A 56,564-nucleotide genomic window follows, 5' to 3' on the forward strand; every position below is an offset into this window, starting at 1 on the left:
CATTCATGTTGACTGACACACCGCTTTCGCGAGCAAGCCCGCTCCCACATCAGGGGTTGGTGGGCAGCCGGGTCAGGCGTAGTAATCGACCGCGCTGGAGCCGATCACGCGGGTGGTATTGGCAGCCACTTCAGCGACGCTCGGGGCCACGTCGTCATCCATTGAATCGAGGCGACCGCCGCTGGCACTGGTCCGCCCGCTCTGGCTTTGCCGGGCTTGTTCCTGCCCTTGCTGCGAACCACGGGACTGGTCCGAAACGTTGACATCGACCTGCCCCATGCCCTGCTGCGCGAACATGTCGCGCAAGCGATGGACCTGGCCATCCAGCGCCTCACGGACCCCCGGATGCGCACTCATGAACGTGACCTGGGTCTGTTGATCGGGAACCATGTTCACCCGAATGTCCAGGCGCCCGAGTTCAGCGGGCTGCAACTGGATGTCCGCGGCCTTGAGATTGGCGCTGGACAGGTACATGACCCGGTTCACCACCTCTTCGGTCCAGCCGCTCTGGTGCATGGCGATCGGCTGGTTCACCGGCAAGGCATTGGCTGTCTTCGGTGTGGCCGCCTGGGTCAGCGCGGCCAGACGGTTGGCGAAATCATCGACACGGGTGTCGCTGCTGGCGGATTTGAGATCCTTCAGGCCGTCATCGATCAAGCCGCTGAAAGCCTTGTCATCGCCCTGGCTGGTGCTGTTCTTGTCGCCCTGAACATCCAGCAGGGTCGCCATGCCGGCGGCAAAGTTTTGCGCCGGTGTCAGCTCACCGTCGGCCTGGGCTTGCGCCTGTGTCGGAGCAGCCTTGGGCTGCGCCTGGCTGGAAGCCGATACGTGATCGCTCTGCTCCATCGCCAGCCGCACCGCCGGCAAGGCGTCGAGCGGATCGGTCGAGGGGTCGAAATCGCCGTCGGTAGTGGCCAGCGCTGGAGCGATTGCAGCCCTAGCCGTAGCCGCGGCGGCAACTGGCGCTTCAACGGCAGGTTGCACGGTGTCGGCCACGGCGGGGGCTACCGGTGCCGGCACGACTGGCTGAAGGACTGGCTGCAATGAAGGATCAAGCGCCGGATCGAGCAGTGCGGCATCGACGACCGGGGCGGGGTCGGCATCTGACGCCTCATCGCCGGCGGTCTTGTCGTCAGCCTGCACCGGCGTGTCGGCAGGCAAGGATTTGCCGCCATCGGCAACCACCGGTTCCTCGGCGGCAGGTTTGTCGTCGCCGGCGTCTTTTTTTCCGGCGACATCGCAGTTTTTTTCGTGACTCGGCTTGACCGAGGCATCCGCCAACGCATCGGGCTTGCTCTGGGCCTGGCTGGCGTAGACATGAGCGAAGCTTGCGGCCTTGTCCCCGGGCTCAGCAGTCAGCGCCGGAGGATTGGCGCAGGCCGCTTGAATCTTGGCCTGCCTGGAGGCCTGAAGCAGAATGTTGGGGGTAACGGGCATGAAACAGTCTCCGCTGCACGGGGCTCGTAAGTACAGTTGGACGAGTTAAATGCAAAGGCCGAGCCAATTTCACTCGTAGGAGACCAAATGCAGCGTATGCTCAGATTTTTGCTGGGCAACGCTGTCGTTCAGCTTCGTACAGAGGCCGGATAGCGGCGAATTCGCGGTCGATTTCGCCGACCAGTTCCTGAACGGCGGCACATGACAGGTTTCTGGCCTGCTGCTCAAGTTGATGGCAAAGCTCGGTCAGCCTGACTGCGCCCATATTGCTGCAGCTGCCTTTGAAACTATGGGCAGTTTCAACGAGCAGTGCGACACTGTCAGCTGTTCTCAAAACGCTCAGGCGCTCTTCGGAGTCCGCAAGAAAGATATCCAGCAGATCCGGATACCCCTCTTCCATCACTTCCTGCAACGCACTCAGCACGCCGCGATCTACATGTTTGTCGTCCACTTGCTCACTCCTTGATCAAGAATGCGCGGATTATGCCGCAGCCTTCCAGATAAACTCCACGCGTGCACTTCGACCATCGTCGGTCCAGCGGGCATTACGCCCCAACTGACGGATCAGACTGACCCCACGTCCCGACAGGCGGATGTCATCCACAGGTCTTGCCATCACCCGCTCGACATCGAAACCCTTGCCGCTGTCTTCGATGTGAATCGTCAGGCAACCGCCGTCGTCTGTTGGCGCCACCTGTAAATGTAACCGTACATAGCCTTCCTGAAGTTCGTCCAGCCGGGTATTGCGCTCTTGATAATACCGCGCAAACCCCGAGGCATCGCGCTTGAGGCTCGAATCCAGCCCCAGCACGCCATGCTCCAGCGCGTTGGAATAGAGTTCCGCCAGCACACTGTAGAGCGCACTGCTCTGAGCCCGAAGGCCATGCACCTCAAGCAGCAACTGCAACAGATAGGGTAAGGGATTGAAACGCTTGAGCGTGGCGGCGCGAAACTCGAAACTCACCGACCAGTCCAGCGGGCAGGACTGGCCGCTGTCGGAGTAGACCAACGCCGGTGCAGTGATCTGTGCCTGCTCCAGCAGGCTGATTTCGACCATGCTGACATCGTCGCGCGCTTCTCCGCCAAAATGACGCAGCGCCTGCTCGATCTCTTCGAACAGCGCATCTGGCTGGCGATTGGCGGCAAACACCTGCTGCAATCGCTGCACGCCAAACAACTGTTCATTGGCGTCGCAAGTGTCGATCACCCCATCGGACAGGAGAAACACCCGATCCCCGAGCGCCATGGGAAACACCTCGGTACGCTCATCGAAGGACTCCGGGCTCAGCACCCCCAAAGGCAGGTGCCACGCCGGCAGAGGCGTTCGCTCGCCACTGGCAACACGATGCAGGTAACCGTCCGGCATGCCGCCGTTCCAGACTTCCACCGAACGACGTTGAAAACTCAGGCACAGCAACGTGGCACAGCAGAACATGTCCACCGGCAGAATGCGCTTGAGCTTGGCATTCATCTCGCGCAGGGTTTCCGCCAGGCCGTAGCCCTTGGCGGTCATTCCGTAAAAGACTTCGGCCAAGGGCATGGCGCCCACTGCCGCCGGCAGACCGTGGCCGGTGAAGTCGCCCAGCAGCACGTGCATGTCTCCGGCCGGGGTGAACGCGGCCAGCAACAGGTCGCCGTTGAACAGCGCATAGGGCGATTGCAGATAACGGATATTCGCAGCGGCATTCAGGCAGCCGGAGTGCGCCACCTTGTCGAAAACGGCCTTGGCCACACGCTGTTCGTTGAGCAGGTAGTCGTGGTGCCGGGCGATCTGGTCACGCTGTTGCAGCACGGTGTCCTGCAAGCGCCGCAAGCGATCCATCGCCTTGATCTTGGCAGCGAGAATCACCTGGTTGTAGGGCTTTGCCAGAAAGTCGTCACCGCCGACTTCCAGGCAGCGGGCCAGGGCTTCGCTTTCGGACAACGAAGTGAGGAAGATGATCGGCACCAGGGTTTCCCCGGCCAGGGCTTTGATCTGCCGGGCCGCCTCGAAGCCGTCCATGACCGGCATCATCGCATCCATCAACACCAGGTGCGGTTGCTGCTGGCCAAACACGTCGACCGCTTCGGCGCCGTTGGCCGCCGTCAGCACTTCGTGCCCCAGGCGGCGCAGGATGCTCGACAGCAACAGGCGATCGGCGGCGCTGTCCTCGGCAATCAGGATCGTCAGCGGCTCCAGTGGTTGCATGGCAATCAACTGATGTCGAACAATTTGTCGAAGTTGGAGATGGCGAGGATTTTGCGCACATCGGTACTGCTGTTGACGACGCGCACATCGGAGTCGTCGCCACCGGCGTGATCGCGCAGCAAAAGCAGCATGCCCAAGGCCGAGCTGTCGAGGTAAGTGGCCTCTTTCAGGTCGACCACAACCGCCGATAGCTGTTTATCTTCGTAGGACTGACGAAATTCCTGATGCTTGGCGAAATCGAATCGTCCTTTGACCGATATCGTCAACTGTTGCCCATCAGGGGACACTTCGGTAACGACTGACATTCAATGGCTTCCTTGTCTTTGGAGAACGTTTAGAAGGTTTAGCACCAGCTGTGGATGGGGGCAAGCCAGCCTGTTTTTCGAAAGCCCGCTCAATAGGGGTTCTCGCGCGGCAAACGCTGGGACAATTCATCCAGCAGTTTCTGTTCGCGCCGGTCTTCAAGCGCCCGCGCTTCATCGGCATAGCGCTGAACCAGCTTGCGCAAACCTTCGACCCGGGCAAACGCCTGCTGCCAGGTTTCCCGGGCCTTGTTCAGGTTGTTCTGATGCCAGGCCAGGCTTTGCCGCTGCTGGTCGATGGCCGTGCCCAGTTGCGCGAGAAAGCCCTGATAGCCCAGCAGCCATTGGCCCGAGACGCCGCCGCTACCGCGCACGATCCATTGTTCCTGATAGTCGAGACGAAAAGCTTCGAGGTCGGCGAGTTTGCTTTGTGCCAAACGCACCTGCCCCTGAAAGTGCCCCAGGCGCTGAACCGCGGTTTTCTCGGCCTTTTCGGCCATTTCCACCACCGGCGCCAGCCGTCCCGCCCGACTCAGGGCCATGATCGCTTAACCGCCTGCCGCAGGCGCGAAGATCGAGGCCAGATATGCCTCGCTTTCGCCCAGGCTGATGCTGTCGTTGAGGCCCTGGCGCAGGTATTTGACCAATTGCGGTTGCAGGGAAATCGCCAGATCGGTCTCGCGGTCACCGCCGGCGACATAGGCACCGACGCTGATCAGGTCGCGGCTCTGCTGATACCGCGACCACAATTGCTTGAAATATTGCGCACGGGCCATGTGTTCCGGCGACACCACCGCCGGCATCACCCGGCTGATGGATGCCTCGATATCGATGGCCGGGTAATGCCCTTCCTCGGCCAGGCGCCGGGACAGCACGATGTGCCCGTCGAGCACGCCTCGCGCCGAGTCGGCAATCGGGTCCTGCTGGTCATCGCCTTCGGATAGCACGGTGTAGAACGCGGTGATCGAACCACCGCCCTTCTCCGCGTTGCCGGCCCGTTCCACCAGTTTCGGCAGCTTGGCGAATACCGACGGCGGATAGCCCTTGGTCGCTGGCGGCTCGCCGATGGCCAAGGCGATTTCCCGCTGGGCTTGGGCGAAACGGGTCAGCGAGTCCATCAGCAACAGGACATTCTTGCCCTTGTCGCGGAAATACTCGGCGATGCGCGTGCAATACATCGCAGCACGCAGTCGCATCAGCGGCGCATCGTCCGCGGGGGACGCCACCACCACTGAACGCTTGAGCCCTTCTTCACCGAGGATATGCTCGATGAACTCTTTAACTTCACGACCCCGCTCACCGATCAGCCCGACGACGATGATGTCGGCCTCGGTGAAGCGCGTCATCATCCCCAGCAGCACCGATTTACCGACACCGGTACCGGCGAACAGCCCGAGCCGTTGACCGCGACCGACCGTCAACATGCCGTTGATGCAACGGATGCCCACGTCCAGCGGTTCGCTGATCGGTTCGCGCTTGAGCGGGTTGATGGTCGGGCCATCCATTGGCACCCAGTCTTCGGCCTTCATCCCGCCCTTGCCGTCCAACGCGCGACCGGCGCCATCAAGCACCCGCCCGAGCATGCTCATGCCCATCGGCAAACGTCCGGTATCGGACAAGGGAACAACGCGGGCGCCGGGTGCGATACCGGCGACGCTACCGACTGGCATCAGAAAGACTTTGCTGCCGGAGAAGCCCATCACTTCGGCTTCGACCTGCACCGGGTGATAGCTGTCGTCGTTGATCACCATGCAGCGACTGCCCATGGCGGCGCGCAAGCCTTCGGCTTCGAGGGTCAGGCCGACCATGCGCAGCAAGCGGCCCTCAAGGATCGGCGCGCCAGCCAATTCAGTCGCCTCGGCATAACTGCCCAGGCGCTTGGCGAAGCTGGTGCGTTCAAGGCGCATCAGGTGCATCCGCTTCTGGCGCGGTCGCAGGTTTGCTGTCGATCGGCAGTTCCAGGCTCAAGTCCGGCGCGGCCGGATGCAAGGTTTGCTCGTGCAACTGATCGAACAGCTTGTCCATCACCTGCACGATGCGAGTTTCGACCGTGGCGTCGATGCGGCTGTGTTCTGTCTCGACCCGGCAACCGCCGGGCAATAGCGATTCGTCCTCGACGATGCGCCAGGTTTCTTCATGGCGTTCGCGCAGGGCTTTGACCTGTGCGAAATCCTGCGGATTGATGTACAGCCGCACATTGCCCACGCCCAACGGCAACAGCTTGAGCGCCTCGCGCATGACGTGTTCGATCTGCGTCGAGTCGATGGCCAGTTCGCGCTGGATCACCTGTCTGGTGATGTGTTGCACGAGGTCGACCAAGGACTTTTCGATCTGGGTGTCCTGCTCGGCGATGGGCTCGAACAGATGGGTCATCAGTTGCTCCAGGCCGGCAAGCTTCGGCGCCAATGCCTGTTCGGCTTCCTGGCGGACCTTGAGCGTGGTGCTGTGGAAACCCTCTTTCTCACCCACCGCGAAACCTTCGTTGTAGGCTTCCTGGCGAATGCTTTCGAGCTCTTCGAGGGTCAGTGGCTGGACTTCCTCCAGCGGCACTTCCTCCATTTCCGGCGGCTCGGGTTCAGGCTCAGGTTCCGGCTCGGGTTCCGGCGGGTCGAAGCTGGGCAGCGCCCAGGTATCGAAGCCACTGACATCCCTGGCCCGGATCAGGTCAGTAGGCGCTTCATCATGCTTGGCCATGGTGTTAGATCATTTCCTCGCCGCCTTTGCCGCCGAGAACGATTTCTCCGGCTTCGGCCATACGGCGGGCGATGGTGAGGATTTCTTTCTGCGCGGTTTCCACGTCGCTGACGCGCACCGGGCCCTTGGCTTCCAGGTCGTCGCGCAACAGTTCGGCCGCACGCTTGGACATGTTCTTGAAGATCTTTTCCTTGACGCCTTCGTCCGAGCCCTTGAGGGCGAGCACCAATACATCGGAGGACACTTCGCGCAACAGCGCCTGGATCCCGCGGTCGTCGACATCGGCCAGGTTGTTGAAGACGAACATGAGGTCCTCGATCTGACCGGACAGGTCTTCGTCGACTTCGCGGATCGAGTCCATCAACTGGCCTTCGATCGAACTGTCGAGGAAGTTCATGATGTCCGCTGCGCGCTTGATGCCACCCAGGGTGGTGCGTGAGGCATTCGAGTTGCCGGAGAACTGCTTCTCGAGAATCTGGTTGAGTTCTTTCAGGGCCGCTGGCTGAACGGTGTTCAGCGAAGACACTCGCAGGATGATGTCCAGCCGCACCTTGTGGTCGAAGTTGCCGAGCACTTCACCGGCCTGGTCCGGATCGAGATACGCCACCACGATCGCCTGGATCTGTGGGTGCTCGTAACGGATCACGTCGGCAACGGCGCGCGGCTCCATCCACTTCAGGCTGTCGAGGCCGCTGGTGTTGCCACCGAGCAGGATGCGGTCAATCAGGCCGTTGGCCTTGTCTTCGCCCAGGGCCTGGGTGAGCATCTTGCGCACATAGTCGTCGGAGCCGACGCCCAGGCTGGTCTGGTCGCCGACGATATCGACGAACTCGCTCATCACCTGCTCGACCTGCTCGCGGTGCACATTACCCATCTGGGCCATGGCCACGCCCACGCGCTGAACCTCTTTAGGGCCCATGTGGCGCAGCACCTGGGCCGCGTCGGTGGAGCCCAGGGACAGCAACAGGATTGCGGCCTTGTCGACCTTGGACAGTTTGGCGGCAACGGCTCGGTTATCACTCATCTGCGTTAATCCACTCTTTCACGACCTGGGCCACACGACCCGGATCTTCTGCCACCAGACTCTTGATTGCGTTCAATTGAGCGTCATAGCCTTCGCTCGGGCTCGGCAGCAGAATGCTTTGCGGACCACCGAGGCTGACACGGTCGTTGGCCAGTTCGCCATCCAGACCGCCCATGCCCCCCAACTCGACGTCGCTACCCAAGCCAACAAGCTGCTTGCCCTTGCCGCCCCCGGTGATGTTGTTGAGCACCGGACGCAGCACCCCGAACACCAGCACCAGAATGAACAACACACCCAGCACTTGCTTGACGATGTCCCAGAACCACGGCTGGGAGTAGAACGGAATATCGGCAATCACTTCACCGCGTTCGGCGGAGAACGGCATGTTGATTACGCTGACGCTGTCACCACGGCTGGCATCGAAGCCGACCGCGTCCTGCACCAGACGCGTGAAGCGCGCCAATTCATCGGCGCTCCAGGGCGCACGGGTGGTTTCGCCGTTGGCCGGGTTGATCTTGACCTGATCATCGACAACCACCGACACCGACAGGCGATTCAACCGGCCCTGCTGCTGCTTGGTGTGGCTGATGGAACGGTCGAGTTCGAAGTTCTTGGTCGATTGTTGACGCTTGTCCGCCGGGTACGGCGCGAGCATCGGCTGACCGGTGGCCGGGTCCATGATTTGCTGGCCGTTGGCATCGATCAGCGGCTGGCCTGGCTGCACCATGCCCGCCGACGCTGTGGCGCCACCGGTGGTTTGCGGTGCGGAGGCCGGCGACGGAGGCTGGTTGCTCAGGGCACCCGGCACACCTTGCGGGCCATTGCTGGCGGTACGCTGTTCGTTGACCGACTGTTCGCTGCGCAATGCCGGCTGGTCCGGATTGAACTGCTCGGAAGTCGACTCGACCGCGCTGAAATCCACGTCAGCCGAAACTTCGGCCTTGTAACGGTCGTTGCCCAGCACCGGCTGCAAGATGTTGTGCACGCGCTGGGTGAGCATGCTTTCCATGCGACGGCTGTAGTCGAACTGCTTGCCGGCCATGGTCAGTTCGGAGTTTTCCGCCTGATCGGAGAGCAGGTTGCCCTTCTGGTCGACCACAGTGATCTGCGACTTGCTGAGTTCGGGAACGCTGGTCGCCACCAGGTTGATGATGGCCACGATCTGGCCGGGTTCGAGGGAGCGACCGGAATAGAGTTCTACCAGAACCGAAGCGCTCGGCTTGCGCTCGTCGCGCACGAACACCGAACTTTTCGGGATCGCCAGGTGCACGCGGGCACCCTTGACGTTGTTCAGGCTGGAAATGGTGCGGGCCAGTTCGCCTTCCAGGCCACGACGATAGCGGGTCGCTTCCATGAACTGGCTGGTGCCCAGTCCCTGTTCCTTGTCGAGGATTTCAAAACCGATGTTGCCGTCGCTGGGAGTGACACCAGCGCCCGCGAGCTTGAGCCGCGCGCGGGACAGGTCATCGGCCTTGACCAGCAAGGCACCGGAATTGGGTTCGACGGTGTACGGGATATCGGCGGAGGCCAGGGTATCCATGACCTGCTTGGCGTCCATGCCGGCAAGGCTGCCGTACAGAGGCCGGTAGTCCGGTTGCTGAGACCACAACACCACGGCAAAACCAATCGCCACGCTCGCTGCCAGGCCGACCAACAGGCCCACCTGACGCAACATGGTCATCTCGGAGAGGTTTTCCAGGAAGGACAACCCGAACAGCGGCGGCTTGCCGTCTATTGGAGTGGCCTTGGCCGGAACGTTATCGGCGACTGCTTCTGCCATGACTCAATCTCGTCCTTTAAACCGGCATCTGCATGATGTCTTGGTAGGCCTGAACCACTTTGTTTCGCACTTGGGTCAACGCCTGGAACGACACGCTGGCCTTCTGCGAGGAAATCATCACGTCGGTCAGGTCGACGCCGCTTTTGCCGATTTCAAACGCACTGGCCAACTGCGTGGAAGCCTGCTGGGTGTCGTTCACTTTATTGATGGCCTGACCGAACATGTCGCGAAAGCTGCTGCCCGACAGTTCAGGGACGGCAGTCGATTTCGGCGCAGACATGGCATCCATTTGCATGGCGCGCATATCCAGCATCAACCGATTGAATTCAATACCTTGGCTCATGGTTTCTCTCTTTGACGACCCGCAATTTTTTGACACTCACTCGGCGGGTAATGAGGTGTTAGCAACAAGGGTGCCAGCTCCGTGACTGCTCTAAACAAAAGCCAATTCCGGGCTTTGCTCAACCGTGAACCACCGCTCCCACATTTAGATCAGTGTTGATTCCGTCAACTTTCAGGTGGAGAACAAGTAGCCTTCCACATCCATGCCGGCATCGCGCATCTGCGCCAGCTTGTAACGCAGGGTTCGCGGGCTGATACCCAAGCGTTCGGCCGCCTCTTTGCGACGACCGCGCTCGGCGCGCAAGGTATCGATGATCATCTGGAATTCACGGCGACGCAGGTCATCACCCAGCGCACCAGCCGACTCGGATTCGACTTCCACGGCACGCATCGGCGCCTGCGCCAATGCAGGCAGAGGAGCGCAAGCCACCGGCCCGGCCAGGCAGAAATCCTGCGGCTGGATCAAGCCACCCTGCTGCAGAATCAGCGCACGCTGAATCGCGTTGTCCAGTTCACGCACGTTACCCGGCCACGGATAACCGATCAGGCACGCCTGGGCCTCGGGCGACAATCTGGCAGCCGAATGCATCATTTTATTGACGTGCCTGGCCAGCAGGCGCTCGGCCAGCGGCAGGATGTCGGCGGTACGCTCGCGCAATGGGCGCCAGGCCAGGGGAAATACCGACAGGCGATAGTAAAGATCTTCGCGGAAGCGCCCCGCCGCCACTTCACCCGCCAAGTCGCGATTGGTGGTCGCGACCACGCGAATGTCCAGCGTGATCGGTTTACGCGCCCCAACCCGTTCGACCTCGCGCTCTTGCAGCACACGCAGCAGTTTGGCCTGGAGCCCCAGGGGCATTTCGGAAATTTCATCGAGCAGAATGGTGCCGCCGTCGGCCTGCTCGAACTTGCCGGCTTGCGCGGCAATGGCGCCGGTGAAGGAGCCCTTCTCGTGACCGAATAAGGTCGCCTCGAGCATGTTGTCCGGGATCGCTGCGCAGTTGATCGCAATGAACGGCTGACGGACGCGATGAGAATGCTGATGGATGTAACGTGCCAGCACCTCCTTGCCCGTGCCCGACTCGCCCGAGATCAACACCGTGGAATCGCTGCGCGCGACCCGCGCCGCCAACTCGAGTAACTGCGCGCTCGCCGGCTCGAACGCTACCGGCCCTTCGCCTTCGGTCAGGCCGAGACTGCCCGGGGCATGACACGCCACCAGATCGAGCAACGCCTTGGGCTCGAATGGCTTGACCAGGTAGTCCGCCGCCCCTTGGCGCATTGCATCGACCGCACGCTCGACCGCACCGTGAGCCGTCATCAGCAACACCGGCAACTGCGGCTGCCGCGCTCGCAGCAGGCCCAGTAACTGGTGGCCATCCATGCCCGGCATGTTGACGTCGCTGATCACCAGGCTGAAGGCCTCGCCACCGACGGCAGCCAATGCCTCTTCCGCCGAACCCACCGCCTTGTAATCGTGCCCCGCGAGCAAGAGCGTATCGGCCAGCGCCTCGCGCAACGCGCGGTCGTCCTCGACCAGCAGAACCTTGATACCCATCTGCGTCACTCCGCTCCTTGAGCGCTGCTGAACAACGGCAGGATCACCTGTGCGCAGGTGCCGCGGCCGAGCCGTGAGCGCAGCTGCAATTCGCCCTGATGAGCACGCGCCACTGCCTTGACCACGGTCAGGCCAAGACCCGTGCCAGTGGTCCTGGTGGTAAAAAAGGGTTCACCCAATCGCGCCAGAACGGCCGCATCGATGCCGCTGCCACTGTCACTGACGCACAGGCGCAGGTTGTTGCCGCGGGTGTAGAGGTGAATCTTGAGGCGCAATCGACCGGCACTGGCCTGGATGGCGTTCTCGATCAGATTGAGGATCGCGCCGACCAGGGTGTCGCGATTGCACAGCAACTCCCCCGAGTGACTGTCGCACTGCCAGCGGATCGGCAGATCCTGCACGTGGGTCAGCGCCGCCGCTTGCAACGATTGCATCAGTTGACCAGGCGTCACGCGGTCGGTCAGCGGCAACTCGCCACGGGCGAAGACCAACATGTCGCGCACCTGGTGCTCCAGTTCGTGCAGGCGCTCCTTGAGACGCCCGGCAAAGCGCTGCTGGGTAGCGACCGGCAGCTCTTGCTCGGTCAGATGACTGGCATACAGCAGCGCGGCGGACAACGGTGTGCGTATCTGATGAGCCAACGAAGCGACCATGCGCCCCAGCGACGACAGACGCTCATGACGGGCCAGTTGATCCTGCAGATGGCGGGTTTCGGTCAGGTCGTTGAGCAACACCAACTGGCCGGGCTCGGCGTCCAGCGAGCGCGTGGCGATCGACAGACGCCGACCATCCTTGAGGGAGATTTCATGACCATCGTCTTCGCGCGGCGCAAAACAGCGGGCAATGACGTGGCGCCACAATTCGCCTTCGAGCGGTAAACCCAGCAACTCGCACGCCGCCGGATTGGCTTCGCGCACAATGCCCTGGGCGTCAATGACGATGACACCACCGGGTAACAGATCAAGGAGGTTTTGCAGGCGGTTGGCCAGGCGTTCTTTTTCCGCCAGCTCCTGCATGCGCTGCGCACTGACCACCGCCAATTCACCCTTGAGCTCGGCGACCCGGGCTTCAAGCATGCTGTAGGAATCGGTCAACTGACTGGACATCTGATTGAACAGCACGAATGCCTGCTCAAGGCCAAGCCGGCTCGCCTGCTCTACGGACGACGGTTGCACCGAAGCATCAGGGACAGGAGACATCTGGGCGGCTTGGGGCATTGTGCTCTCTCGCTTGGCTGACCGTCAGTGAAACGGAACGTTGCGAGGGATGTAGCAATACCCGTGCCTAAAAAAAACTTCTTATAAATGAATGAGTTGAAAAACAGGCGTCAATCATCCGCCTGCTCGTCTCCATCACGACGACTCATGCCGTACTTGCGCATTTTCTCCACCAGCGTGGTACGACGAATACGCAGGCGCTCGGCCGCGCGGGCCACAATGCCATTGGCGTCATCCAGCGCCTGCTGGATCAACCCTTGCTCCAGACCACCGAGGTAGTCCTTCAGGTCCAGGCCTTCCGGCGGCAGCATGGCATTGGCCGTGAAGTCCGTCGTATGACCGTTGATGGCCACGCGCTCTTCCAGATCACTGCGCAGGCTGTCGACCATTTGCTCGTCTTCATCGTCGACGTAGCGGAATTTCTTCGGCAACTCGACCACGCCGATCACGCCGTATGGATGCATGATCGCCATGCGCTCCACCAGGTTGGCCAGTTCGCGGACGTTGCCCGGCCAGCCATGGCGGCACAGCGACATGATCGCCGCCGAGTTGAAACGGATCGAACCGCGCTTCTCGTGCTCCATGCGCGAGATCAGTTCGTTCATCAGCAGCGGAATGTCTTCGACGCGCTCACGCAGCGGCGCCATCTCGATCGGGAACACATTCAGGCGGTAGTACAGGTCTTCGCGGAAGGTGCCGATCTCGATCATGCTTTCGAGATTCTTGTGGGTCGCCGCAATGATGCGCACGTCGACGCTCTGGGTCTTGTTGCTGCCCACGCGCTCGAAGGTGCGCTCCTGCAACACGCGCAGCAACTTGACCTGCATCGGCAGCGGCATGTCGCCGATTTCATCGAGGAACAGGGTGCCGCCGTTGGCCAGTTCGAATCGACCGGCGCGGCTGGTGATCGCCCCGGTAAAGGCGCCCTTCTCATGACCGAACAATTCGCTTTCCAGCAACTCTGCCGGGATCGCCCCGCAGTTGACCGGCACGAACGGCGCTTCGCGGCGCTTGGAATGGTAATGCAGGTTACGCGCAACCACTTCCTTGCCGGTGCCGGACTCACCGAGGATCAGTACGCTGGCATCGGTATCGGCGACTTGCTGCATCATCTGGCGGACGTGTTGAATCGCCCGACTGGTGCCGACAAGACTGCGGAAAAGATTGGGTTCGCGATGACGACCGCGCTCGCGGGCCTGGTCGTACATCTCGCGATAGACCTGGGCACGGTGCAGCGAATCGAGCAATTTGCTGTAGCTGGGCGGCATTTCGAGGGTCGAAAGCACTCGCCGACGCTGGTCTTCCGGCAGGTCAATGGAAGAATTATCGCCCATTAACAAAACCGGAAGGAACTCATCCCAGGTCGAGAGTGTCTTTAACAAGCCCAGAAGTGAACCAGGAGCATTGACCGTCCCGATGAGGACACAGATTACTTCACGACTTGACGACAAAGAGCCGACAGCCTGCTGCCAGTCATGGCTACCACAGGGTAAATTTTCTTCGCCGAGAAAATTTAAAATCACCGCCAGGTCGCGGCGGCGGACGCTATCGTCATCAATCAGCAGAATTTTGGTTTCACGCCACATGCAATAGCAACTTCCCTAGTCAACTCAATGCCCAAAATGCTGGGGCAAGCTAGACGCTTGCAGACACGTTATGCCTGAAGACGACTGAAATCTGGAACCAGCCACTAGTTAAGTCAAAAAACCGCGCACAGTCAAATTTATGGCGCACATATCTGGATTAACTTGGGGTTAATTAACCAAACAGATGGTAAACCTTTGCTGCGTTCCGCGCTTGCTGGATCTGGGACATTTCATCGACTATCGCCTGCCTCTCCCCCATTGTCGCTGTCAGCAAATCTTTATACACCGCCAACAACCCTTCGAGATTTGTCCGCAATGCCTCTTCGTCGATCGGCGCCTCGCTGAGCACTTCATCGACGCACTCCCGGCAAGCCGCATCCAGCTCGCCAATGGCATCCCAGTTGCGCGCCGCCAGAGCGTCGACCAGGGCTTCACGGGTTTCTTCAATCCGCCGCAGTGCTTGACTCATGACGTCATCCTCAGACCCTCGGGCCTATTGATTGGCAATGGCATCCCAACCGCTTTTCAGGGTTTCGAGCAAACCCGATACTTCGTCGATGATTTCGGCATTGTTGTCACGATTGGCTTCCATCAGACGCGTCATCATGTAGGCGTACAGGTTGTCGAGCTGCTGAAGCGACGCCGGGTCATCGGTTTTCTCGGGATTCAAGCCATCGCGCAGGCCGATGATGATGTCCACGGCCTTGCCCATCATCAATCCCTTGAGTGCGATGTCGCCCCGCTCCATCGCACCTCTGGCCTGGGCCATGCGGTCCAGCCCGCCCTCCATCAGCAGCTGTACCAGGCGATGAGGATTGGCTTCAGAGATCTGAGCATGGGAATTGACCTTCTGGTATTGGCGAAGGGCTCTCATGGGGTTCATGTTTCTACCTCGTGACGGACAACAGCTTGAAATTGGGAAGGCTCTGATCTTTATGTCGACTGAGGGACACATAACTTTAACCCAGTCCGACCACCAATGAAAAAACCCAGGCACAGTCATTACAGACTGCCTGGGGTTTTTTATGCCTGATCCGGATCAGTCCGACTTCGGATTGTTCAGCGCATTGAGCGTGGTCATGATGCTATCGCTCTGAGCGCGCAGTTTGGCCACCAGGGAGTCCATGGCGGTGTACTTGGCAGTCAGGCTGGTTTGCAGGCCGGCCATTCGTGCATCGAGGGAGTCCTGCTGCTTTTTCAAGTCGTTCAGGCTGTCGGTCAGGGTTGCCGAACGGGCAGCGAACACACCGGTCTTGCTCAGGGCAAAGCTGTCGGTGGCGGACTTCATGCGGGCCAGCAAACCGGTGTCGCCGGTAAAGATACCGTTGATGTCGGCGGCATTGGTCAGCGCTGCGGCGTCGAACAATTTATCGTCGACGGACAGCATCCCGGTTTTTTGATCGGTCTTGACGCCGAACTGAGCGAGCGATTTCAACTGACCGGTTCCGCCCATCGCATTCAGTTCGGTACGCACCGCCGACATCAATGAACGCAGGGAGGCATCGCCCGTGAGCGCGCCAGACGTCACGGAACCATCGGCACTGGTGGTGACTTGAGTCTCGGCATTTGAAGCCTTGATCAGGGCGTTGTAGGTATCAACGAACCCCTTGACCGCCGACTTCAGCGTCGCTGTGCTCGCAGACACCGTGATGGTTGCCGGCGTCGCTGCGCCACCACCGGACGGCGTCGGCGACACACCAGTCAGCTTGACCGTGATCCCGCTCACGGCATCGGCGATGGTATTGGACTTGGAGGTCATCGACACACCGTCAAGAACGTACTCGGCGTTTTGCGGGGGAGCAAGGACGGTGACACCCGTTTGCAGGCCTGAGTTGCCCGACAGTGTCAGATCCGTACCAACACCGGTCGTGGTCGAGGTCAATACCATCCGAGAGCCAGTGGCGTCGGTCAGGATGTTGGCACTCAAGCCCTGGTTGGCGTACTGCGAGTTGATCGAATCGCGGACTTGCTGCAACGTCGCACCGGCAGGAACGCTGACGTCGAAGGTGTTGCTGCCCTGCTTGATGCTCAGCGTGGTTGGCACCGAACCGGCGTTGACCACCGAAGAAGCACCGCCGGCATAAACCTGGGTGGAAATCTTCGACGCGGTTGCCAGTTTGGTGACCAGCAGCGAGAAACTGCCAGCCGCCGCGCCTGTACCCGTGGTTATGGTGGCAACTTTTTCATCGGAGGACGAACCGCTCAAGCCACTGAAGCTAGATGCGGTTTTCATGTTGTCCAACGCACTGCGGAAGGCATCCAGCGCTGCCTGGATTTTGCCGATGGACGACAGCGAGGTGGTTGCTTTCAGCGTCTGATTGTTGATCTGCGTTTGCTTGGGCGCTCGTTCCGCGTCCACCAAAGACTTCACGATCAACTGGGTATCAATGTTCGAACCAACACCGCTAACCGTTGTACCCGCCATCATCTCTCTCCTTATCCAGTGGCTGCCGACTTCTTGATTACGCGTGTGCTAATCATCGACAGCAACAAAATTCATGCCAGTTCAGACTTTGTCTTCAAACAACAAACTACTGGCGTCCGACAGGCTTTGTGCCAGTTTCAGTGCGGTTTCCGAAGGGATCTGGCGAATCACGTCACCGGTATCGGTGGCAATGACCTTGACCACGACCCGGCCGGTGGAATCATCAATGGAAAAATCCAGTTTGCGCTGGGCAGCCTGGACGAATTCCTGAATATCGGTCACAGCCTTTTCCAGGTCGTCGCGCTTGGGTTCGGAACCCGATGACGCAACGGCTTCAACCTTGGGCTGATCCTGTTTGGCAGTGACAATCGGCGCTGCGCTCTGCGGCGCAACGGCCGGATAAGACAGGTTCAACTTGACGCTCATGTCCATGCTAAATCTCCTCATCACGGAAAAGACGAAAGGGCACGTAAACGCGCCCTTCCGTCAGTCACCAAGCGCTGGAATTACTGAAGCAGCTTCAGTACAGCGGATGGCAGCTGGTTAGCCTGGGACAGGATCGCGGTGGAAGCCTGTTGCAGGGTTTGTTGCTTGGTCAGCTGAGCAGTTTCCGACGCGAAGTCGACGTCCTGGATCACGCCACGAGCAGCGGTGGAGTTGTCCGAGATGCTGCGCAGGTTGGCCACGGTGCTATCGAAACGGTTTTGTACAGCACCGAGGTCAGCACGCTGGGAGTCGATGTTGGCGATGGCCTGGGTGATCACGTCAACAGCGTTTTGCGCGTTGGTGGCAGTGGTCACGTCAGTGTTGTTGACGGTAGTTTTAGCCGAGCTGACGGTAGTACCGGCAGCAACGAACAGACCGGTTGCACCAGCACCGCTCAGCGAGTAGCTGTTGGTGGAGTTCAGCGATACTGCACCGGTAACCTGGATTGGACCAGCAGCGGCAGCAACACCAGTACCGTAGGCACCAGCACCGTTTTTGGCAGCAACGGTGATACCAGCGATTGCGCCGGCGTCACCAGTGTCCAGAGTGATGTTTTCACCGGTGTCGGACTTGATTTGCAGGTTGTTGGTGGTGGCGTTGTAGTTAACGCTGATACCCAGCTTGGCAGCGTTGGACTTCAGTTGGTCAGCCAGGCCAGCAGTGTCTGTAACACCAACCATGTTGACTGCGGTGCCGCTGCCTACCTTGATGGAGAAGTTGGCGCTGGCTGGAGTAGCGGCCAGGATCGCAGCGGTGTTTACAGTGAACTGGGCTTCAGTGCTGGCAGTAGCCGACAGGCCACCGATAGCGCCGTTCAGTTGAGCAGCGGTAGCCTTGGCAGACTGGCCGGCAGCAACAGTTACGCTAGCGGTCTGGCCACCACCAGTGATAGCCAGAGCACCGCCGGCAACACCGGTAGCGCTTGGCGCGATGGCCACGGACTTCAGCTGCTGGGAACCGATGTTGTTAGCCGATACGTCGCCCAGAGTCATGTTGATGGTCTGGTTGGCGTTGGCGCCCACTTGGAACTGGGTAGTACCGAAGGAACCGTCCAGCAGGTTACGACCACCGAAGGTAGTGGTGGTAGCGATACGGGTCAGCTCAGCAGTCAGTGCGGTGTATTCAGCGTTGTTCGACTTACGGTCTTCGGCGCTAGGCGAGCCGTTCGCGGAAGCCAGGGCCAGGGTACGCATTTTCTGCAGGATGTTGGTGGATTCTTGCATCGCGCCTTCAGCAGTTTGCGCGATGGAGATACCGTCACCGGCGTTCTTGATAGCGGTCTGCAGGCCGTTGATCTGGCTGGTCAGACGGTTGGAAATTTGCAGGCCAGCAGCGTCATCTTTAGCGCTGTTGATACGCAGGCCGGAAGACAGGCGTTGCATCGAAGTTTGCAGAGCGTCAGACGAACGGGTCAGGTTCTTTTGAACGTTCAGCGATGCAAGGTTGGTGTTTACTGTTAAAGCCATGACGAAATCCTCGTTGGATGGATACTTCGGCTTCCGGCCCTGACATCCGTCGGGTTTGGCCTAGAGAACCTACGTAATAGTTATCGTCGTGAAGAGGCTTTGCTTGAGCGGTTTTTTGCAGATTTTTAGTGGCAGCGTGCCAGCCCTTTATTTTCAAGGCTTTACAGCCAGAAAATCGGCGCCATAAAAAAGCAAAACGCCCGGCAACTTACGTTACCGGGCGTTTTTTATGCCTGTATTCCAGCCATCAACCGCGATAGAGAATCGCCGAGCCCCACGATAGACCTACACCGAAGCCGCTGATGGCCACGCGCGTCCATTTCGAATCGAACACATGGTTTTGCAGCAGCAGCGGGATGCTGGAGGAAACCGTGTTGCCGGTTTCGAGCATGTCCTTGACGAACTTCTCCGGCTCACCTTCTTCGAAGCGGCGCGCTACGGCATCGACGATGGCCGCGCTGCCCTGGTGAATGCAGAAGGCATCGATGTCGCTGGCCTGCAAGTTCGACTCATCCAGCAGCTCATGCAAATGCGCCGGGACTTTCAACAAGGCGAAGTTGAAGACCTGGCGGCCATTCATGAAGAACACACCGTCGGTGACCTTCAGGTGCGGCGCGCCGGAACCGTCGGTGCCGAACTTCGACTTGCCCAACTGCCAGACAGCGTTTTCGCCCATCCAGGTCGCAGTGGCGGCATCGCCGAACAACATGGTGGTGTTGCGGTCTTCCGGGTCGACGATCTTCGAATACGGATCGGCGGTGATCAGCAGGCCGTTTTTCAGACCTGTCGCTTCCATAAAGCCTTTGATCGCGTAGATGCCGTACACATAGCCGGAACAGCCCAGGGAAATATCGAAAGCGGCGACATGGGTCGGCAGGCCCAGCTTGTCCTGAACGATCGCAGCGGTGTGCGGCAACCCTTCTTCATCACCGTTCTGGGTGACGACGATCAGGCAATCGATGGCTTCACGCTTGAGCTCGGGGCTGGCGGCGAACAGCGCATTGGCGGCTTCGACACACAGGTCGGACGTTTCCTGATCGGCATCCATACGCGGCAAAAACGCCGAACCGATCTTGCCGAGGATGAAGGTTTCGTCCTTGTCGAACTTTGCACCCTGGGCGTAGTTATCAACCCCGGCTGCCGGCACGTAACTCGCAATATTTTTTATGCCAATCATTATGGCTTCCCAATAATAAACAGCTGAACATCGCCGCTCGCTGAATCGAGGGCGTCTACAGTCAGGGCCTGGCATCGTCGGCGCTCAAGCAAACACCTTGAACAGTCCGCCACCTTTCACCGCCCGCAGACAGGATACAGTGAAGATGCGCGTTTTGACTGGCGGGTCACTCAGAGATCAGTGCTTTATTTGATTTTATGGTCCGGATCCCGCCCCACCCTGCTACGCGACGCGCCGAAAAAAGGCAAAAAAAAGCCAGCCCCCTATGAAAGGGACTGGCCGCGAGCGATCAAGACCGACTCAAAGCTTGTTGAACAGGCTCAACTGGGAAACCTTGGCGAACGCCAGTTGCGCGGCCTGCAGCATGGTTTGCTGCAAAGTCAGACGCGTCAGCACTTCCGCCGGGTCGGTATTCTTGATCGAGTTGCCGGTCGATTCGTTGATCAGGCGGGAGCTGGTGTTCTGATCAGTCTGCATGTCCATCACATTGCCCCGGGCACCGATCGCCCCACGCGCCAGGTCAACCTGGTTCTTGGAGTTGTTCAGGTTGGCAATGGCGGAAGCGACGGTGTCTTCCATAAAACGCTGGGCGACCGGGTTGCCTTGGGTCGGCGCGTCGAGCGCCGAACGCAGCTGGCTGATGGTATCGAGGACGTTCTGGGTCTGGTGTGTATTGACCGCGATATCAAACTGATCGCCTGCCGCCGGCGTCGACGGTGTGCCGCCCAAAGTGAAGCTGACACCCGCCGCCGTCGCCACGCCTGCCACTACAGTCCCGGTGGTAACCGGGGTACTGGTGCTGGTCAATGGGCGCGCGTACAGCTCAAAGGTCCCGGTACCGGTGAACTTCAGCACCGCCCCGCCTTCGGGGAAGAAGCTCTTGTAATCGGTGGCATTGGTCACCGCAGTCTGGGTAATGATCGCCGTCGATGGGTTGTTCGGGGCGCGGTTGGCGACGAAGCTGTCCGGCTTGGCCGTCAACTGGAAGCTGTGACCGGCGATCACGGCGTCGGCGCTGGCGGAGTCGGCAGGTGTGTCACCCGCCTGGAAAGTGATGTCCAGCTTAAAAGTCACACCACGGAAGTTGACGTCGGAACCGCCCTTGGCATTCGGATCAAATTTGCCACCACCGGTCGCTTCCGCCGTCACGTCATTACCCAGCGCATCGGTAATCACGAACTGGGTACTGCTGGTGAACGACATGGTGTAAGGCTGACCGTTGCGGAAACTCGCATCGAAGGCCGGACCGGAATTTACCAGTCCCGGGGACAAGTCCACCCGCCCGTCATTAACGGCAGGTGCTGTCATGGTGGTCGAACTGCGGGCGGCATTGATTGCCTGCTGGAAAACGTCCCAACCGGTATCGTTCAGGCCCAGGGACATCGAATCGCCGATCTTCAGTTCCAGCTGGGTCTGGTCGCCCTGATAGCTGTAGGTGCCGTCACTGTTGCGTACAAACGGCTGAGTGTTGTTACTCGCGCCGGAGAAAATGTACTTGCCGCTGGCATCCTTGCTGTTCATCAGGCTCAGCAATTGCTCTTCGGACTGCTTGAGTTCGGCGGCGATGGATTTACGGTCATCGTCGTTCAACGAACCGCCACCGGCTCGTATCGCCAACTCACTGACTTTTTGCAGCACGTTGTTGATGCTGTCCAGCACGCTCTCTTCCTGCGCCTGAGCGGTGTTCAACGCGCTGATGTTGGTGGTGTACTGCCCCAGCATGGCTTTTTGTTGCTCGAGTTGCAGCAACCGCGCCGCGCCGACAGGATCGTCCGCCGCGGTCTCGAGCTTCACGCCGCTGCTGGCCTGCTCGGCCGTCTTCATCACATTGTTGAGGTTGCGAGAATAGTTGGCGGCCGTCGTGGCGTAATACTGTGCTGTAGAAATGCGCATGTTCTACGGCTCCTTAAAGGGCATTGATCAGGGTGCTGAAAATTTCCTGCGCAGTCTTGATGATCTGCGAAGAGGCCGTGTAGTACTGCTGGAACTTGGTCAGGTTGCCAGCCTCTTCATCGAGATCGACACCAGACAGCGAGTCGCGGGCGTTTCGAGCGCCAGTCAAGATGGTATCGGTAGCCGTTGCATCCAGTTGCCCCTGCTTGGTCAGCGAGCCGACCTTCGATACCAGACCACCATACGCATCGGTAAAGCTCACACCCGGACTGGTCGCAGTTGCACCGACTGTCGCCTTGGTTTGCAGACCGAGCAAGGCCTGGGCATTGCGGTTGTCGGTACTGTCGGCCGCAGTCATGGAAATGTTGAAGCTGTCCCCCGAAGCAGGGCTGCCGCTGACGGTCATTCCCACATTGAAGGTTTTGGCGTTACCACCGGCATCGGTGTAAGGCACTGCGATACTCAGGTCGTTGTTCTGACCTGGCACGATGTTGCCGGTACCGATGCTGTTGCCCTTGGAATCGAACACTTCATAAGCGGTAGCACTGGTCATCAGCATGCGCACGGGCATCGATGCCTTGACCGCCGTCTGCACTTCCAGGCGCTGGACCGGATCGTAGATATCCAAACTGGTGGTCAGGTTCGGCTGGCTGACAGCACCGGTGCCGTCATTCCCCGAGGCCTTGGTGGAGGTCAGCGGTGCGGACGTAGCCAGGGTTTTGGTATCGGTCATGACCGTGGTCATGTCCGCAGCACCGCTGCGGGTCGGGGTAATCTTGAAGGAGTCCCCGACGGCGACCGAACCACTGTTCAAGCTCAGGCTGAATCCATCGATGACCGGATCGGCCGCAGGAGGCGTGGCGAAAGCGAAGTTACCCATGTCGGTGTTATCCGACAGTCGACGCACGTTGTAGCCCGAAGCAGTGACCGTCACCTGATAATCGCTGGCTTGCAGCTTGCTGGTGTCTTTGATGGTGACATTCAGATTGCCGGACGCCGGATTGTTGTTGGCATTGGCAATACTGCGCTGGCTGATGGCCGCCACACTGTTGATGTTGTTGAACAGTGCCGCACCGAAGTTACCGCTCTGATCCAGGCCCTGCCCCAGCTGCTTGTTGACCTGATCGGCCACAACCATGGCGATACGCCCCAGGTTGTTGACTGCGGGCGTCAGAACTTCAGTGCGATAGCGCAACAATCCACCCATCTGGCCGCCGCTCATCACACCGGTGATATCGATCGACGAACTGCCTCGATCCATGATGATCGAGGCACGAACAGGGTCGGTCGGGTCTGCCGCCACGCGCAATTTATTGACCGTGTCGCCGATAACCAACGGCTGGCCGCTACCCAGGTAGATATCCAGTCGGCCGTCGGTTTCGGTGACCTGTGTGCCGACCAGTTCGTTGAGCTGGCGGATAGTTTCGTTACGCTGATCCAGCAATTCATTGGGCGTTCCACCCGAACCACTGACTTCACCAATTTTTTTGTTGTAGGCCGCAACGGTCGACGCCAGTTTGTTCACCTGATCGGCCATCGAGCCCAACTGATCATTGATGTACGAACCTTGCTGCTTCAACTGCTGGGACATCGCATTGAAACGGCTGCTCAAGCCCTGGGCATTGGTCAACAAAGCCTGGCGCGAAGCGTTGTCGTTGGCGTTGCCGGACAACGTTTGCAGTGACGAGAAAAATGACTGCAGTGTCTTGGTAATACCGGTACCGCTGTCGGACAGCAACTTGTCCACTTGCGTCGCCTGCCCAAGATAAGCCTGCGCATCGCCGTTGAGCGAAGTGGTGCTCTGCAATTGTGCATCAAGGTAGCTGTTATAGACCCGACGCACATCAGCCAGAGTAGTGCCAGTGCCGATGAACACATTGCCATTCTGTATAGAGCTTTTGGTGCCCTGGACAGTTTGCTGGCGCGAGTACCCGACGGTATCGACGTTGGAAATGTTATTACCCGTAGTCACCAACGAAGCGTGACTGGCGGACAAACCCGACATCCCGATATTGAGCAAACTCATGGTTCAAACCTTATACCTTGTGCCTATAAAGGCGTGGTGGAAACGCCCGCCGCAGCGTAGTTCTGGTAACTCGTCATCTGCCTGGCTATCTGCGAAATCTTGCTTGCGTAGTCCGGGTCGGTTGCGTAACCGGCTCTCTGCAACTCGCGTACAAACTGTTCTGGGTTATCGGCAGACTTCACGACATCTTGATAGCGATTGTTGGTCTGCAGCAAAGTCACAAGGTCATGGAAACTGTCCTTGTAGGAATCGTAGGAGCGGAACTCGGCCGTCTCCTTGACCATCTGCCCGTTGCGGAATTCGCTGGTGATCGCCCGCGCCGAATTGCCCTGCCAACTATTGCCGGCCTTGATGCCGAACAGGTTGTGGCTGCTGCTGCCGTCCTGAGCACGCATGACCGACTTGCCCCAGCCGGTTTCGAGGGCCGCCTGGGCCACCAGGTAACGTGGATCGACACCAATGCGAGCCGCCGCTTCCTTGGCCATCGGCAACATGGTGTTGACGAAATCGTCGGCGGAACTGAAGGCTTTCTTCGCCGGCGCAAGAGGAATCTGCGCCATGGCGCGACCGTAAATCTGCATGCCGGCACCGGAGGACTGCTGGGCGTTCGCCAGCCAGTCGCCGTTGTACAACGGACCGGTACCGCTGGTGGTCGTGCGCTGCGGCAATTGGGTTGCGTTGGCTGTTGCAGCGGCGGTCGTCGCCGAAGGTACCAGCCCCGCCAGCAAACGGTCGGCCAGTTTCGGCGGCAGCGCCAGGCGCCGCTGATTGATCAGCGCCATGTCATTGCGATGACCACCCTCACCCGCCTCTTGTGACGTATGGACTGAACGCGAAGCCCACAACGGACGCTGGCCATTGACCCGCGACAGCGGCCCGTTGATTGCGACCGTGCCTGCCGCCACCGGCGTTTGCACGGCGGCCTTGGCAGCCTCTTGCTTGGCCAGCGACGCAGCGGCGGCCTCGCCCGGCGCCATCGGTTTGTTCTTCGACATCTGGCGCATCAGCACGTCCGCCAGACCAATACCGCCACCCTCGCGGGACATGGAAACCGCCAGTTGCTGGTCGTACATTTCCTGGTACTGCTTGGCCGCCGGGGTGTTCATCGGATTGTCCTGCCCCAGCGCTTCGGTGGCCGAGCGCATGGACTTGAGCATCTCACCGAGGAACAGCGATTCGAACTCCTGCGCCACCTTGCGCAAGTTGCCGTCGCTGTTCTTGTCGCCGACCTTGAGCTGATTCAGACGATTGAGGTCCGAATAGGAGCCCGAATCGCTGCTGCTGACCAGACCACTCTTGCGCATATCCACGATGGCCGTCCTCAGATCACGATCAGATCGGCTTGCAGGGCGCCGGCCTGCTTCAGCGCTTCGAGGATGGCCATCAAGTCACCCGGTGCCGCGCCGACCTGGTTCACCGCTCGTACGATCTCGTCGAGGGTGGTGCCTGGGCCGAACTTGAACATCGGCTTGGCTTCCTGCTGGGCGTTGACCTTCGAACGTGGTACCACCGCCGTGGTGCCATTGGACAGAGGGCCGGGCTGACTGACGATCGGATCTTCGGTGATGGTCACGGTGAGGCTGCCGTGGGTCACGGCGGCCGGAGAAACCTTGACGTTCTGGCCGATCACGATGGTGCCGGTACGGGAGTTGATGATGACTTTCGCCACCGCCTGGCCCGGATCGATCTCAAGGTTTTCCAGGATCGACAGATAGTCGACGCGCTGGCTCGGATCGAGCGGCGCGGTGACGCGAATCGAACCGCCGTCGATGGCCTGGGCCACGCCAGGGCCGAGCATGTTGTTGATCTTGTCGACGATGCGTTTGGCGGTGGTGAAGTCGGAACGGTTGAGGTTCAGCGTCAGGCTGTTGCCCTGGTTGAAACCGCTCGGCACCGCGCGTTCCACCGACGCACCACCCGGGATGCGACCGGCCGACGGAACGTTGACGGTGATCTTCGAGCCGTCTCGCCCTTCCGCATCGAAACCGCCTACCACCAGGTTACCCTGGGCCACCGCATAGACGTTGCCGTCGATACCCTTGAGTGGCGTCAGCAGCAAGGTGCCGCCGCGCAAACTCTTGGAGTTACCGATGGACGAAACGGTGATGTCGACCTGCTGACCCGGCTTGGCGAATGCCGGCAAATCGGCACTGATCGACACTGCCGCGACGTTCTTCAACTGCACGTTGCCCGAGCCCGGCGGCACCTTGATGCCGAACTGCGAGAGCATGTTGTTGAAGGTCTGCAGGGTGAACGGGGTTTGCGTCGTCTGGTCGCCGGTGCCGTTAAGCCCGACCACCAGGCCGTAACCGATCAATTGGTTGGAACGCACGCCGGAAATACTCGCGATGTCCTTCAGGCGCTCGGCCTGCGCGTTGAACGCGGCGGACAGCATCAAGGCGGCCACCATCAGATGTTTAAAGTTCAACATGCTCAACTGGAAAGCCACCTAGAAAGGGAACAACGGGCTGAGGAAGAAACGGTCGAACCAGCCTGGCTGACTCGCATCGGCAAACGAACCAGTGCCCGAATAGGTGATGCGCGCATCGGCGACACGGGTCGACGACACGGTGTTGTCGGTAGAGATGTCATCGGCGCGAACAAGGCCGGCAATCCGCACCAGCTCATCGCCGGTGTTGAGGGTCATCCACTTCTCGCCGCGTACCGCGATGATGCCGTTGGGCAACACATCGGCGACGGTGACCGTGATCGAACCGGTCAGGGTGTTGCCCTGCGCCGCCTTGCTGTCACCCTTGGTCGCGCGGTCACCTTCGTAGCTGGCACTCAGGCTCAGGTCGCCATCGCCGAACGGGTTGTTGGTGGTGGCGCTGCTGCCGAACAGCGAAGTCAGGCCGATGTTGGCCTTGCTGTTCTTGCCAATTTGCGAGTTGGCGTTTTTGCTGGCCTGGGTCCTTTCGTTCAGGGTGATGGTGATGATGTCACCGATCCGGAACGCCTTGCGGTCGCCGTAGAGGTTCTGCTCGAAGCCGGCCTGATAGATCGAACCGTTGTTCGCCGCCGCCGGCAACGGCGTGCGCGGCAACACCGGCGCGTAGTAAGGGTCATTGGGCTTGGGCGTCGCAGGCACGCAACCTGCGAGCGCGGTGATCCCACTCAGTGCCAGTACAGATACATAGCGATTCATGACCCTACCTCACGGTGTAGCAGGCAGCCTCATGGCCGCCCCATAGACTTGATTACAGATTCTGCGTTACGAACGAGAGCATCTGGTCGGCGGTGGAGATCACCTTGGAGTTCATCTCGTAGGCGCGCTGGGTGGTGATCATGTTGACCATCTCCTCAACGGTGCTGACGTTGGACGTTTCCAGGGTGTTCTGCAGCGTGGTGCCGAAACCGTTCAGACCCGGAGTGCCGACTTGCGGCGCGCCACTGGCGGCGGTTTCCAGGAACAGGTTGTTGCCCACTGCCTGCAGGCCGGCCGGGTTGATGAAGTCGGCGGTTTGCAGGTTGCCGATCACCTGGGCAGCCGGGTTGCCGGCAATGGTGATGGACACGGTGCCGTCGCGGCCGACCGTGAAGGTCTGCGCGTCGTTCGGAATGACAATCGCCGGCTCCAGGGCAAAGCCGCTGGCGTTGACGATCTGGCCGTTGGAGTCCAGGTGGAACGTACCGTCACGGGTGTAGGACGTGGTGCCGTCCGGTTGCAGGATCTGAAAGAAACCGCGACCGTCGATGGCCATGTCCAGTGGCTGCTCGGTGGTTTGCAGGCTGCCGGCGGTGAAGTTTTTCTGGGTGCCGACGATGCGCACACCGGTACCCAGTTGCAGACCCGACGGCAGTTCGCTGTCCTGGGTCGACTGGGCGCCTGGCTGGCGCTTGATCTGGTAGAGCAGGTCCTGGAACTCGGCGCGGTCACGCTTGAAACCCGTGGTCGACACGTTGGCCAGGTTGTTGGAAATGGTGGTCAGGTTGGTGTCCTGGGCGGACAAACCTGTCTTGGCAACCCATAGAGCCGGAAGCATTCGATTCTCCTCGTGCGCCTGTTTTACGGCGCGACGTTCTGGTAATTAGCTAATCTGCAAGACCCGAGCCATGGCCTGGTCATCGTCTTTGGCGGTGTTCATCATCTTGATGTGCAGCTCGAACTGCTTGGACAAAGCCAGAACCGAGGTCATCTCTTCCACGGCATTGACGTTGCTCGACTCGAGGAACCCGGACACCAGCTTGACGCCGGCATCGGCCTGCGCCGGCTGGCCGTCCTTGGTGTGGATCGAACCATCCAGGCCTTTGGTCATGTTCTTGAGGTCTGGGTTGACCAGCTTGATGCGGTCGACTTCAGCCATCACCCGGGGACCTTCGCCCATCGCGCGGATGCTGATGGTGCCGTCCTCGCCAACTTCGATCTGCTGCTCCGGCGGCACGGCAATCGGCCCGCCATTGCCCATGACCGGCATGCCGTTGCCGGCGCGCAGCACGCCCAGGGCGTCAACGTTCAGGCTGCCGGTGCGCACGTAGCTTTCACCGCCATCGGGCGTCTGTACGGCAATCCAGCCGTTGCCTTGCACGGCAACGTCGAGGTCGCGACCGGTTTCCACCAGTGAGCCCGGGGAAAAATCGGTGGCCGGGCGTTCGGACATGGCAAACGCTCGCGCCGGAAAGCTGTCACCGAACACCGGCATCGAACGGGCCTGCTCCAGGTCTTTCTGGAAGCCGTTGGTGGAGATGTTCGCGAGGTTGTTGGCATGCGCCTTTTGCGCCAGTGCATTCTGGCTGGCGCCGGTCATTGCCACATAAAGGTACTTGTCCACACTCTTTCCTCTGCCTGCCGGACGTTTGCCGCCCACTGCTGTACTGCTGAGCCATAAGCAATTTGCAGACCAACTTGTTTTTGGCGGCGCGAGGCCCGGCAAACAGGGGACTTGGGGGATTCAGGGGGGATTGGTGATTTGTATCAGAGACGAAAAACCGGCGGTGTCATGCCGGTGGGTGGCAAGTGCCGGCCTCTTGAGTGACTGATCTATCGCCTTCGCGAGCAAGTCGGATCGCCGCACCGCCGCTCCCACAGGGGAACGCATTCCAAATGTGGGAGCGGGCTTGCTCGCGAAGAGGCCGGCACATACGTCGCAAATTTCAGTCAAGACTCCGTCTTGCCAACCTCATATTCACGCAACTTGTTGGCAATGGTGGTATGCGAAACCCCGAGCCGCTTGCCCAGTTGCCGACTGCTCGGATGCTCGGAATACAGCCGCTCCAGCACCGCCTTCTCGAAACGCCCGACGATCTCGTCCAGCCCACCCTCCAGCGAAAAATCGCCAAGGGGCTGACGCACGCCATAATCCGGCAGGCGAATATGCTCAGCCTTGACCGTGCCGCCGTCGCACAGGGAAACCGCCTGGAACAGCACGTTCTCCAGTTGCCGGACGTTGCCCGGCCAACGGTAGTGGCTGAGCCGCTCCATGGCTGTCGGGGCCAGTTTCGGCAACGGGCAACCAATCTGCCGGCTGGCCTGATCGAGGAAGTGCTCCACCAGCGGCGTCAAGCCGTCGAGGCATTCGCGCAACGGCGGGATGTGCAGCGACAACACGTTCAAGCGGTGATAGAGGTCCTGGCGGAACTCGCCGCGAGCGCACAATTCGGACAGGTCGACCTGGGTCGCGCAGATCACTCGCACGTCGAGGTAAACCTCTTCATCGCTGCCCACACGACGGAAGCAGCCGTCCTGCAAAAAGCGCAGCAACTTCACCTGCAAGCGTGGGCTCATTTCGCCGACGCCATCGAGAAACAGCGTGCCGCCCGCCGTCAGCTCCAGCAGCCCGAGCTTGCCTTCGGCCCGCGCCCCTTCGAAGGCACCCGGGCCGTAACCGAACAATTCCGTCTCGGCCATGGACTCCGGCAGACCCGCGCAATTGAGCGCCATCAACGGCGACTGCCCACGAGGACTGGCCAAATGGCAGGCCCGCGCCAGCAACTCTTTGCCGGTGCCGGTTTCCCCTTCGATCAACAGCGGCGCATCCAGCGGCGCCATGCGCCGCGCCTCGCGCACCACGGCGGCCATGACTTTCGAGCTTTGGAAGATGCTGTCGAAGCCTCGCAATTCCTGCTTGCGCACGTTGTAGATGCGCTCACCCACCCGGTCGGCGCGGTGCAATGTCAGCACCGCACCGGCCATGGCCTCGCTGTCGTCATGCTCCGATTGCAAGGGCGCGATGTCGGCCAGGAACACGTCACCCTTGACCTTGACCCGCAGCCCGTTGATCCGCGACTTGTTGGCGCGCACCAGTTCCGGCAAATCGAAATCCTCGGCGTAGCGCGACAGGGGAATCCCCGGCACCTCGTCGACCCGCACCCCGAGCAACTGCGCCGCTGCCCGATTGGCCGCGACAATGGAACCGCCCATGTCGATCGACAGCACCGGAAATTCCAGCGCACCGAGCAGTGCATTGAGCTCCATGTGCCGACGCTCGCTGGGCATCAGCCCGACACGCTTGACGCCAAACACTCCGGCAATCGCTTCGAATTTCGGACGCAAGGCCTGGAACTGAATGTTGATCAGGTTCGGGCAATGCAGGTAGATGGCATTGCCATGCTCACCACCCACTTCACCGCGGGCCACGTTGATCCCGTACTCCACCAACAGATTGAGAATGTCGCGCAGGATGCCGATGCGGTTCTGGCAGTGGACTTTGATACGCATATGAATGGCCTGAAAAAACGGTGAGTAAGGTGCGCAGGGATAATTTCTGCTGAGGCGCTCAGATAGTCGTCAAGATTATGTGACAGGCAAAGCGTTTTTCAAACCGGGAAATCTCAATAGCTGCGCGATCGCGATCAATTCGTAACGAAATCTTTACGAAATTTACGGTTTTTTCCTACGCGTGTCGCTGCCCACCTGCTGCAACAGTGCAATCCTTGGGGTATTTCTAGGTCCATAGCAGTACATAACAAGAACGAAATCCCCTAGCAGGAGAGCAGCATGAAGCAGACGCAATACGTGGCTCGCGAGCCCGATGCGCAAGGTTTTATCGACTACCCCGCCGAAGAACACGCGGTGTGGAACACGCTGATCACTCGTCAACTGAAGGTGATCGAAGGGCGTGCGTGCCAGGAGTACCTGGACGGTATCGAAAAACTCGGTCTGCCCCACGACCGCATTCCTCAACTCGGCGAAATCAACAAGGTCCTCGGTGCAACCACCGGCTGGCAGGTTGCCCGGGTTCCCGCACTGATTCCCTTCCAGACCTTTTTCGAATTGCTGGCCAGCAAGCAGTTTCCGGTGGCGACCTTCATTCGTACCCGCGAAGAACTGGACTACCTGCAAGAGCCGGACATTTTCCACGAGATCTTCGGTCACTGCCCACTGCTGACCAACCCGTGGTTCGCCGAATTCACCCACACCTACGGCAAGCTCGGCCTCAAGGCGACCAAGGAAGAACGCGTGTACCTGGCGCGCCTGTACTGGATGACCATCGAATTCGGCCTGGTCGACACCCCGCAAGGCCAACGCATCTACGGCGGCGGCATTCTGTCTTCTCCGAAAGAGACCGTGTATTGCCTGTCGGACGAGCCTGAGCATCAGGCGTTCGATCCGCTGGAATGCATGCGCACGCCCTACCGCATCGACATCTTGCAGCCACTGTACTTCGCGTTGCCAAATCTCAAGCGTCTGTTCGACCTCGCTCACGAAGACATCATGGGCATGGTCAAGCAAGCGATGCAGATGGGTCTGCACGCACCGAAATTTCCGCCAAAACCAAAAGCCGCGTGATCCGCCGCTTTTAGAATCAAGTGAGCCTGTCAGAATCCATCGCTTTGGATTAGCGTGGTAGCACTGAGGGCCGATTTCCCAACATTCGATTTCAGGAACACATCATGACCGCATTAACTCAAGCCCATTGCGAAGCCTGCCGCGCCGACGCCCCACAAGTCAGCGACGAAGAACTGCCGATCCTGATCAAGCAGATCCCGGACTGGAACATCGAAGTACGTGACAGCATCATGCAGCTGGAAAAGGTCTTCCTGTTCAAGAACTTCAAGCACGCCCTGGCGTTCACCAACGCCGTCGGTGAAATCTCCGAGGCCGAAGGCCACCACCCGGGCCTGCTGACCGAGTGGGGCAAAGTCACCGTGACCTGGTGGAGCCACTCGATCAAGGGCCTGCACCGCAACGACTTCATCATGGCCGCGCGCACTGACGAAGTGGCGAAGGACGCTGAGGGGCGCAAGTAATGCATTTCGACGCCATCGGTCGAGTACCTGGCGACCCGATCCTCGGCCTGATGGAGGCCTACGCGCAGGACCCGAACCCGCGCAAGTTCGATTTGGGCGTGGGTGTCTACAAAGACGCCCAGGGCCTGACGCCGATTCTCCAGTCGGTGAAACTTGCCGAGCAACGCCTGGTGGATCGCCAGTCCACCAAGACCTACATCGGTGGTCATGGCGAGCCGGCGTTCGGCAAAGCGATCAATGAGTTGGTGCTGGGCGCCGACTCGAAGCTGATCAGCGCACAACGCGCCGGCGCCACCCAGACTCCGGGCGGCACCGGGGCGTTGCGCCTGAGCGCGGACTTTATCGCCCAGTGCCTGCCGGGGCGCGGCGTATGGTTGAGCAACCCGACCTGGCCGATCCACGAAACGATTTTTGCGACAGCCAAGGTCAAGGTCAGCCACTACCCGTACGTGGGCAGTGACAACCGGCTCGACGTCGACGGCATGCTGGCGGCACTCAATGAAGCGCCCAAGGGTGACGTGGTGTTGCTGCACGCCTGCTGCCACAACCCGACCGGTTTCGACCTGTCCCAGGATGACTGGCAGAGGGTGCTGGAGGTAGTACGCAAGCGCGAACTGCTGCCACTGATCGACTTCGCGTATCAAGGATTCGGCGATGGCCTGGAACAGGATGCCTGGTCGACCCGGCTGTTCGCCGCCGAGTTGCCGGAACTGCTGATCACCAGTTCCTGCTCGAAGAACTTTGGCCTGTACCGCGATCGCACCGGTGCGCTGATTGTCTGCGCGAAAACCGCCGACAAGCTCACCGACATCCGCAGCCAGCTGGCCAACATCGCCCGCAATCTGTGGTCGACGCCACCGGATCACGGGGCGGCCGTGGTCGCGACCATCCTCGGCGACCCGGAGCTGAAAAACCTCTGGGCCGACGAAGTGGAAGCCATGCGCCAGCGTATCGCCCAACTGCGCAGCGGTCTGGTGGAAGCGCTGGAGCCTCACGGTTTGCGCGAGCGCTTTGCGCACATTGGCGTGCAACGCGGGATGTTCTCCTACACCGGCTTGACGCCTGCGCAAGTGAAGAACCTGCGGGACAACCACAGCGTGTATATGGTCAGCTCGGGCCGGGCCAACGTCGCAGGCATTGATGCCACGCGTCTGGATCTGCTGGCCGAGGCGATTGCCAGCGCCTGCAAGTAACCATCAGGCACTGCAAGCCCCCTTCAAGTCCTAGCATACAAGCGAGCCTGCTCGCGATAGCGGTCTATCAGTCAACATCACCGTTGAATGACACTCCGTTATCGCGAGCAGGCTCGCTCCCACATTTGTTTTGTGTCGCTCCTCCAGTCATGTCTAGACAATCCCACCCGTCGAAACAAATGGATATAAAAGTCCGTTTGTCATTTTCAGTGCTGTATCCTTTCCAGGCTTTTTTTAAAGCGCGGATCTACCAGATCTGTCAACAGACTTAGCGAGGAGCGCAACCATGCACGAGATTCCTAATCTCCCCTTCCCAAGCCTGCACGAACCTGAGCAGACGACCACGCAGCAAGCCGGAGCCCAACAGCCCGAGCCGAAAGAAGCCACTGGCAGCCGCCAGGCTGACAGCGAAGACTGAAACACCCGCCGTACAGACCGTGTGGAAAGCGCTAACATGCGCTTTCCACACTGCCTGAAAGAGCCTTTACCCATGACCGATGAATTCAGCGAAGCGCAGGCCAGCGTCCTGATCGGCACCGCCGAGAAAATGATCGAGATCTGGAATCGCCTCTCCCCCGAAAAACAAGCCGCCTTGCTCGCCCGCTTCGGCACCCAGGAAAATGCGCTGGCCGCCCTGGTCACCACGCAACTGGTCGCTCCCGCCAAACCTGAATGACGCCGCCCGGCAAATAGTTTTACTTTTTCACAACCTACGACCGTCCACACCGCTATCATAAGCAGCCTATCTATCCCGCTTTACCGTGGACCTTTACCCATGCCTGAAAACCAGCGCCCCCTGGCGGTCACGCTGCAAGTTGTTTCCATCGTCCTTTTCACCTTCATCGGCTACCTGAACATCGGCATCCCCCTGGCCGTATTGCCCGGTTACGTCCACAGCGACCTGGGCTTCGGCGCGGTGATCGCCGGGCTGGTGATTAGCGTGCAATACCTGGCCACCCTGCTCAGCCGCCCTTATGCCGGGAAGATCATCGACAACAAGGGCAGCAAGCTGGCTGTGATGTATGGCCTGGCCGGTTGCGGCTTGAGCGGTGTGTTCATGCTGGTCTCGGCCTGGACCCAGAGCCTGCCGATGCTCAGCCTGATCAGCCTGTTGATCGGCCGCCTGGTGCTCGGCAGCGCCGAAAGCCTGGTGGGCTCGGGCTCGATTGGCTGGGGCATCGGCCGGGTCGGCGCGGCGAACACGGCCAAAGTCATCTCGTGGAACGGTATCGCCAGCTACGGCGCGCTGGCGGTCGGCGCGCCCTTGGGCGTGTTGCTCGTCCATCAACTGGGCTTGTGGAGCATGGGGGTGAGTATTGTGTTGCTGGCGATCCTCGGCTTGCTGCTGGCCTGGCCGAAAACCGCCGCGCCGATCGTTGCCGGTGAGCGTCTGCCGTTCATGCATGTACTCGGGCGGGTGTTCCCCCACGGCTGTGGCCTGGCCCTGGGCTCCATCGGCTTCGGCACCATCGCCACCTTCATCACTCTGTACTACGCCACGCGACACTGGGACAACGCCGTGCTGTGCCTGAGCCTGTTCGGTGCCAGTTTCATCGGCGCGCGTTTGCTGTTCGGCAACCTGATCAACCGCCTCGGCGGCTTTCGTGTCGCCATTGCCTGCCTGTCGGTGGAAACCCTGGGATTGCTGTTGCTGTGGCTGGCACCGGATGCCCATTGGGCTCTGGCGGGTGCGGCGCTGAGCGGCTTCGGCTTTTCGCTGGTGTTTCCGGCACTGGGGGTTGAGGCGGTCAACCTGGTGCCGGCGTCCAGCCGTGGCGCAGCCGTCGGCGCCTATTCGTTGTTCATCGACTTGTCGCTGGGGATCACCGGGCCGCTGGCCGGGGCGATTGCGGCCGGGTTCGGTTTCGCTTCGATCTTCCTGTTTGCTGCCTTCGCTGCCTTGAGCGGATTGATGCTGAGCCTTTACCTGTACCGGCAGGCACCAAAGCAACGCGAAGCGCGGGACACTCCTTAGAAATCGACCTTGCCGCGCCCGGCCTTGATGTTGCCGCGCTTGGATTTGGACTCGAGGCGACGGGTCTTCGAGCCGAGGGTCGGCTTGGTCGGACGGCGCTTCTTCTCGACCTTGGTGGCACTGAGGATCAACTCGGTCAGCCGCAACAGCGCATCGGCACGGTTCTGCTCCTGGGTCCGGTACTGCTGGGCCTTGATGATCAACACACCGTCGCTGGTGATGCGGCTGTCGCGCAGTGCCAGCAGCCGCTCCTTGTAGAACTCGGGCAAGGACGACGCCGGAATGTCGAAGCGCAGGTGCACGGCACTGGAGACCTTGTTGACGTTCTGCCCACCGGCGCCCTGGGCGCGAATGGCCGTCAACTCGATCTCGGCATCCGGCAGATGCACGTTGTTGGAAATGACCAGCATGGAAAAGCGTCCGTATTCAGAACGTGCAGGATACCGCGATCAGATCTTCAGCACGCCACAAATCCCCCAGGGTTTAGTGTCATGCCATGAATTCTATATCCACAAAAAACCCGGCACTTGGCCGGGTTTGTTGTTTCTGCGCGGAGTTACTCCACTGCGGCCTGCAAGGCACGCTGAGCACTGCGCTTGTTCTTGATGCCGTAGCAGACCCACATGAACACGAGCCACACCGGAATCGCATACACCGATGTCTGAATCCCCGGAATCAACAGCATCACACCAAGGACGAACACCACGAACGCCAGGCAGATGTAGTTGCCGTACGGGTACCACAGGGCCTTGAACAGCGGCGTCTGCTTGGTCTTGTTCATGTGCTGGCGGAACTTGAAGTGCGAGTAGCTGATCATCGCCCAGTTGATCACCAGGGTGGCCACCACCAGCGACATCAGCAGTTCCAGCGCGTTTTGCGGGATCAGGTAGTTCAGCAGCACCGCGATCAGGGTCACGGCGGCCGAGGCCAGGATCGAACGCACTGGCACGCCACGCTTGTCGATTTTCGCCAGGCCCTTCGGCGCGTCGCCCTGCTCGGCCATGCCCAGCAGCATGCGGCTGTTGCAGTAGGTGCCGCTGTTGTACACCGACAATGCCGCGGTCAGGACCACGAAGTTGAGGATGTGCGCGGCGGTATTGCTGCCCAGCATCGAGAACACTTGCACGAACGGGCTGCCGCTATAGGAATCACCCGAGGCGTTCAGGGTGGTCAGCAAGCTGTCCCATGGCGTCAACGACAGCAGGATGACCAGGGCGCCGATGTAGAAAATCAGGATCCGGTAGATCACCTGGTTGATGGCTTTCGGGATCACGGTTTTCGGCTTGTCGGCTTCGGCTGCGGTGAAACCGAGCATTTCCAGACCACCGAAGGAAAACATGATGAAAGCCATGGCCATCACCAGGCCGCTGACGCCGTTCGGGAAGAAGCCACCGTGGGACCACAGGTTGCTGACCGCTGCTTGCGGGCCGCCATTGCCGCTGACCAGCAGGTAGCTGCCCAGAGCAATCATGCCGACGATTGCCACGACCTTGATGATTGCGAACCAGAACTCGGCCTCGCCGAACACTTTGACGTTGGCCAGGTTGATCGCGTTGATCAGCACAAAGAAAGCAGCTGCGGAGACCCAGGTCGGGATGTCCGGCGCCCAGTAGTGGATGTATTTGCCGACCGCAGTCAGCTCGGACATGCCCACCAGAATGTACAGAATCCAGCAGTTCCAGCCCGACAGGAAGCCGGCAAAGCCGCCCCAATACTTGTGCGCGAAGTGGCTGAAGGAGCCGGCCACCGGATCTTCGACGATCATTTCGCCCAGTTGGCGCATGATCATGAAGGCAATGAAGCCGCAGATGGCGTAGCCGAGGATCATCGACGGGCCGGCGGATTTCAGTACCCCGGCCGAGCCGAGGAACAAGCCGGTACCGATCGCGCCACCGAGGGCGATCAATTGAATGTGGCGATTTTTCAGGCCGCGTTTCAGCTCGCCTGATTGCGGGTTTTGTCCACTCATGAAAAGGGTCTCACGCAAGGTTTGATGATGTTCAGTAGACGTTGCTGCTCAAGAAAGGCGTTAAGCGGCACCGATCAAACCCCAGCGCAGGCACCAGGAGTTCAGCGTATTTACAACGGTCATGCGTCACCTGTTTGTTTTTATCTGTGACGAAATCGAACCCGACACGCTCGTGACGCGACGGAGTGAACAAGGCGGATAGCCTTGAGGTTTGCGCAGATGCGCAGGAGGTCACAGGTAAAACGCGGCGCATTGTACACCCGTAACCCCCTGCTGCCAGACCCGCTGGACAAGCGTGTCTATGGCCGGGATTGCCTGTATCCGCCCCGAGAGGCTCGGGCGGCTGCAAAAATTGGGTCAGATCCTTGCGGATCATCGACGGGAAAGGCAGGTAAACCGCCCCTCGCAGAGAGATGGATATGGAATACGGCGTTCATTGCGCCTCCTTTTTGTTATGCACCTGCACGACAGGCATGGCGCGCATAACACCCTGCATGGAGTGTTGAAACAAGCGGGCTAGAGGGTTTGAATGAGGAAGGAAGGCGATGATGCGTAAGCGTTTTCTTACGGCATCCAGGAAGTGGCGAATCCACGGGGTTAATCGGTGGATTTTGTCAGGTTTTCTTTACAGGGCGTAACATCGGTTTTCCATTCGGGAGAGTGTGGTGTTGCCGCTGACGTCTTCGCGGGCAAGCCCGCTCCCACAATGGATCGCATTTCGACCAAACAACTCCGTCCCCTGTGGGAGCGGGCTTGCCCGCGAAGAGGCCCTTGAAAACACCTCATCGCTAAAGCCAGACCAAAAAAAACGCCAACCCGAAGGTTGGCGTTTTTTACTTGTCGCTTGCAGCTCGAAGCTTACAACTGCCTCACTCCGGCTTACGACGACCAAAGCCAGGACGCTGACCGGAACCTGCCGGTGCGCCACGGCGCTTGCCCGACGGCGCATCACCGTCGACCAGTTTGATCCCCGGACGCTTCGGTGCAGGCTTGGCCGGGCGCTTGGTGTCGGCCTGACGATCGGCTACCGGCGTACCACGACCTTCGCCACGCTCAGTACGGCCGTTGGCCGGACGTGGCGTGCGTGGACCGCGTTCGCCGTCCTGACGGGCAGCAGGCTTGCGGCCTGGACGCTCGCCTTCGATCTGCGGCTCGCGGCTGGCACGAGGTGCGGCAGGTGCGGCGGCTGCGCCAGTGGCCGGACGCAGGGTACGCACACGCTCGGTCTTGGCCATCGGACGCGACGATTTGCGCTGCATCCGGTCAAGCTTGTCCTTGCTCTTGGCGTTCATCTGCGGCATCGCGACCGGCGTCAGGCCGACCTCGGCACTCAGAATGTCGACTTCGTACTGGCTCATTTCGCGCCAGCGGCCCATCGGCAGGTCAGAGTTGAGGAATACCGGACCGAAACGCACGCGCTTCAGACGGCTGACCACCAGGCCCTGGGATTCCCACAGGCGACGAACTTCGCGGTTACGACCTTCCATCACCACGCAGTGGTACCAGTGGTTGAAACCTTCACCGCCTGGCGCCTGCTTGATGTCGGTGAACTTGGCCGGGCCATCTTCAAGGACAACGCCAGCCTTCAGACGCTCGATCATCTCGTCATCGACTTCGCCACGCACACGTACCGCGTATTCACGGTCCATTTCGTAGGAAGGGTGCATCAGGCGGTTGGCCAGCTCACCATCGGTGGTGAACATCAGCAGACCGGTGGTGTTGATGTCCAGGCGACCGATGTTGATCCAGCGACCCTCTTTAGGGCGCGGCATCTTGTCGAACACGGTCGGACGGCCTTCCGGGTCGACACGGGTGCAGATCTCGCCGTCGGGCTTGTTGTACATGATCACGCGGCGCACCGACTCGGCGGCTTCTTCGCGCTTGATCACCTTGCCATCAATGGTGATGGCGTCGTGCATGTCGACGCGCTGGCCAAGTGTGGCGTCTTTGCCGTTGACCTTGATGCGGCCGTGGCTGATCCAGGCTTCCACGTCACGGCGCGAGCCAACGCCGATACGGGCGAGGACTTTCTGCAGTTTTTCGCCTGCTGGGCCGATTGGCTGGTCGTCTTGCTGGTCTTTGATACTCATCTGGGCACCTCCCGGTGTGGTCTGAAAACTGGGTACTTGGGCGAAGGGATCGCCGAAGGGTCGCGAATCATACGCGCATGAGGGCGTTTGCGCATCAGAGACTAGCTGATCAAGGCAAGGTTATTTGTTTTTCCGCTGACCGGTGGTCCGCACCTTTCTGGCATCAGTCTTCGAACTCGCGGCGTTCGGCTTCGATGGCTTCGGCCAGGGCGCGGGCTTCAGCTTCTTCGTCCGACAGTTCCGGCTCGGGGTTCGGTTGTTCGAGGGCGGCTACAGCGGCCAGCAGTTTTTCCCGGGCTTCGGCAACACCGAGGATGTCGTCTTCTTGCTCCGGTTCAATGCCAGGCTCAGGCTCGCCTTCCGGTTCAGGCTCGGGCTGTGCCGCTTCGACTTCTGGCTCGATAACCGACTGTTCCGAATCAAACTCAGGCGACGCCCCATCACGCAACAAGTCGTCGAAATCGGTCTTGATCCCCTCCTCCATGCTGTCCAGCTCCAGCAACAGCGTGTGGAAACTGGTTTCTTCTTTCGGCTCTTCCGGCTCGGCGCTGGCGTCGGCCAACGCTTGCAGCCCGGCGGGTACGGGGGCGTCGTCGAAGTCGAGCACCGGATCCGGTTCCAGCTCGCGCAGTTCCGCCAGCGGCGGCAGGTCGTCGAGGTTCTTCAGGTTGAAGTGATCGAGGAACGCCTTGGTGGTGGCGAACATCGCCGGTTTGCCGGGCACGTCACGGTAACCGACGATGCGGATCCACTCGCGCTCCATCAAGGTCTTGACGATGTTGCTGTTGACCGCCACGCCCCGCACGTCTTCGATTTCGCCGCGGGTGATCGGCTGGCGATAGGCAATCAGTGCCATGGTTTCCAACATGGCCCGGGAGTAACGCTGCGGGCGCTCTTCCCACAGACGCCCGACCCACGGCGCAAATTTCTCGCGAATTTGCAGGCGATACCCCGAGGCCACTTCCTTGAGTTCAAACGCGCGGCCATCGCAAGACTTGGCGAGAATCGTCAGGGCCTTCTTGAAGACCGGCGGTTCCGGGCGCTCGCCTTCCTCGAAGAGTTCGAACAGGCTTTCCAGGGATTGCGGTTTTCCCGAGGCCAACAGAAAGGCTTCAAGCAAGGGTGCCAGATCACGGGGTTCAGTCAGGTTCATGTTTCGACTCGTTATTCGGCTCGGGCTCGCACGTGGATCGCGGCAAATGGCTCATTCTGCACCAGCTCGACCAGGGATTCCTTGACCAGCTCGAGGATCGCCATAAAGGTGACCACCACCCCCAGGCGCCCTTCTTCAGCGGTGAACAGCTCGACAAACGGCACGAAACCGCCGCCCTTGAGCCGCTCCAGCACATCGCTCATGCGTTCGCGTGTCGACAGCGCCTCGCGGCTGACCTGATGGCTTTCGAACATGTCGCCACGGCGCAACACCTCGGCCATGGACAACAGCAGCTCTGACAAGCGCACATCCGGCAACAGCTTGCGCGCCCGAGCTTCCGGGGCGTCAAGCTTGGGCACCACCACATCACGGCCAACGCGACTCAGGCCATCGATGCCTTCGGCGGCAGCCTTGAAACGCTCGTACTCCTGCAAGCGGCGGATCAGTTCGGCGCGCGGGTCTTCCTCTTCGTCTTCGACGGTTTCGGCCCGTGGCAGCAGCATCCGCGACTTGATCTCGGCCAGCATCGCGGCCATCACCAGGTACTCGGCGGCCAGCTCCAGGCGCACCGACTGCATCAACTCGACGTAGCCCATGTACTGGCGCGTGATTTCCGCCACCGGGATGTCGAGGATGTTGATGTTCTGTTTGCGGATCAGGTACAGCAGCAGGTCGAGCGGGCCTTCGAACGCCTCGAGAAAGACCTCGAGGGCATCCGGCGGGATGTACAGGTCCAGCGGCATTTCCATGACCGCCTGGCCATAGACCATGGCGAAGGGCAGCTCCTGCTGGGCTCCGGCCTGACTGTCGACGGGTTCTACTGCGGACATCTAGGCCTCGACCATGAACGGCGCAGGGTCGCCGCAACCAACGCGAATGACTTCCGGCTCGCCGTCGGCGAGGTTGATCACGGTGGACGCCTTGATCCCGCCGAAACCGCCGTCGATGATCAGATCGACCTGGTGTTCGAGCAACTGGCGCATTTCGTGCGGGTCGCTCAAAGGATCTTCATCGCCTGGCATGATCAGGGTCACGCTCATCAGCGGCTCACCCAGCTGTTCCAGCAGTGCCAGGGCAATCGGATGACTCGGCACGCGCAGGCCGATGGTGCGTTTTTTCGGGTGCAGCAACAGCCGTGGCACTTCGCGGGTGGCGTTGAGAATGAAGGTATACGGTCCCGGCAGATGGGCCTTGAGAATACGGAACGTGCCGGTGTCGATCTTGGCGAACAGGCCCAGTTGCGACAGGTCGCTGCAGATCAGCGCGAAGTTGTGCTTTTCATCCAGCTGTCGCAGGCGCCGAACGCGCTCCACGGCCACTTTGTCGCCGATCTGGCAACCTATGGCGTAGGAAGAGTCCGTGGGATAAATCACCACCCCGCCCTTGCGGATGATTTCGACTGCCTGTTTGATCAGGCGCGCTTGCGGGTTTTCCGGATGAATCTGGAAAAATTGACTCACATTCTCTACCTGTTCAGACGGCGGCAATAACTGGGTCATGTTTGAATCGACACCATAGCGGCGGCAGATCCTCCGGGAGTGGCCGGTATTCACCGATCTCCGACCAGCCTCCAGGGCCATGAAAATCACTGCCGGCGCTGACCAGCAGACCGAACTCGCGGGCCAGAATGGCCAGGCTGCCCACTTGCTCGGCAGGCTGGTAACCATTGACCACTTCGATGGCGTGGCCCCCTGCTTGAATATAGTCGGCAATCAGACGACGTCGCTTGCTGCGCGTGAATTCATAGTGCCATGGGTGTGCCAAGCTGACCCAGGCCTTGGCTGCGCGCAGGGTTTCGACGGTTTCTTCCAGGGTCGGCCAGTGTTGCTTGACGTCGCCCAGCTTGCCGGCGCCCAGCCATTTGCGGAACGCCTCGGCGCGATCCTTGACGAAACCTTCACGCACCATCCAGTCGGCGAAATGCGGGCGGGCCGGCGCGTTACCGCTGTCGCCCAGCTCCTGCTGGATCTCCCGAGCGCCATCCAGCGCCCCCGGCATGCCTTTGAGCGCCAGTTTGCGGCTGATTTCCTCGGAGCGTAGCCAGCGGCCATCATGCAATCTGGCGATGGCCTCGACCAACGGCGCGGCGTTCACGTCAAAACCGTAGCCCAGGACATGAATGGTTGCGCCGCCCCAGGTGCAGGACAATTCGACGCCATTGACCAGTTGCATCCCCAGCGCGGTGGCCGCGTGCCGGGCCTCGTCGAGGCCCTCAAGGGTGTCGTGATCGGTCAAGGCCAGGACTCGCACGCCTTTCTCGAACGCTCGCGCGACCAGAACCGCAGGCGCCAGGGCGCCATCGGAGGCCGTGCTATGGCAGTGCAAATCAACATTCACAGGGCTTTGTAACCTCAAATCAGCTGGCGCTATCGCGCGCCCATATGTTTGTTATTATGCCGCCACATCCTGCTTCTGGCTGCCACTGTGAAACAATTCATCGATTTCATCCCGCTCCTGCTGTTTTTCATCGTCTTCAAAATCGATCCACGGGTCGTCGACATCGCCGGCCATGAGGTCACTGTAGGCGGTATTTACAGCGCCACCGCGATGCTGATCGTCAGTTCCCTGGTGGTCTACGGCACACTGTTCATCAAACAGCGCAAGCTGGAGAAGAGCCAGTGGCTGACCCTGATCGCCTGCCTGGTCTTCGGCAGCCTGACCCTGGCGTTCCACAGCGAGACGTTCCTGAAGTGGAAAGCCCCGGTGGTCAACTGGCTGTTCGCCCTGGCATTCATCGGTAGCCACTTCGTCGGTGACAGCCTGCTGATCAAACGCATCATGGGCCACGCGCTGACCCTGCCGGAGCCGGTCTGGACGCGCCTGAACATCGCCTGGATCGTCTTCTTCCTGTTTTGCGGTGCCGCCAACCTGTTTGTCGCGTTCACCTTCCAGAGCTACTGGGTCGACTTCAAGGTCTTCGGCAGCTTGGGCATGACTTTGCTGTTCCTGGTCGGCCAGGGCATCTACCTGTCCCGCCATCTGCACGATGCCGACACCACAACGCCAAAAACCGAGGACTGACATGCTTTACGCAATCATTGCCACAGACGTCGCCAACTCCCTGGAAGCCCGCCTGGCCGCACGGCCTGCACACCTCGAGCGCCTGCAAGTGCTCAAGGGCGAAGGTCGCATCGTATTGGCCGGCCCACACCCGGCGATCGACAGCAATGATCCGGGCGCGGCGGGTTTCACCGGCAGCCTGATCGTTGCCGAATTTGATTCCCTGAGCGCCGCCCAGGCCTGGGCCGACGCCGATCCGTACATCGCCGCGGGCGTCTACGCCAACGTTCTGGTCAAGCCGTTCAAGCAAGTCCTTCCGTAACTTTCTTCTTTCAACTGCCCCCACGCGGTGAACCTTGTCGGTTCATCGCGTTCTCAATCGCTCATTATTCTCGTTTGCCGGCCGACAACTTGCCCAATACTCGTATTGGAATCAGGAGTCGAGATGCGCAAGGGTCCGTTGTGTCTGATGTTGGTCACGTTGTCGATCGGGGCGCCCGCCCACGGTGAAGAACAAGTCGAGGGTGGCAATTCGACGCCGCTTTCCTTGAGCGCCGGCAGCCAGATCACCGAGCTGCAACAACGCTTGAAAGAAAGCGAACGGCAACGGGAAGATCTGAACAAACAATTGCAAACTGCCGATGGCGAACGCGCAAGCCCGCTGCTGGCCCGGTTGCGCCAGGAGAACCAGCGTTTGAAGCTGCAACTCAAGGAAGCCCAGGCCAGCAGTCCGCTGCCGCGCCTGCTGACCGACCAGCAACAATGGTTCGTCATTGGCGCCGGGGTAGCGCTATTGGCTCTGCTCTGCGGTATCTTCGCCAGTGGAGCAAGTCGAAAACGTCGACAATGGCTAAATTGAGTGAGTCATGAGCGAGCTGTTACTTATTGATGATGACCAGGAGCTGTGCGAGCTCCTGAGCAGTTGGCTGAGCCAGGAAGGGTTTCAGGTACGTGCCTGTCACGACGGCCAGAGCGCACGCCGCGCGCTGGCCGAAACCGCCCCGGCGGCCGTGGTGCTGGATGTGATGTTGCCCGATGGCAGCGGCCTGGAACTGCTCAAGCAGTTGCGCAGCGATCACCCGGATTTGCCGGTACTGATGCTCTCGGCCCGGGGCGAGCCCCTGGATCGTATCCTCGGCCTGGAACTCGGCGCCGACGATTACCTGGCCAAACCCTGCGATCCACGGGAACTGACCGCCCGCCTGCGCGCAGTCCTGCGTCGTAGCCACCCGGCAGCGGTGTCCAGCCAGATCGAACTGGGCGACCTGTGTTTCAGCCCGGTGCGCGGCGTGGTCAGCATCGACGAACAGGAATTCACCCTCACCGTCTCCGAAAGCCGCCTGCTGGAAGCCTTGCTCAAGCAGCCCGGCGAGCCCCTGGACAAACAGGAACTGGCGCAGATCGCCCTCGGCCGCAAGCTGACCCTGTACGATCGCAGCCTGGACATGCACGTCAGCAACCTGCGCAAGAAGATCGGCCCACACCCCGATGGCCGACCGCGCATCGTCGCCCTGCGCAGCCGCGGTTACTACTACAGCCTGTAAGTTTTGTCAGGTCGGCGGGAAATCGTCTTTACCCAAGCTTTACCCTCCGCTGACCGCCGCTGACCTTGATCTGCGTAATCTGTACTCATCCGGAACGTACCGGGAACGAGACAAGGAGATACACCATGCGCAAGACTCTTATCGCTCTGATGTTCGCTGCTGCCCTGCCGACCGTTGCCATGGCCATGCCTGAAGGCACCGGCGCCATGGATGGGCCGATGGACGGTTCGCGCCACGGCGGTCAGATGCACGGCATGCACGGCAAAGGCCCGTACAGTGAACTGGACCTGAGCCGCGAACAGCGCGAGCAGATCCGCAAGATCATGGGCGAGCAGATGCACGAGCGTAAGCAACTGGTCGAAAAGTACCTGGAGAAACTCTCGCCAGCTGACCAGAAAGCCATGAAAGACGAGATGGCCGCCAACCACAAGAAGGCTGAAGCGGACGTGCGCGCCTTGCTGAAACCGGATCAACAGAAGAAGTTCGACGAGATCCAGAAAAAACAGGCTGAACGTCGCGCCGAGTGGGCTGAATTCAAGGCCTGGAAAGCGCAGCAACCGCAAAAAGCGCAATAATGCGCTAACTCCGGACCCAACGGTTTTTCACCGCTGGGTCTGGCACCACCCGATTTAATGTGGGAGCGGGCTTGCTCCGGGCGGCGCTCCGACGAAGGCGGAGTATCAGTCACCATTTTCTTGGCTGACAAATCGCTTTCGCGAGCAAGCCCGCTCCCACATGGATTTGTGATCGTTTGAGGATTTCCTGTGCGTTCATTGTTCTGGCGTATCCTGGCCAGCTTCTGGCTGGCCATCGCTTTGGTTGCAGGGCTTTCCATCCTGCTCGGGCACATGCTCAACCAGGACGCCTGGATTCTCAGCCGCCACCCGGGCCTCAACACACTGGCCGAACAGTGGACGCAAACCTACGAAAGTCAGGGCGAAGACGCCGCCCAGGACATTCTCCAGCAACGTAAACGCCAGTATCACATCGACGTTCAGGTGCTCAACGAAAGCGGCGACCCTGTCGTGCGCGGCACCTTCCCCAAACGAGCGGCGGCCTTTGAGGCGCGCCAGAACAACGAGGACCGGCGCCTGCCATGGCGGCGTCTGACCGATGAGTTCACCAGCGAAAAAACCGGTGACACCTTCCTGTTCATCTACCGCATTCCACACCCGGAACTGGACGCCTGGCACCGCGAGAGCCTGCTCTGGCCGCTCAGTGCGCTGGGGATCGCCCTGGTGGTGCTGACCCTGTTCAGCCTGCTGGTGACCTTTTCCATCACTCGCCCGCTCAGCCGTCTGCGCGGAGCGGTGCATGACCTGGGACAAACCACGTATCAACAGAACAGCCTGGTCAAGCTGGCCAACCGTCGTGACGAGTTCGGCGTCCTGGCCAACGATTTCAACCGCATGGGCGCGCGCCTGCAAAGCCTGATTGGCAGTCAGCGACAACTGCTGCGGGATGTGTCCCACGAACTGCGCTCGCCCCTCGCCCGCCTGCGTATCGCGCTGGCGCTGGCCGAACGGGCCACCTCGCAGGAACGGGAACAGCTGTGGCCGCGCTTGACCCGTGAGTGCGACCGACTGGAAGCGCTGATCAGCGAAATCCTGGTACTGGCGCGGGTCGACTCCGATAACGCCAGTGCCGAAGAGGTGGACCTGAACGCCTTGCTCAACACCCTGCAAAAGGATGCGCAACTCGGTTCACCCGAGCAACTGGTCCACCTCGAAGCCGAGTCGCAACTGAATCTGAAGGGCTGGCCGACCATGATCGAACGGGCCGTGGACAATTTGCTGCGCAACGCCCAGCGCTTCAATCCGGTGGGTGGCCTGCCGATCGAAATGCAGGCGCTGCGTCAGGGTGAGCGGATCGTCGTGACCGTGCGCGATCACGGGCCGGGTGTCAGTGCCGAATATTTGAACCAGCTCGGTGAGCCGTTCTATCGGGCGCCGGGGCAGACAGCGGCCGGACATGGCCTGGGGCTGGCCATCGCCCGGCGCGCGGCGGAGCGCCATGGCGGCAGCCTGGTGCTGGCCAATCACCCGGAAGGCGGGTTTATTGCCAGCCTGGAATTGCCGTTGGTGCCCGGGGCTGTAGTACAGCCCTGATCCATTGTGGGAGCGAGCTTGCTCGCGAAAGCGGTTTGGCTGTCACTACGATGTTGAATGTGCCGACGCCTTCGCGAGCAAGCCCGCTCCCACACTGGATGTGTGGTGTCAGGCTTTACCGGGCCAGGCGCTGACGAATTCGGTCAGGTCGACTTTCTCGGCCACACGCGGTTCTTTCTGCGGCGTACCCAGATACAGGAAAGCAATCACCTCCTCCCCCTCCGCCAGGCCCAACCCCTTGGCCACATGGGGCGAATAAGCCAGGTCACCGGTACGCCACACCGCGCCAATGCCCTGCGCATAGGCCGCGAGCAAAATCCCGTGGGCCGCGCAGCCCGCCGCAAGTAACTGCTCGGACTTCGGATACTTGACGTGATCCTGCACGCGAGCGATCACCACCACCACCAACGGTGCCCGCAGCGGACCATTGCGCGCCTTGTCGATGGCCGCTTCACTGACTTCGCTGTCCGAAAGCTTCGCTGCTTCGGCCAGCAACTCGCCCATTTGCTCGCGCGCCGCACCTTCCACCGTCAAGAAACGCCAAGGCTGCAAGTGACCGTGATCCGGGGCGCGCATGGCGGCGCCGAACAGCACCTCGCGCTGTTCGGCAGTGGGTGCAGGGTCAATCAGTCGTGGAACGGAAACACGGTTGAGCAAAGCGTCGAGAGCCTGCATCGGCCACCTCCTGAAAAATTTGTGCGGCTATTCTAGCGGTAACTGCCGCAGCAGTGCCGGTTTACATGCCCTGCCTCGCAGGTAGAATGGCGCCCTTTCCACTATCAGCCGAGCGGACCTCATGGCGTTGCCGACCTTACGGATCATTGGTTTCATCATCGGCATCTTCCTGATAACGCTGGCGATCTCCATGGTCGTGCCCATGGCCACGCTGGTCATTTTCGACCGTACCAGCGATCTGCCGTCGTTCCTCTGGGCCAGCATGATCACCTTTGTCGCCGGTTTGGCGCTGGTGATTCCGGGGCGCCCCGAACACATTCACCTGCGCCCCCGGGACATGTACCTGCTGACCGTCAGTAGTTGGCTGGTGGTGTGCATCTTCGCCGCGCTGCCGTTCCTGCTGACCCAGCACATCAGCTACACCGACTCATTCTTCGAAAGCATGTCCGGCATCACCGCCACCGGCTCGACCGTACTCAGCGGCCTGGACACCATGTCCCCCGGCATCCTGATGTGGCGCTCGTTGCTGCACTGGCTCGGCGGCATCGGCTTCATCGGCATGGCGGTGGCGATTCTGCCGCTGCTGCGTATTGGTGGCATGCGGTTGTTCCAGACCGAGTCGTCGGACCGCTCGGAAAAAGTCATGCCCCGCTCGCACATGGTGGCGCGGCTGATCGTGGCGGCCTACGTCGGCATTACCATTGTCGGCAGCCTGGCGTTCTGGTGGGCCGGGATGAGCCTGTTCGACGCCATCAACCATGCGATGTCGGCGATTTCCACCGGCGGCTTCTCCACCTCCGACCAGTCTTTGGCCAAGTGGCCGGAGCCTGCGGTGCATTGGGTCGCGATCGTCATCATGATTCTCGGTGCCCTGCCGTTCACCCTGTATGTCGCCATGTTGCGTGGTAACCGTCGGGCGCTGATCAAGGATGAACAGGTTCAAGGCCTGCTCGGCATGCTGCTGGTGACCTGGCTGGTACTCGGCACCTGGTATTGGTGGACTACCCAACTGCATTGGCTGGAGGCGTTGCGGCATGTGGCGCTGAACGTGACGTCGGTAGTGACCACCACTGGTTTTGCACTGGGGGACTACAGCCTGTGGGGCAATTTCTCGCTGATGCTGTTCTTCTATCTGGGGTTTGTCGGCGGTTGCTCCGGCTCGACCGCGGGCGGTATCAAGATTTTCCGCTTTCAGGTGGCCTATATCCTGCTCAAGGCCAACCTTAACCAGCTGATTCACCCGCGCGCGGTGATCAAGCAGAAGTACAACGGTCACCGCCTCGACGAAGAAATCGTGCGTTCGATCCTGACCTTTTCGTTCTTCTTTGCGATCACCATCTGCGTGATTGCGCTGCTGCTGTCGCTGCTCGGCGTGGACTGGATGACCGCCCTCACCGGCGCGGCCAGTACCGTGTCCGGTGTCGGCCCGGGGCTCGGCGAAACCATCGGCCCGGCGGGCAACTTCGCCACCCTGCCGGATGCCGCCAAGTGGATTCTCTCGTTCGGCATGCTGCTGGGCCGGCTGGAGATCATTACGGTGTTTGTGCTTTGTATTCCGGCATTTTGGCGTCATTGACCGCGTCAGGTGTTTGCATCAGCCGCATCCGGTACTCGCCGGGTGTGGCATCGAACCAGCGGCGGAAAGCACGGAAGAAGTTGCTCGGATCGGCAAACCCCAGCAAGTAGGCAATTTCCAGCAAGGTCATGCTCGGTTGCGCCAGGTACTGCTCGGCCAACTCGCGCCGGGTATCGTCCAGCAGCACCTGAAAACTCGTGCCCTCTTCCTGCAAGCGCCGTTGCAAGGTGCGCTGGGACAGATGCAGCGTCTGCGCCACGGTGTCGCGCTTGGGCTCGCCTTGGGGCAACAGGCGGCACAACACCTGCCGCGCCTTGTGAGTCACGCGGCTTTCGGAAAAACGCGCCAGGTATTCACCGGCAAAGCGGTCATGCAGCAACGCCATGGCCTCGTTGGCCGTCGGCAGCGGCGCTTCCATATCGGCGCGTTCGAAAATCAGCGCATCGTAAGGCGCGTTGAACACCAGCGGTGCATGGAAGGCTTGTTTATAGGGTTCCAGGTTGGCCGGCTCGGCGCCTTGCAACAACACTTTGCGTGGTTGCAACGTACGCCCGGTCAACCAGCCGCACAGCGCCAAGGCACAGGCCAGTGAAGCTTCGGCGCTTTGCCGGGTCGGCGGCAGATGATCGCCATGCACCGTCAGAATCAATGCGTAGCCTTCTTCCAGCAGTTGGAAACTCAGGTCGGCACTTTCGGCGATGATCCGCTGATAGCGCACCAGTCGCTGAAAGCCTTCGGCCAGGGTCTGGCTGGACATCAAGGCGTAACCGGTCACATGAAACTGCGCCGGTCGCACCAACTTGCCCATGTTCAGGCCGATGGCCGGGTTGCCGGACAGTTCGACCGCGCGCTGCCACAGCCGGGTCATGGAATCTTGCGTGAAGCGTGCATCCGGATCATCCAGTGCCGCGTAGTCGAGCCCCAGCTGTTTGAACAGCGCCCGGCAATCGAGGCCGTCCATCTCCAGCGCTTTGACAATCCCCATCGCCCAGCTTGCAGAAGTCGTTCGTTCGCTCATGGCGTTTTCTTACATGGTGAGCCGCATGCTACGGCTATTGACCGAAGGATACTAAAGTGGCGCCTATTGTCACTGGCTGATGCCATTGATCACTCTAGACTCAAATAAGCTACCCGCAGAACAACTTGCAGCAAGAACAATAACCACAGAGATCGCAGTCGTGGAAAACGTCAAACGATTCAACAGCTTCACTGAGTTCTATCCTTACTACCTCAGCGAGCACAGCAACAGCACCTGTCGCCGTTTACATTTTATCGGCACGACCCTGGTTATCTTGATTCTGTCGCTGACCATTGGTCGCGGAGCATGGGTGCTGTTGTGGACCCTGCCACTGGCCGGTTACAGCTTTGCCTGGGTCGGGCATTTCTTCTTCGAGAAGAACCGCCCGGCAACGTTCCAACACCCCTTCTATAGCCTGCTCGGCGATTTTGTCATGTACCGGGACATGGTTATGGGGCGCGTTCCGTTCTAGCTGACATCCGTCACAAGAGAGTTGCCTATGAATGCCAATGCCCGCTTCACCCACATGAAGGACGGCACGCAGGAAGACTGGGCGATCATCGCCGCGGACTTCAGTGCCTACGCAAGACAATTGCCAACACGGATCGTGGCGCACCTGAGGTTGCTGGAGGGTGATTTTGGCGGGTTCCCGGTGGATCGCCTGACCCACTCCCTGCAAACCGCCACCCGCGCCTGGCGCGATGGCCGCGACGAAGAGTACGTGGTCTGCGCCCTGCTCCACGATATCGGCGACACCCTGGGTTCCTACAACCACCCGGACATCGCGGCGGCGATCCTCAAGCCGTTCGTCAGCGCCGAGAACTTGTGGATGGTGGAAAAGCACGGGATTTTCCAGGGCTACTACTTCTTCCATCACCTGGGCATGGATCGGCATCTGCGTGAGCAATTCCAGGACCATCCGCAGTACCAGGCGACCGTCGAATTCTGCGCCAAATACGATGCGGCGGCGTTTGACCCGGCGTACGACACGCTGCCGTTGAGCTTTTTCGAGCCGATGATGGAGCGCTTGTTTGCGCACCCCAGGGATTCGATCTACAAGGCGGCGATGGAAGAACACGCACCGGCCTGACAGATCCAGTGGGACCGCTTCGCGGTCCATTCGCGAGCAAGCCCGCTCCCACAATGGCCGGAGTTGCTCACAACCCTGTGGAAGCGGGCTTGCTCGCGAAGAGGCCAGCACACACACCGGATAATTTTCAGGCCAACTCTGCCACCCTGGCCGCCTTCAACTGCGCCTCACGCGCCTGGGCATCCGCCAGGCGATACAACTCGATCGAACCATCCCAGTGCTCGATCAGCGCCGTGCACGATTCCACCCAGTCGCCGCAATTGAGGTAATCCACCTCGCCGACCTTGCGAATCTCTGCATGGTGAATGTGCCCGCACACCACGCCGTGCAGCTCGCGCTTGACGCATTCATGGGCGATGGCTTCTTCGAAGTCGCTGATGAAGCTGACCGCGGTTTTCACCTTGTGCTTGAGGTAGGCCGACAGCGACCAGTAGCCGTAGCCATATCGCGCGCGCCAATGATTGAGCCAGCGGTTGAGGGTCAGGGTGAGTTCGTAGGCCGAGTCACCGAGAAACGCCAGCCAGCGATGGTAACGGGTGATCACATCGAACTGGTCGCCATGAATTACCAGCAGGTGCCGGCCGTCGGCGGTGACGTGCACGGCTTCGTCGACCAACTGGATATTGCCCAGGATCAGCTTCGAATAGCGGCGCAGGAATTCGTCGTGGTTGCCGGTGACGTAGATCACCTCGGTGCCGCGCTTGCTCATGGTCAACAGGCGACGGATGACGTTGGTGTGCGCTTGTGGCCAGTACATGCCGCCGCGCAGTTTCCAGCCGTCGATGATGTCGCCGACCAGGTAGATTCTGTCCGCGTGGTAGCTTTTGAGAAACTGTGACAGGTGTTCAGCCTGGCAATCCCGGGTGCCCAAATGCACGTCGGAAATCCATAAAGTCCGTACGCGTTGTTTACGGGTGGGTTTGGCGAGCTCGGCGCTGGTCATGGGCAACCCTCTGGACATGTTTTGTAAAGTTTGCGCTGGTCGAGTTAATGGTCCATGACAACACCAAGTCAGTCGTGTGACAGCGCTTATCAGCCTGCCCGGGTGTAGACTGGCGGCCTGATACGGGAGACCTGCGATGAGACCGATCCTCACGCTCCGCCAATACAGCCACGACCTGATCGTCCACAGCCACGAACACGCACAATTGGTGTTCGGGCTTTCGGGCGCGCTGGATTTCGAGGTCGACGGCCGTGGCAGCCAGGTAGTCCAGCAGAGTTTCGTGGTGGTGCCCTCCGGAGCGCATCACGCGTGTGGCAGCGCCAATGGCAGCCGCTGCCTGGTGCTGGATGTACCCGGCGAACAATGGGTTGCCCAGTCGTTGGGCGATCACGCCGAGTCCAGCCGACGCTTGCTCGACAACGCCGGCCGGCTGCCCCTGGACGCCGGGCAAAGCCAATTGGTCAGTTGGCTGGCGAACAGTCCGGTCGATGATCCGTTGATCGCTCAACAAGGCGCGGTGCTGTTGCTGGCCAGTCTCAACAACGCCAGGCCCGATGCCGTCGGCGGTCGGCGCCTGCCCTATGCGGCGCTGAATGCACACATCGATCAGTACGCGGCGTACCCGCTGCAAGTGGCCGACCTGGCCCGGGTGGCCGGCCTTTCCAGTGCCCGTTTGCATGCACGGTTCGTGACCGAATGCGGGCAGACGCCGATGGACTACATCCGTAGCCGACGCCTGCACATCGCGGTGGGCTTGCTGCGCAACTCGGCGCTGCCCATCGGCGAGATTGCCAGCCGCGTCGGCTACAGCTCCCAGAGTGCCTTCGCGGCGGCGGTGTTGCGCGAGTTCGGAGCATCGCCCGGGAAACTGCGGCGCGAGGCTGGCGACAAAGGACGATAGTTTGCCGACAGACTTGATGGGCCATTACGCGCTTCAATGAGGCCTCTGTTCGTTTGTCGTTAAGGATTGCAATGACTCCCCGTACCGCCCTTGGCGCCTTGCATATAGGCGCATTGATGTTCGGCCTGACCGGTGTGTTCGGCAAACTGGCTGCCGCGTCACCGGCGATCATCGTTTTCGGCCGTGCCGCCTTTGCCGTGCTCGCGCTGGCGTTCTTTGCACGGTTCGCCAGCCAGACGCGCTGGCAGAAACTCGAGGCTGTGGACTGGCGTCGGCTGCTGCTCAGCGGCTTGTTGCTGGCCGGACACTGGGTGAGCTTCTTCATTGCAGTGAAAGTCGCAGGCGTGGCGATTGCGACGCTCGGTTTCGCCAGCTTCCCGGCCTTTACCGTGATCCTCGAAGGGCTGATCTTCCGCGAGCGCATTCGCGCCAATGAAATTGTGCTGGTGCTGCTGGTGAGTGTCGGCCTGGTGCTGGTCACGCCTGACTTTGATCTGGCCAGCGGCGCCACCACCGGTCTGCTCTGGGCAGTAGGTTCCGGGTTGTTGTTCGCCCTGCTGTCACTGACCAACCGTGCCAGCTCCGGGCGGGTCCCGCCGGTACAAGCGGCGCTGTGCCAGAACGTGGTGGTTGCCCTGTGCCTGCTGCCGGTGGCGGCGCCTCAATTGAGCGAAGTGCGCGCCATCGACTGGCTGTGGATCGGCCTGCTCGGTGTGTTCTGTACCGGTGTCGCCCACAGCCTGTTCGTCGCCAGCCTCGCGGTGATCAAGGCACGCACTGCCGCCGTGGTGTTCGCCCTGGAGCCGGTCTACGGCATCACCGTCGCCTGGCTGCTGTTCAACGAAAACCCGACCCTGCGCATGTTGCTGGGGGGCGCGCTGATCATTGTGGCGATTGTGGTGTCCAGCCGGTTCTCAAGTGGTACAAGCAAGAAGGCCGTTGCAGCCGAGGCCGCGTCTCACTGAGTGCGGTCGTTGTGCCCCAGGTCGCGGTCCGGGTCGATCTGGTCACGGACTCGCTGCTTGAGCACTTTGGCCTCGGGGAAGCCACCGTCCGCCTTGCGCTCCCAGATCTGCACGGTGTCACAGTAAATATGAAAGACCCCGCCGGTACCCGGCACCAGGGAGACTTTGCCCAGGTCATCACCAAAGGTGCTGAGCAGTTCCTGGGCCAGCCAGGCCGCACGCAACAGCCACTGGCATTGCGTGCAATAGGTGATGATGATTTCCGGTTTGCTGACGGTCATGATGGGAATTGACTCCAGAGTTTGACGACGCCGCTATGATAGCCCGACCGGTGGCTGCCGAGACGGCGGCGCGGGTTGCGCCTCCAACTCGAACGCAGGCTCGATCATGGCCAGAGCAACTGACTGCCTGTTCTCGTTCGGGCTGATCACGTCCCAACTCGACGCCATGGACAGCTCCTCCAGGTTGAGCCGGTACTCATCGTCAGTGGCGGATTCGCCGGACATCGCCAAACCCGGAACCACCGCCACGGCGGCAGCGATCGGCATGGAGTGACGGCTATCGACCCGCTCAAGCTCATCGTTGGCCGGCACTCCGTCGCGATGCGCAGTGGACGGTGGCATGACGGGGGGCCACATCACTGGCTCGGAGAGGAGTTCAGCCAATGGCTCATGCTGCGACGACAGAGCCTCTGACGCTGTGGCTTGGTGCTGCTGGCGCTGGCGGCGAACAAACCAGCCCAGTACCAGCAACATCAGCGCCGCCACACCAGCGATCGGCAGCCAGCCAATCCCGGGGTTTTCAGCAATAGCGGGGGCTGGCGCCACTGCGTCGGAAGCAATGGGTTGCGCCTTTACCTTCTTGAGCTCCGCCAGTTGGGTTTGCAGTTCGGCCAACTGTTTTTTCTGGCCGGTGATCAGCTCATCCTGGTCTTGAAGCTTCGCGTTGAGCTCATCGACAGTGGTTTGCAACTGGTGGTTTTGCAGGGCGCTGGCGGCCAGTTGTTCAACAGCGGGATCAACCACGGCGACGTCCGTTTCTGACGTCGTCTTTGTCTCGGGTGACGGCGGTACGACCGGTTGAACACGGGGGAATGCGGACGCAGGGGAACGGGAAACCAGTTCATCGGCGGCGGGAACAACCCCCGACGAACCCGGCGGATCGATCAGTACCGTGTACTCACGCAGCAATCGCCCATTAGGCCGATTGAGCTGTACGAGGAAATTCAGGAACGGCTCACTGACCGGTTTGCTGGAGGTCACCTGGATCACGCTGCGATTACCGCGCAGGACCGGGGTGAACTTCAGGTTATTGAGGAAAAATACCCGGTCAACCCCGGCACGGCTGAACTCGTCCGCCGTTGCCAGGCTCACCGACAACTCGTTCTCTTCCAAGCCAGCCGCATCCACCAGTGCAATCTCGGCACGCAGCGGTTGATTCAGCGCCGAATGCAGGGTGATTTCACCCAGGCCCAGCGCAGGTGCCCATGCCGAGTAAGTGACTGCGGCCCCGGCCAGCAACCACTGAGAACCACCGCGTAAAACCAATCGCCAACACTTGAGCATGAGCATCCTTGAGATCTACAGAAACTACCCGTACGCGTTCGTACATCCGTTACGAACACGATATTGCCGAGTAGTTCTTATAGTTTGCCCAATGCGGTATCTCAAAAACCTGGCGTTCGGTTATGCCTCAAGACTTTTCAAGGTTGCCCAGGATGTGCCCGTGAACCCGCATGCACACCTTCAAGTCCGCCTCATCGACGCCTTCGAACAGTTCGTGACGCAGTTGTGTGGCAATGGTTTCAATTTGTTCGATCAGGGGACGCGCCGGCGCGCAGAGCACGATTTTCTTCGCCCGACGGTCTTCCAGCACCGCCTGGCGTTGCACCAGGCCCTGGCTTTCCAGGCTGTCGAGTAAACGGGCCAGGGTCGGGCCTTCGACGCCAACGCTTTGTGCCAGCTCACGCTGGGTCGGTGCTTCATCGAAACGCGCCAGGTGCAGCAGCACCAGCCAGCGCGCCTGGGACAAGCCCATGCCCGCCAGTCGGCGGTCCAGTTCGGCACGCCAGCCACGGGACATCTGGGCCAATTGCATGCCAAAGCGGTGTTGATCGGTTAACGGCATAAAACACTCATGATTAGACTGAAATAAATAAAAACTAATTATTAGTCAGCTAAGCATGAGCCTCGGCTTGAGGCAAGGCTTGATCTGCACTGAATCGTTACATCAGCACAACAGATGCCTCAAATCTCGAACTCCGACTGCAAGGCAGCACGAACGCAGTACAACACCCCTTCCGGCACCCTGCCTGCAAACAGCGCGGCGATCTCGGAAACCGCCGGCAATTCGCCTTCACCGTCGAGGAAGGCGTCCTGGATTTCACCCATCAGGTCTTCAGGCAGATCCAGTGCCTGCTCCAACGACAACTGCTGCTTGCCGATCGCTTCGGCCAGCATGGTGTAGACGTTCTTTTCCGAGCACTGCAATTGACCGGCGATCTGTACCGGCGTCATCCCGGCCCGCGCCAGAGTGATCAGTTCATGACGCACGTCGGCCACCGGTTTCGGCGCCTC

58 protein-coding genes (1 of these 58 running past the window's edge) are annotated in these 56,564 nt (G+C 60.4%); 17 read left to right on the forward strand and 41 right to left on the reverse strand.

Features of this window, described 5'->3' with window-relative positions; genetic code table 11:
• Positions 1–72 precede the first annotated feature (72 nt).
• The 27 genes from AC1DVE_RS12135 to AC1DVE_RS12265 form a co-directional block, all read right to left on the reverse strand.
• Complete coding sequence (locus AC1DVE_RS12135; protein WP_477783949.1) at positions 73–1,437, reverse strand: flagellar hook-length control protein FliK; 1,365 nt, start codon at positions 1,435–1,437, stop codon at positions 73–75.
• A gap of 100 nt (positions 1,438–1,537) precedes the next feature.
• Positions 1,538–1,888 carry an Hpt domain-containing protein gene (locus AC1DVE_RS12140; RefSeq protein ID WP_223456451.1) on the reverse strand — a complete coding sequence of 117 codons (351 nt, stop codon included), beginning with the start codon at positions 1,886–1,888 and terminating at the stop codon, positions 1,538–1,540.
• A 30-nt stretch (positions 1,889–1,918) separates the two neighbouring features.
• Positions 1,919–3,625 carry a fused response regulator/phosphatase gene (locus AC1DVE_RS12145; RefSeq protein WP_223456450.1) on the reverse strand — a complete coding sequence of 569 codons (1,707 nt, stop codon included), beginning with the start codon at positions 3,623–3,625 and terminating at the stop codon, positions 1,919–1,921.
• Positions 3,626–3,630: 5 nt separating this feature from the next.
• Entirely contained in the window at positions 3,631–3,930 is a 300-nt protein-coding gene (locus tag AC1DVE_RS12150; RefSeq protein ID WP_223456449.1) for an STAS domain-containing protein, read from the reverse strand.
• Positions 3,931–4,019: 89 nt separating this feature from the next.
• Positions 4,020–4,469: a flagellar export protein FliJ gene (gene fliJ, locus AC1DVE_RS12155; RefSeq protein ID WP_223456448.1), complete on the reverse strand. Its 450-nt coding sequence runs from the start codon at positions 4,467–4,469 to the stop codon at positions 4,020–4,022.
• Between the two features lie 6 nt (positions 4,470–4,475).
• A complete protein-coding gene (fliI, locus tag AC1DVE_RS12160; RefSeq protein WP_150724464.1) occupies positions 4,476–5,834 on the reverse strand; it encodes a flagellar protein export ATPase FliI in 1,359 nt (452 codons plus the stop codon).
• Positions 5,824–6,621, reverse strand: a complete 798-nt coding sequence (fliH, locus tag AC1DVE_RS12165; protein ID WP_223456446.1) for a flagellar assembly protein FliH — start codon at positions 6,619–6,621, stop codon at positions 5,824–5,826. The genes fliI and fliH overlap by 11 nt, the downstream gene beginning before the upstream one ends.
• A 4-nt stretch (positions 6,622–6,625) precedes the next feature.
• Positions 6,626–7,645: a flagellar motor switch protein FliG gene (fliG, locus tag AC1DVE_RS12170; RefSeq protein WP_007983391.1), complete on the reverse strand. Its 1,020-nt coding sequence runs from the start codon at positions 7,643–7,645 to the stop codon at positions 6,626–6,628.
• Entirely contained in the window at positions 7,638–9,425 is a 1,788-nt protein-coding gene (gene fliF / locus AC1DVE_RS12175) for a flagellar basal-body MS-ring/collar protein FliF (RefSeq protein ID WP_477783950.1), read from the reverse strand. The genes fliG and fliF overlap by 8 nt, the downstream gene beginning before the upstream one ends.
• Before the next feature lie 16 nt (positions 9,426–9,441).
• Positions 9,442–9,768 (reverse strand): flagellar hook-basal body complex protein FliE, encoded by a 327-nt coding sequence (gene fliE, locus AC1DVE_RS12180; RefSeq protein ID WP_223533310.1) that lies wholly within the window; start codon positions 9,766–9,768, stop codon positions 9,442–9,444.
• A gap of 171 nt (positions 9,769–9,939) precedes the next feature.
• Entirely contained in the window at positions 9,940–11,325 is a 1,386-nt protein-coding gene (locus tag AC1DVE_RS12185) for a sigma-54-dependent transcriptional regulator (protein WP_223536587.1), read from the reverse strand.
• A gap of 5 nt (positions 11,326–11,330) precedes the next feature.
• The gene (locus AC1DVE_RS12190) at positions 11,331–12,524 is read right to left on the reverse strand and encodes a sensor histidine kinase (protein WP_223533312.1); all 1,194 of its coding nucleotides are present in this window, start codon (positions 12,522–12,524) and stop codon (positions 11,331–11,333) included.
• A gap of 128 nt (positions 12,525–12,652) precedes the next feature.
• Complete coding sequence (locus AC1DVE_RS12195) at positions 12,653–14,128, reverse strand: sigma-54 dependent transcriptional regulator (RefSeq protein WP_223456442.1); 1,476 nt, start codon at positions 14,126–14,128, stop codon at positions 12,653–12,655.
• Positions 14,129–14,300: 172 nt separating this feature from the next.
• Positions 14,301–14,597: a flagellar protein FliT gene (fliT, locus tag AC1DVE_RS12200; RefSeq protein ID WP_223456441.1), complete on the reverse strand. Its 297-nt coding sequence runs from the start codon at positions 14,595–14,597 to the stop codon at positions 14,301–14,303.
• Between the two features lie 24 nt (positions 14,598–14,621).
• Positions 14,622–15,011 carry a flagellar export chaperone FliS gene (fliS, locus tag AC1DVE_RS12205; protein ID WP_223456440.1) on the reverse strand — a complete coding sequence of 130 codons (390 nt, stop codon included), beginning with the start codon at positions 15,009–15,011 and terminating at the stop codon, positions 14,622–14,624.
• Between the two features lie 156 nt (positions 15,012–15,167).
• Positions 15,168–16,553: a flagellar filament capping protein FliD gene (fliD, locus tag AC1DVE_RS12210; RefSeq protein WP_223456439.1), complete on the reverse strand. Its 1,386-nt coding sequence runs from the start codon at positions 16,551–16,553 to the stop codon at positions 15,168–15,170.
• Between the two features lie 81 nt (positions 16,554–16,634).
• Entirely contained in the window at positions 16,635–16,985 is a 351-nt protein-coding gene (locus tag AC1DVE_RS12215; RefSeq protein WP_223456438.1) for a flagellar protein FlaG, read from the reverse strand.
• Between the two features lie 74 nt (positions 16,986–17,059).
• A complete protein-coding gene (locus AC1DVE_RS12220) occupies positions 17,060–18,505 on the reverse strand; it encodes a flagellin N-terminal helical domain-containing protein (RefSeq protein ID WP_223456437.1) in 1,446 nt (481 codons plus the stop codon).
• Positions 18,506–18,752: 247 nt separating this feature from the next.
• Positions 18,753–19,682: a ketoacyl-ACP synthase III gene (locus AC1DVE_RS12225; RefSeq protein WP_223456436.1), complete on the reverse strand. Its 930-nt coding sequence runs from the start codon at positions 19,680–19,682 to the stop codon at positions 18,753–18,755.
• Positions 19,683–19,982: 300 nt separating this feature from the next.
• Positions 19,983–21,575 (reverse strand): flagellar hook-associated protein 3, encoded by a 1,593-nt coding sequence (locus tag AC1DVE_RS12230; protein WP_223533308.1) that lies wholly within the window; start codon positions 21,573–21,575, stop codon positions 19,983–19,985.
• A 13-nt stretch (positions 21,576–21,588) separates the two neighbouring features.
• Positions 21,589–23,601: a flagellar hook-associated protein FlgK gene (gene flgK / locus AC1DVE_RS12235; RefSeq protein ID WP_223533307.1), complete on the reverse strand. Its 2,013-nt coding sequence runs from the start codon at positions 23,599–23,601 to the stop codon at positions 21,589–21,591.
• A gap of 23 nt (positions 23,602–23,624) precedes the next feature.
• Positions 23,625–24,911, reverse strand: coding sequence for a flagellar assembly peptidoglycan hydrolase FlgJ (gene flgJ, locus AC1DVE_RS12240; protein ID WP_477783951.1), 1,287 nt, complete (start codon positions 24,909–24,911; stop codon positions 23,625–23,627).
• An 11-nt stretch (positions 24,912–24,922) separates the two neighbouring features.
• Positions 24,923–26,032: a flagellar basal body P-ring protein FlgI gene (locus AC1DVE_RS12245; RefSeq protein ID WP_095963833.1), complete on the reverse strand. Its 1,110-nt coding sequence runs from the start codon at positions 26,030–26,032 to the stop codon at positions 24,923–24,925.
• A gap of 18 nt (positions 26,033–26,050) precedes the next feature.
• Positions 26,051–26,746: a flagellar basal body L-ring protein FlgH gene (gene flgH / locus AC1DVE_RS12250; RefSeq protein ID WP_223456432.1), complete on the reverse strand. Its 696-nt coding sequence runs from the start codon at positions 26,744–26,746 to the stop codon at positions 26,051–26,053.
• 52 nt (positions 26,747–26,798) lie between these two features.
• Positions 26,799–27,584: a flagellar basal-body rod protein FlgG gene (gene flgG / locus AC1DVE_RS12255; RefSeq protein ID WP_015096282.1), complete on the reverse strand. Its 786-nt coding sequence runs from the start codon at positions 27,582–27,584 to the stop codon at positions 26,799–26,801.
• A 45-nt stretch (positions 27,585–27,629) separates the two neighbouring features.
• Entirely contained in the window at positions 27,630–28,370 is a 741-nt protein-coding gene (locus AC1DVE_RS12260) for a flagellar basal body rod protein FlgF (protein WP_223456431.1), read from the reverse strand.
• Between the two features lie 326 nt (positions 28,371–28,696).
• Positions 28,697–30,256, reverse strand: coding sequence for a sigma-54-dependent transcriptional regulator (locus tag AC1DVE_RS12265; protein ID WP_223456430.1), 1,560 nt, complete (start codon positions 30,254–30,256; stop codon positions 28,697–28,699).
• A 279-nt stretch (positions 30,257–30,535) separates the two neighbouring features.
• On the opposite strand from AC1DVE_RS12265, the gene phhA reads away from it, so the two are divergent.
• The 6 genes from phhA to AC1DVE_RS12295 all read left to right on the forward strand — a co-directional run bounded on the left by phhA (position 30,536) and on the right by AC1DVE_RS12295 (position 34,956).
• Complete coding sequence (gene phhA / locus AC1DVE_RS12270) at positions 30,536–31,327, forward strand: phenylalanine 4-monooxygenase (RefSeq protein WP_223456429.1); 792 nt, start codon at positions 30,536–30,538, stop codon at positions 31,325–31,327.
• A 104-nt stretch (positions 31,328–31,431) separates the two neighbouring features.
• A complete protein-coding gene (locus AC1DVE_RS12275) occupies positions 31,432–31,788 on the forward strand; it encodes a 4a-hydroxytetrahydrobiopterin dehydratase (protein ID WP_046037728.1) in 357 nt (118 codons plus the stop codon).
• Positions 31,788–32,981 (forward strand): amino acid aminotransferase, encoded by a 1,194-nt coding sequence (locus tag AC1DVE_RS12280; RefSeq protein ID WP_223456428.1) that lies wholly within the window; start codon positions 31,788–31,790, stop codon positions 32,979–32,981. Before AC1DVE_RS12275 ends, AC1DVE_RS12280 begins: the two co-directional genes overlap by 1 nt.
• Positions 32,982–33,267: 286 nt before the next feature.
• On the forward strand, positions 33,268–33,399 hold the full coding sequence (locus AC1DVE_RS12285; RefSeq protein ID WP_256590294.1) for a hypothetical protein: 132 nt from the start codon (positions 33,268–33,270) through the stop codon (positions 33,397–33,399).
• A gap of 72 nt (positions 33,400–33,471) precedes the next feature.
• Positions 33,472–33,657, forward strand: coding sequence for a hypothetical protein (locus AC1DVE_RS12290; protein ID WP_223456427.1), 186 nt, complete (start codon positions 33,472–33,474; stop codon positions 33,655–33,657).
• A 99-nt stretch (positions 33,658–33,756) separates the two neighbouring features.
• Complete coding sequence (locus AC1DVE_RS12295; protein ID WP_223533305.1) at positions 33,757–34,956, forward strand: MFS transporter; 1,200 nt, start codon at positions 33,757–33,759, stop codon at positions 34,954–34,956.
• Here the strand turns inward: AC1DVE_RS12295 and arfB are convergent.
• The 7 genes from arfB to AC1DVE_RS12330 form a co-directional block, all read right to left on the reverse strand.
• Positions 34,953–35,366: an alternative ribosome rescue aminoacyl-tRNA hydrolase ArfB gene (gene arfB / locus AC1DVE_RS12300; RefSeq protein WP_008021374.1), complete on the reverse strand. Its 414-nt coding sequence runs from the start codon at positions 35,364–35,366 to the stop codon at positions 34,953–34,955. The two genes, AC1DVE_RS12295 and arfB, sit on opposite strands and share 4 nt — an antisense overlap.
• 146 nt (positions 35,367–35,512) lie before the next feature.
• Entirely contained in the window at positions 35,513–36,925 is a 1,413-nt protein-coding gene (locus AC1DVE_RS12305; RefSeq protein ID WP_223441214.1) for an amino acid permease, read from the reverse strand.
• Between the two features lie 869 nt (positions 36,926–37,794).
• On the reverse strand, positions 37,795–39,015 hold the full coding sequence (gene rluB / locus AC1DVE_RS12310) for a 23S rRNA pseudouridine(2605) synthase RluB (protein ID WP_477783952.1): 1,221 nt from the start codon (positions 39,013–39,015) through the stop codon (positions 37,795–37,797).
• 163 nt (positions 39,016–39,178) lie between these two features.
• A complete protein-coding gene (scpB, locus tag AC1DVE_RS12315; protein ID WP_223456424.1) occupies positions 39,179–40,168 on the reverse strand; it encodes an SMC-Scp complex subunit ScpB in 990 nt (329 codons plus the stop codon).
• An 11-nt stretch (positions 40,169–40,179) separates the two neighbouring features.
• On the reverse strand, positions 40,180–40,938 hold the full coding sequence (locus tag AC1DVE_RS12320; RefSeq protein WP_172435389.1) for a segregation and condensation protein A: 759 nt from the start codon (positions 40,936–40,938) through the stop codon (positions 40,180–40,182).
• 60 nt (positions 40,939–40,998) lie between these two features.
• Complete coding sequence (locus AC1DVE_RS12325) at positions 40,999–41,628, reverse strand: L-threonylcarbamoyladenylate synthase (RefSeq protein WP_223456423.1); 630 nt, start codon at positions 41,626–41,628, stop codon at positions 40,999–41,001.
• A 13-nt stretch (positions 41,629–41,641) separates the two neighbouring features.
• Entirely contained in the window at positions 41,642–42,505 is an 864-nt protein-coding gene (locus AC1DVE_RS12330; protein ID WP_046037738.1) for a PHP domain-containing protein, read from the reverse strand.
• Between the two features lie 87 nt (positions 42,506–42,592).
• On the opposite strand from AC1DVE_RS12330, the gene AC1DVE_RS12335 reads away from it, so the two are divergent.
• The 6 genes from AC1DVE_RS12335 to AC1DVE_RS12360 all read left to right on the forward strand — a co-directional run bounded on the left by AC1DVE_RS12335 (position 42,593) and on the right by AC1DVE_RS12360 (position 46,820).
• Positions 42,593–43,189: a septation protein A gene (locus AC1DVE_RS12335; RefSeq protein ID WP_223456422.1), complete on the forward strand. Its 597-nt coding sequence runs from the start codon at positions 42,593–42,595 to the stop codon at positions 43,187–43,189.
• A 1-nt stretch (position 43,190) separates the two neighbouring features.
• Positions 43,191–43,490 carry a YciI family protein gene (locus AC1DVE_RS12340; protein WP_057715934.1) on the forward strand — a complete coding sequence of 100 codons (300 nt, stop codon included), beginning with the start codon at positions 43,191–43,193 and terminating at the stop codon, positions 43,488–43,490.
• Between the two features lie 123 nt (positions 43,491–43,613).
• Entirely contained in the window at positions 43,614–44,027 is a 414-nt protein-coding gene (locus tag AC1DVE_RS12345) for an SH3 domain-containing protein (protein WP_223533300.1), read from the forward strand.
• Between the two features lie 7 nt (positions 44,028–44,034).
• On the forward strand, positions 44,035–44,712 hold the full coding sequence (locus tag AC1DVE_RS12350; protein ID WP_056721476.1) for a response regulator transcription factor: 678 nt from the start codon (positions 44,035–44,037) through the stop codon (positions 44,710–44,712).
• Positions 44,713–44,837: 125 nt separating this feature from the next.
• Positions 44,838–45,287: an LTXXQ domain protein gene (locus tag AC1DVE_RS12355; RefSeq protein ID WP_223456420.1), complete on the forward strand. Its 450-nt coding sequence runs from the start codon at positions 44,838–44,840 to the stop codon at positions 45,285–45,287.
• A gap of 189 nt (positions 45,288–45,476) precedes the next feature.
• Complete coding sequence (locus AC1DVE_RS12360; protein ID WP_223456419.1) at positions 45,477–46,820, forward strand: sensor histidine kinase; 1,344 nt, start codon at positions 45,477–45,479, stop codon at positions 46,818–46,820.
• 108 nt (positions 46,821–46,928) lie between these two features.
• On the opposite strand, the gene AC1DVE_RS12365 is transcribed toward AC1DVE_RS12360, so the two are convergent.
• A complete protein-coding gene (locus AC1DVE_RS12365; RefSeq protein ID WP_223456418.1) occupies positions 46,929–47,495 on the reverse strand; it encodes an NAD(P)H nitroreductase in 567 nt (188 codons plus the stop codon).
• 121 nt (positions 47,496–47,616) lie between these two features.
• Between AC1DVE_RS12365 and AC1DVE_RS12370 the strand changes: the two genes are divergently transcribed.
• Positions 47,617–49,071: a TrkH family potassium uptake protein gene (locus AC1DVE_RS12370; protein WP_223456417.1), complete on the forward strand. Its 1,455-nt coding sequence runs from the start codon at positions 47,617–47,619 to the stop codon at positions 49,069–49,071.
• On the opposite strand, the gene AC1DVE_RS12375 is transcribed toward AC1DVE_RS12370, so the two are convergent.
• On the reverse strand, positions 49,028–50,089 hold the full coding sequence (locus AC1DVE_RS12375) for an AraC family transcriptional regulator (RefSeq protein WP_223456416.1): 1,062 nt from the start codon (positions 50,087–50,089) through the stop codon (positions 49,028–49,030). The two genes, AC1DVE_RS12370 and AC1DVE_RS12375, sit on opposite strands and share 44 nt — an antisense overlap.
• Positions 50,090–50,249: 160 nt before the next feature.
• Here AC1DVE_RS12375 and AC1DVE_RS12380 point away from each other — a divergent pair, with 160 nt between their 5' ends.
• Positions 50,250–50,561, forward strand: coding sequence for an Mpo1-like protein (locus tag AC1DVE_RS12380; RefSeq protein WP_223533299.1), 312 nt, complete (start codon positions 50,250–50,252; stop codon positions 50,559–50,561).
• A gap of 27 nt (positions 50,562–50,588) precedes the next feature.
• Positions 50,589–51,179 (forward strand): HD domain-containing protein, encoded by a 591-nt coding sequence (locus AC1DVE_RS12385; protein WP_223456414.1) that lies wholly within the window; start codon positions 50,589–50,591, stop codon positions 51,177–51,179.
• Positions 51,180–51,306: 127 nt separating this feature from the next.
• Here the strand turns inward: AC1DVE_RS12385 and AC1DVE_RS12390 are convergent, their stop codons facing one another.
• Positions 51,307–52,122, reverse strand: coding sequence for a UDP-2,3-diacylglucosamine diphosphatase (locus AC1DVE_RS12390; RefSeq protein WP_223456413.1), 816 nt, complete (start codon positions 52,120–52,122; stop codon positions 51,307–51,309).
• Positions 52,123–52,258: 136 nt separating this feature from the next.
• On the opposite strand from AC1DVE_RS12390, the gene AC1DVE_RS12395 reads away from it, so the two are divergent.
• Both AC1DVE_RS12395 and AC1DVE_RS12400 read left to right on the forward strand, forming a co-directional pair.
• Complete coding sequence (locus tag AC1DVE_RS12395) at positions 52,259–53,023, forward strand: helix-turn-helix transcriptional regulator (protein WP_223456412.1); 765 nt, start codon at positions 52,259–52,261, stop codon at positions 53,021–53,023.
• A 71-nt stretch (positions 53,024–53,094) separates the two neighbouring features.
• Positions 53,095–53,988, forward strand: coding sequence for a DMT family transporter (locus AC1DVE_RS12400; protein WP_056721458.1), 894 nt, complete (start codon positions 53,095–53,097; stop codon positions 53,986–53,988).
• Here AC1DVE_RS12400 and AC1DVE_RS12405 read toward each other — a convergent pair.
• The 4 genes from AC1DVE_RS12405 to recQ all read right to left on the reverse strand — a co-directional run.
• Positions 53,982–54,269 (reverse strand): Rdx family protein, encoded by a 288-nt coding sequence (locus AC1DVE_RS12405; protein WP_223456411.1) that lies wholly within the window; start codon positions 54,267–54,269, stop codon positions 53,982–53,984. The two genes, AC1DVE_RS12400 and AC1DVE_RS12405, sit on opposite strands and share 7 nt — an antisense overlap.
• A gap of 33 nt (positions 54,270–54,302) precedes the next feature.
• Positions 54,303–55,553, reverse strand: coding sequence for a type IV pilus assembly protein FimV (locus AC1DVE_RS12410; RefSeq protein WP_223533297.1), 1,251 nt, complete (start codon positions 55,551–55,553; stop codon positions 54,303–54,305).
• A 127-nt stretch (positions 55,554–55,680) separates the two neighbouring features.
• Positions 55,681–56,115 carry a MarR family transcriptional regulator gene (locus AC1DVE_RS12415; protein WP_150724407.1) on the reverse strand — a complete coding sequence of 145 codons (435 nt, stop codon included), beginning with the start codon at positions 56,113–56,115 and terminating at the stop codon, positions 55,681–55,683.
• A gap of 119 nt (positions 56,116–56,234) precedes the next feature.
• Positions 56,235–56,564: the 3' end of a DNA helicase RecQ gene (recQ, locus tag AC1DVE_RS12420; protein WP_223456409.1), read on the reverse strand. It continues 1,797 nt past the right edge of the window; only the last 330 of its 2,127 coding nucleotides appear in the window; its start codon lies beyond the right edge, outside the window; the stop codon is at positions 56,235–56,237.

It is taken from the genome of Pseudomonas sp. P4_B4, assembly GCF_056402255.1.

Coding starts and splice junctions, on each gene's coding strand:
- AC1DVE_RS12150 (WP_223456449.1), bottom strand. CDS start 3,930: ATGTCAGTCGTTACCGAAGTGTCCCCTGATGGGCAACAGTTGACGATA.
- AC1DVE_RS12365 (WP_223456418.1), bottom strand. CDS start 47,495: ATGCAGGCTCTCGACGCTTTGCTCAACCGTGTTTCCGTTCCACGACTG.
- AC1DVE_RS12350 (WP_056721476.1), top strand. CDS start 44,035: ATGAGCGAGCTGTTACTTATTGATGATGACCAGGAGCTGTGCGAGCTC.
- phhA (WP_223456429.1), top strand. CDS start 30,536: ATGAAGCAGACGCAATACGTGGCTCGCGAGCCCGATGCGCAAGGTTTT.
- AC1DVE_RS12320 (WP_172435389.1), bottom strand. CDS start 40,938: ATGGTCTATGGCCAGGCGGTCATGGAAATGCCGCTGGACCTGTACATC.
- fliD (WP_223456439.1), bottom strand. CDS start 16,553: ATGGCGGGTACAACGGTTAGCGGTGTTGGTTCGAACATTGATACCCAG.
- AC1DVE_RS12355 (WP_223456420.1), top strand. CDS start 44,838: ATGCGCAAGACTCTTATCGCTCTGATGTTCGCTGCTGCCCTGCCGACC.
- AC1DVE_RS12390 (WP_223456413.1), bottom strand. CDS start 52,122: ATGACCAGCGCCGAGCTCGCCAAACCCACCCGTAAACAACGCGTACGG.
- AC1DVE_RS12280 (WP_223456428.1), top strand. CDS start 31,788: ATGCATTTCGACGCCATCGGTCGAGTACCTGGCGACCCGATCCTCGGC.
- AC1DVE_RS12225 (WP_223456436.1), bottom strand. CDS start 19,682: ATGATTGGCATAAAAAATATTGCGAGTTACGTGCCGGCAGCCGGGGTT.
- fliI (WP_150724464.1), bottom strand. CDS start 5,834: ATGCGCCTTGAACGCACCAGCTTCGCCAAGCGCCTGGGCAGTTATGCC.
- flgG (WP_015096282.1), bottom strand. CDS start 27,584: ATGCTTCCGGCTCTATGGGTTGCCAAGACAGGTTTGTCCGCCCAGGAC.
- flgH (WP_223456432.1), bottom strand. CDS start 26,746: ATGAATCGCTATGTATCTGTACTGGCACTGAGTGGGATCACCGCGCTC.
- AC1DVE_RS12290 (WP_223456427.1), top strand. CDS start 33,472: ATGACCGATGAATTCAGCGAAGCGCAGGCCAGCGTCCTGATCGGCACC.
- AC1DVE_RS12295 (WP_223533305.1), top strand. CDS start 33,757: ATGCCTGAAAACCAGCGCCCCCTGGCGGTCACGCTGCAAGTTGTTTCC.
- AC1DVE_RS12305 (WP_223441214.1), bottom strand. CDS start 36,925: ATGAGTGGACAAAACCCGCAATCAGGCGAGCTGAAACGCGGCCTGAAA.
- AC1DVE_RS12395 (WP_223456412.1), top strand. CDS start 52,259: ATGAGACCGATCCTCACGCTCCGCCAATACAGCCACGACCTGATCGTC.
- AC1DVE_RS12185 (WP_223536587.1), bottom strand. CDS start 11,325: ATGGGTATCAAGGTTCTGCTGGTCGAGGACGACCGCGCGTTGCGCGAG.
- AC1DVE_RS12245 (WP_095963833.1), bottom strand. CDS start 26,032: ATGTTGAACTTTAAACATCTGATGGTGGCCGCCTTGATGCTGTCCGCC.
- rluB (WP_477783952.1), bottom strand. CDS start 39,015: ATGAGTATCAAAGACCAGCAAGACGACCAGCCAATCGGCCCAGCAGGC.
- fliS (WP_223456440.1), bottom strand. CDS start 15,011: ATGAACCCCATGAGAGCCCTTCGCCAATACCAGAAGGTCAATTCCCAT.
- AC1DVE_RS12135 (WP_477783949.1), bottom strand. CDS start 1,437: ATGCCCGTTACCCCCAACATTCTGCTTCAGGCCTCCAGGCAGGCCAAG.
- fliF (WP_477783950.1), bottom strand. CDS start 9,425: ATGGCAGAAGCAGTCGCCGATAACGTTCCGGCCAAGGCCACTCCAATA.
- AC1DVE_RS12265 (WP_223456430.1), bottom strand. CDS start 30,256: ATGCGTATCAAAGTCCACTGCCAGAACCGCATCGGCATCCTGCGCGAC.
- AC1DVE_RS12385 (WP_223456414.1), top strand. CDS start 50,589: ATGAATGCCAATGCCCGCTTCACCCACATGAAGGACGGCACGCAGGAA.
- fliE (WP_223533310.1), bottom strand. CDS start 9,768: ATGAGCCAAGGTATTGAATTCAATCGGTTGATGCTGGATATGCGCGCC.
- AC1DVE_RS12340 (WP_057715934.1), top strand. CDS start 43,191: ATGCTTTACGCAATCATTGCCACAGACGTCGCCAACTCCCTGGAAGCC.
- AC1DVE_RS12405 (WP_223456411.1), bottom strand. CDS start 54,269: ATGACCGTCAGCAAACCGGAAATCATCATCACCTATTGCACGCAATGC.
- fliT (WP_223456441.1), bottom strand. CDS start 14,597: ATGAGTCAAGCACTGCGGCGGATTGAAGAAACCCGTGAAGCCCTGGTC.
- AC1DVE_RS12215 (WP_223456438.1), bottom strand. CDS start 16,985: ATGGACATGAGCGTCAAGTTGAACCTGTCTTATCCGGCCGTTGCGCCG.
- AC1DVE_RS12345 (WP_223533300.1), top strand. CDS start 43,614: ATGCGCAAGGGTCCGTTGTGTCTGATGTTGGTCACGTTGTCGATCGGG.
- scpB (WP_223456424.1), bottom strand. CDS start 40,168: ATGAACCTGACTGAACCCCGTGATCTGGCACCCTTGCTTGAAGCCTTT.
- fliH (WP_223456446.1), bottom strand. CDS start 6,621: ATGGCCAAGCATGATGAAGCGCCTACTGACCTGATCCGGGCCAGGGAT.
- AC1DVE_RS12195 (WP_223456442.1), bottom strand. CDS start 14,128: ATGTGGCGTGAAACCAAAATTCTGCTGATTGATGACGATAGCGTCCGC.
- AC1DVE_RS12410 (WP_223533297.1), bottom strand. CDS start 55,553: ATGCTCAAGTGTTGGCGATTGGTTTTACGCGGTGGTTCTCAGTGGTTG.
- AC1DVE_RS12400 (WP_056721458.1), top strand. CDS start 53,095: ATGACTCCCCGTACCGCCCTTGGCGCCTTGCATATAGGCGCATTGATG.
- fliJ (WP_223456448.1), bottom strand. CDS start 4,469: ATGGCCCTGAGTCGGGCGGGACGGCTGGCGCCGGTGGTGGAAATGGCC.
- AC1DVE_RS12190 (WP_223533312.1), bottom strand. CDS start 12,524: ATGTCTCCTGTCCCTGATGCTTCGGTGCAACCGTCGTCCGTAGAGCAG.
- fliG (WP_007983391.1), bottom strand. CDS start 7,645: ATGAGTGATAACCGAGCCGTTGCCGCCAAACTGTCCAAGGTCGACAAG.
- AC1DVE_RS12285 (WP_256590294.1), top strand. CDS start 33,268: ATGCACGAGATTCCTAATCTCCCCTTCCCAAGCCTGCACGAACCTGAG.
- AC1DVE_RS12145 (WP_223456450.1), bottom strand. CDS start 3,625: ATGCAACCACTGGAGCCGCTGACGATCCTGATTGCCGAGGACAGCGCC.
- AC1DVE_RS12375 (WP_223456416.1), bottom strand. CDS start 50,089: ATGAGCGAACGAACGACTTCTGCAAGCTGGGCGATGGGGATTGTCAAA.
- AC1DVE_RS12415 (WP_150724407.1), bottom strand. CDS start 56,115: ATGCCGTTAACCGATCAACACCGCTTTGGCATGCAATTGGCCCAGATG.
- arfB (WP_008021374.1), bottom strand. CDS start 35,366: ATGCTGGTCATTTCCAACAACGTGCATCTGCCGGATGCCGAGATCGAG.
- flgK (WP_223533307.1), bottom strand. CDS start 23,601: ATGAGTTTGCTCAATATCGGGATGTCGGGTTTGTCCGCCAGTCACGCT.
- AC1DVE_RS12275 (WP_046037728.1), top strand. CDS start 31,432: ATGACCGCATTAACTCAAGCCCATTGCGAAGCCTGCCGCGCCGACGCC.
- AC1DVE_RS12370 (WP_223456417.1), top strand. CDS start 47,617: ATGGCGTTGCCGACCTTACGGATCATTGGTTTCATCATCGGCATCTTC.
- AC1DVE_RS12230 (WP_223533308.1), bottom strand. CDS start 21,575: ATGCGCATTTCTACAGCACAGTATTACGCCACGACGGCCGCCAACTAT.
- AC1DVE_RS12220 (WP_223456437.1), bottom strand. CDS start 18,505: ATGGCTTTAACAGTAAACACCAACCTTGCATCGCTGAACGTTCAAAAG.